General features: G+C 33.8%; 45 protein-coding genes and 1 tRNA gene (3 of these 46 only partly in view). 7 read left to right on the plus strand and 39 right to left on the minus strand.

Features of this window, described 5'->3' with window-relative positions; genetic code table 11:
* Positions 1-753: the 5' portion of an AraC family transcriptional regulator gene (locus DMZ43_RS01950; RefSeq protein ID WP_129759309.1), read on the minus strand. 126 nt of this gene lie to the left of the window's left edge; 753 of the gene's 879 nt are visible here — the first part of the coding sequence; it begins with the start codon at positions 751-753; its stop codon lies beyond the left edge, outside the window.
* Between the two features lie 203 nt (positions 754-956).
* Here DMZ43_RS01950 and DMZ43_RS01955 point away from each other — a divergent pair, with 203 nt between their 5' ends.
* From DMZ43_RS01955 to DMZ43_RS01985, 7 genes are read left to right on the plus strand one after another with little or no spacing between them, the layout of a single operon-like run.
* Positions 957-2063: a glycoside hydrolase family 26 protein gene (locus tag DMZ43_RS01955; protein ID WP_161566723.1), complete on the plus strand. Its 1107-nt coding sequence runs from the start codon at positions 957-959 to the stop codon at positions 2061-2063.
* 3 nt (positions 2064-2066) lie between these two features.
* Complete coding sequence (locus DMZ43_RS01960) at positions 2067-3905, plus strand: sodium:solute symporter family protein (protein WP_131505988.1); 1839 nt, start codon at positions 2067-2069, stop codon at positions 3903-3905.
* Positions 3906-3910: 5 nt separating this feature from the next.
* On the plus strand, positions 3911-5095 hold the full coding sequence (locus DMZ43_RS01965) for a glycosidase (protein ID WP_131506523.1): 1185 nt from the start codon (positions 3911-3913) through the stop codon (positions 5093-5095).
* 3 nt (positions 5096-5098) lie between these two features.
* A complete protein-coding gene (locus DMZ43_RS01970; protein WP_131505989.1) occupies positions 5099-6280 on the plus strand; it encodes an AGE family epimerase/isomerase in 1182 nt (393 codons plus the stop codon).
* An 11-nt stretch (positions 6281-6291) separates the two neighbouring features.
* Entirely contained in the window at positions 6292-7830 is a 1539-nt protein-coding gene (locus DMZ43_RS01975; protein ID WP_131505990.1) for a glycosyl hydrolase, read from the plus strand.
* Positions 7831-7832: 2 nt separating this feature from the next.
* A complete protein-coding gene (locus tag DMZ43_RS01980; RefSeq protein ID WP_131505991.1) occupies positions 7833-9185 on the plus strand; it encodes a beta-mannanase in 1353 nt (450 codons plus the stop codon).
* 6 nt (positions 9186-9191) lie between these two features.
* Entirely contained in the window at positions 9192-11345 is a 2154-nt protein-coding gene (locus DMZ43_RS01985) for a glycoside hydrolase family 9 protein (RefSeq protein ID WP_131505992.1), read from the plus strand.
* A 112-nt stretch (positions 11346-11457) separates the two neighbouring features.
* Here DMZ43_RS01985 and bglX read toward each other — a convergent pair whose 3' ends face one another.
* A complete protein-coding gene (gene bglX, locus DMZ43_RS01990) occupies positions 11458-13743 on the minus strand; it encodes a beta-glucosidase BglX (RefSeq protein ID WP_131505993.1) in 2286 nt (761 codons plus the stop codon).
* A 5-nt stretch (positions 13744-13748) separates the two neighbouring features.
* Positions 13749-15134: a sialate O-acetylesterase gene (locus tag DMZ43_RS01995; protein ID WP_131505994.1), complete on the minus strand. Its 1386-nt coding sequence runs from the start codon at positions 15132-15134 to the stop codon at positions 13749-13751.
* Between the two features lie 12 nt (positions 15135-15146).
* Entirely contained in the window at positions 15147-16208 is a 1062-nt protein-coding gene (locus tag DMZ43_RS02000; protein ID WP_131505995.1) for an SGNH/GDSL hydrolase family protein, read from the minus strand.
* 249 nt (positions 16209-16457) lie between these two features.
* Positions 16458-16979, minus strand: a complete 522-nt coding sequence (locus DMZ43_RS02005) for a LacI family DNA-binding transcriptional regulator (protein ID WP_131505996.1) — start codon at positions 16977-16979, stop codon at positions 16458-16460.
* Positions 16980-16985: 6 nt separating this feature from the next.
* Positions 16986-17654, minus strand: coding sequence for a bifunctional 4-hydroxy-2-oxoglutarate aldolase/2-dehydro-3-deoxy-phosphogluconate aldolase (locus DMZ43_RS02010; RefSeq protein WP_131505997.1), 669 nt, complete (start codon positions 17652-17654; stop codon positions 16986-16988).
* Positions 17655-17663: 9 nt separating this feature from the next.
* The gene (locus DMZ43_RS02015) at positions 17664-18686 is read right to left on the minus strand and encodes a sugar kinase (RefSeq protein WP_131505998.1); all 1023 of its coding nucleotides are present in this window, start codon (positions 18684-18686) and stop codon (positions 17664-17666) included.
* A 93-nt stretch (positions 18687-18779) separates the two neighbouring features.
* On the minus strand, positions 18780-19544 hold the full coding sequence (locus tag DMZ43_RS02020; RefSeq protein WP_131505999.1) for an SDR family NAD(P)-dependent oxidoreductase: 765 nt from the start codon (positions 19542-19544) through the stop codon (positions 18780-18782).
* 47 nt (positions 19545-19591) lie between these two features.
* Positions 19592-20863 (minus strand): MFS transporter, encoded by a 1272-nt coding sequence (locus DMZ43_RS02025; protein ID WP_131506000.1) that lies wholly within the window; start codon positions 20861-20863, stop codon positions 19592-19594.
* 189 nt (positions 20864-21052) lie between these two features.
* On the minus strand, positions 21053-21754 hold the full coding sequence (locus DMZ43_RS02030; protein WP_131506001.1) for a FadR/GntR family transcriptional regulator: 702 nt from the start codon (positions 21752-21754) through the stop codon (positions 21053-21055).
* A 132-nt stretch (positions 21755-21886) separates the two neighbouring features.
* Entirely contained in the window at positions 21887-22759 is an 873-nt protein-coding gene (locus DMZ43_RS02035; RefSeq protein WP_370450267.1) for a polysaccharide lyase family 7 protein, read from the minus strand.
* Positions 22760-22814: 55 nt separating this feature from the next.
* Entirely contained in the window at positions 22815-23675 is an 861-nt protein-coding gene (locus DMZ43_RS02040; RefSeq protein WP_131506002.1) for a PKD domain-containing protein, read from the minus strand.
* An 18-nt stretch (positions 23676-23693) separates the two neighbouring features.
* Entirely contained in the window at positions 23694-25142 is a 1449-nt protein-coding gene (locus tag DMZ43_RS02045) for a RagB/SusD family nutrient uptake outer membrane protein (protein ID WP_131506003.1), read from the minus strand.
* Between the two features lie 16 nt (positions 25143-25158).
* Positions 25159-28239: a TonB-dependent receptor gene (locus DMZ43_RS02050; RefSeq protein ID WP_131506004.1), complete on the minus strand. Its 3081-nt coding sequence runs from the start codon at positions 28237-28239 to the stop codon at positions 25159-25161.
* Positions 28240-28661: 422 nt separating this feature from the next.
* Positions 28662-29039, minus strand: coding sequence for a cupin domain-containing protein (locus tag DMZ43_RS02055; protein ID WP_131506005.1), 378 nt, complete (start codon positions 29037-29039; stop codon positions 28662-28664).
* 26 nt (positions 29040-29065) lie between these two features.
* Entirely contained in the window at positions 29066-31369 is a 2304-nt protein-coding gene (locus DMZ43_RS02060) for an alginate lyase family protein (protein ID WP_238155751.1), read from the minus strand.
* 4 nt (positions 31370-31373) lie between these two features.
* Complete coding sequence (locus DMZ43_RS02065; protein WP_131506006.1) at positions 31374-32141, minus strand: SDR family NAD(P)-dependent oxidoreductase; 768 nt, start codon at positions 32139-32141, stop codon at positions 31374-31376.
* Between the two features lie 18 nt (positions 32142-32159).
* Positions 32160-33266, minus strand: coding sequence for a polysaccharide lyase family 7 protein (locus DMZ43_RS02070; protein ID WP_131506007.1), 1107 nt, complete (start codon positions 33264-33266; stop codon positions 32160-32162).
* Between the two features lie 16 nt (positions 33267-33282).
* A complete protein-coding gene (locus tag DMZ43_RS02075) occupies positions 33283-34557 on the minus strand; it encodes an Nramp family divalent metal transporter (protein WP_131506008.1) in 1275 nt (424 codons plus the stop codon).
* A 16-nt stretch (positions 34558-34573) separates the two neighbouring features.
* Positions 34574-36469, minus strand: coding sequence for an NADP-dependent phosphogluconate dehydrogenase (gndA, locus tag DMZ43_RS02080; protein WP_238155752.1), 1896 nt, complete (start codon positions 36467-36469; stop codon positions 34574-34576).
* Between the two features lie 6 nt (positions 36470-36475).
* Entirely contained in the window at positions 36476-37501 is a 1026-nt protein-coding gene (locus DMZ43_RS02085; RefSeq protein ID WP_131506009.1) for a polysaccharide lyase family 7 protein, read from the minus strand.
* Between the two features lie 19 nt (positions 37502-37520).
* Entirely contained in the window at positions 37521-39842 is a 2322-nt protein-coding gene (locus DMZ43_RS02090) for a chondroitinase-B domain-containing protein (protein WP_131506010.1), read from the minus strand.
* Positions 39843-39921: 79 nt separating this feature from the next.
* The gene (locus DMZ43_RS02095) at positions 39922-40908 is read right to left on the minus strand and encodes a T9SS type A sorting domain-containing protein (protein WP_131506011.1); all 987 of its coding nucleotides are present in this window, start codon (positions 40906-40908) and stop codon (positions 39922-39924) included.
* A gap of 13 nt (positions 40909-40921) precedes the next feature.
* Entirely contained in the window at positions 40922-41836 is a 915-nt protein-coding gene (locus DMZ43_RS02100; RefSeq protein WP_131506012.1) for a polysaccharide lyase family 7 protein, read from the minus strand.
* Positions 41837-42095: 259 nt separating this feature from the next.
* Positions 42096-42169: transfer RNA gene (locus DMZ43_RS02105), tRNA-Arg, on the minus strand.
* A 7-nt stretch (positions 42170-42176) separates the two neighbouring features.
* Entirely contained in the window at positions 42177-42626 is a 450-nt protein-coding gene (locus DMZ43_RS02110; RefSeq protein ID WP_131506013.1) for a GatB/YqeY domain-containing protein, read from the minus strand.
* 120 nt (positions 42627-42746) lie between these two features.
* Positions 42747-44675, minus strand: coding sequence for a cell division protein FtsZ (gene ftsZ, locus DMZ43_RS02115; RefSeq protein ID WP_131506014.1), 1929 nt, complete (start codon positions 44673-44675; stop codon positions 42747-42749).
* A gap of 29 nt (positions 44676-44704) precedes the next feature.
* The gene (gene ftsA / locus DMZ43_RS02120) at positions 44705-46036 is read right to left on the minus strand and encodes a cell division protein FtsA (protein ID WP_131506015.1); all 1332 of its coding nucleotides are present in this window, start codon (positions 46034-46036) and stop codon (positions 44705-44707) included.
* Positions 46037-46039: 3 nt separating this feature from the next.
* Positions 46040-46729, minus strand: coding sequence for a hypothetical protein (locus tag DMZ43_RS02125; RefSeq protein WP_343796046.1), 690 nt, complete (start codon positions 46727-46729; stop codon positions 46040-46042).
* Positions 46730-46751: 22 nt separating this feature from the next.
* Positions 46752-48104: a UDP-N-acetylmuramate--L-alanine ligase gene (gene murC / locus DMZ43_RS02130; RefSeq protein WP_131506016.1), complete on the minus strand. Its 1353-nt coding sequence runs from the start codon at positions 48102-48104 to the stop codon at positions 46752-46754.
* The gene (gene murG / locus DMZ43_RS02135; RefSeq protein ID WP_131506017.1) at positions 48101-49198 is read right to left on the minus strand and encodes an undecaprenyldiphospho-muramoylpentapeptide beta-N-acetylglucosaminyltransferase; all 1098 of its coding nucleotides are present in this window, start codon (positions 49196-49198) and stop codon (positions 48101-48103) included. Before murG ends, murC begins: the two co-directional genes overlap by 4 nt.
* Positions 49198-50391 carry an FtsW/RodA/SpoVE family cell cycle protein gene (locus tag DMZ43_RS02140; protein WP_131506018.1) on the minus strand — a complete coding sequence of 398 codons (1194 nt, stop codon included), beginning with the start codon at positions 50389-50391 and terminating at the stop codon, positions 49198-49200. The genes murG and DMZ43_RS02140 overlap by 1 nt, the downstream gene beginning before the upstream one ends.
* A 12-nt stretch (positions 50392-50403) precedes the next feature.
* The gene (murD, locus tag DMZ43_RS02145; RefSeq protein WP_131506019.1) at positions 50404-51735 is read right to left on the minus strand and encodes a UDP-N-acetylmuramoyl-L-alanine--D-glutamate ligase; all 1332 of its coding nucleotides are present in this window, start codon (positions 51733-51735) and stop codon (positions 50404-50406) included.
* Complete coding sequence (mraY, locus tag DMZ43_RS02150) at positions 51736-52977, minus strand: phospho-N-acetylmuramoyl-pentapeptide-transferase (RefSeq protein ID WP_131506020.1); 1242 nt, start codon at positions 52975-52977, stop codon at positions 51736-51738.
* Between the two features lies 1 nt (position 52978).
* A complete protein-coding gene (locus DMZ43_RS02155; RefSeq protein WP_131506021.1) occupies positions 52979-54442 on the minus strand; it encodes a UDP-N-acetylmuramoyl-L-alanyl-D-glutamate--2,6-diaminopimelate ligase in 1464 nt (487 codons plus the stop codon).
* Positions 54439-56397, minus strand: a complete 1959-nt coding sequence (locus DMZ43_RS02160) for a penicillin-binding protein (protein ID WP_131506527.1) — start codon at positions 56395-56397, stop codon at positions 54439-54441. The genes DMZ43_RS02155 and DMZ43_RS02160 overlap by 4 nt, the downstream gene beginning before the upstream one ends.
* 57 nt (positions 56398-56454) lie before the next feature.
* Positions 56455-56772, minus strand: a complete 318-nt coding sequence (locus DMZ43_RS02165) for an FtsL-like putative cell division protein (protein ID WP_129759329.1) — start codon at positions 56770-56772, stop codon at positions 56455-56457.
* A protein-coding gene (gene rsmH, locus DMZ43_RS02170; protein ID WP_238155754.1) for a 16S rRNA (cytosine(1402)-N(4))-methyltransferase RsmH crosses the window boundary here: on the minus strand, positions 56769-57671 show its 3' portion. The gene runs 3 nt beyond the window's last position; only the last 903 of its 906 coding nucleotides appear in the window; its start codon lies off the right edge, out of view; the stop codon is at positions 56769-56771. Before rsmH ends, DMZ43_RS02165 begins: the two co-directional genes overlap by 4 nt.
* Positions 57652-57671 carry the 3' end of a division/cell wall cluster transcriptional repressor MraZ gene (gene mraZ, locus DMZ43_RS02175; protein WP_131506023.1) on the minus strand. Its footprint extends 451 nt past the window's final position, so 20 of the gene's 471 nt are visible here — the last part of the coding sequence; its start codon lies off the right edge, out of view; it ends in the stop codon at positions 57652-57654. The genes rsmH and mraZ overlap by 23 nt, the downstream gene beginning before the upstream one ends.

The following is a 57671-nucleotide window of genomic DNA, read 5'->3' on the forward strand; positions in this document are numbered from 1 at the left end:
AATACTATTATCTCTTTCTAACAACCACATAGAAGCATACCCTATTCTAACGTCATTTACATAGTCAACAAATGTTTTTCCAGTACGTTTTTTCATAAATCTATTAAAAGACACATTGCTCATATTTACCAACTCAGAGACTTCAGACAAGGTTATTTTTTTATCGAAATTCTCCTGAACATACTCATAAACCGTTTTAATTTTATCACTATTCTCAAAGTTTTCCCTATTCACTGTATAGGTCGATAAAAGCCTTTGATTTCTTGAGTTAGCTAAATCATGAAGTATAGATATAATTTCGAGAAAATAGTCAATCCCATCAATTCTAGAAAGCCTAGAAATACGCTCCTTTAAATCTAAAGCCACTTTTTTTGAAAACAAAATACCATGAACCGACCTGTCAAACATCTCTTTTATAGGCTTCATGATTTTTCTTGACAAAAACTCGTCTGCAAACAAATGCTGATGAAACTGAATTGTAATCTCATGTATATCGTCATTCTTACAATTATGCGTCAACCATCCATGATGAAGATTAGGACCAACCAAAACAAGCTCAACCTCTTCAATCTCTTCAATACTATCACCTACAACCCTTTTTACTCCTTTACCATTACTAATAAAATTCAGCTCATATTCTGGATGAAAATGAATAGGAAAATCAAAATCATCTTTTACCCTATCAAAAACCAAAAAACTATCTTCTGGAGACAAAGGAGTGATCTCCCTATGCACTTTTTTTAAAATATCCATATATAATGATGTAATAATATTTTAACAATTTGATAAAATAATATCATCAAATTGAATTTTGTATAGTTAATTTTGAACAATAAATAATTGTCAGCGTGCTAAATTATAAAATCTTCATTTTATATTGCATAAAATTATTAATAAAATAAAAAATGATAAAAAACCATCCATTTTATTTAAATAAAACAATTTACATTAAAGTAATGATACTATTTTTTCTTTTTTTGCCACTTTCTTGTAAAAATGACAAAAAAGAAGATTTAAAAAAGGACACTTCTGTTGAAAAAGATGACATCAAAACAAAACGTTCAATTGATGCTGAAGATCTAATTTCTAAACTTTATACAATTTCAAAAAAAGGATTTGCAATTGGTCATCAAGATGCCACTTCTTATGGATTAAATTGGAAACACGAAGATTCTCCTGAAGTTATAAAAAGTGATGTCAAAGAAGTTTCAGGTAAACTTCCTGCAGTTTATGGTTTTGACATTGGACATATTGAGCTCAACAACACTCACAACTTAGACTCAGTTTCTTTTACAACTATGCGCCAATTAATGATTGACGCTTACAAAAAAGGCGGAATCATTACCGTAAGTTGGCATGCTAACAACCCTACATCTAATGGAGATTCTTGGGACAAAACCTCAACTGTTTCAGACATTATTAAAGGCGGAAAACATCATGATAAATACCAACTATGGGTAAAACGAGTAGCGGACTTTTTAAAATCTGTAGAAATTAATAATCACCCCATTCCTATTGTATTTAGGCCATTTCACGAAATGAACGGAAGCTGGTTTTGGTGGGGAGAAGGCAACTGTTCTGTTGAAAATTATAAAACTTTATGGATAGAAACAGTTGACATATTAAGAGACACGCATCAACTCAACAATTTATTATATGCTTATTCTCCTAATAAATTAAACCCAACAGACGACTACATGAAATACTATCCTGGTGATGAGTATGTAGATATTTTCGGGATTGATATTTATGATTTTAAAGACTCTGAAGGTTTTATAAATTCTCTACAACACGATTTAGCTATCGTAAAAGAAATTGCTGAGCAAAAACAAAAACCATATGCATTTACCGAAACTGGCTTAGAAACACTTTCAACACCAAACTGGTTTACCGAAGTGCTTTATCCTAACCTAGAAAACACTGGTATTTCTTGGGTTTTATTTTGGAGAAACGCAAGACCAGATCATCATTATATGCCATACAAAGAACATCCAATTGTTGATGACTTTAAAGCTTTTGAAGCATTACCAAAAACCTTATTTTTAGAGGACCTAACTAACTAAAAAATGAATTTAATACACCCTATTGATATTGCCATAATCTTATTATATCTAGTAATTATAGTTGCAATTGGTTTGGTTCTAAGAAAAAGAGCTCAACGCAGCAAAGACGATTATTTACTTGGTGGAAAATCCATACCATGGTATATGCTTGGACTTTCCAATGCATCAGGTATGTTTGATATTTCAGGAACCATCTGGTTGGTAACACTCATGTTTGTTTATGGCATTAAAAGCGCATGGATACCTTGGCTATGGCCAGTATTTAACCAAATATTCCTTATGGTTTACCTGTCTAAATGGTTAAGGCGCTCTAATGCAACAACTGGTGCTGAATGGATAGGAACACGTTTTGGTTTTGAAAAAGGCGCTAAACTTTCCCACATCATTGTTGTTGTATTTGCACTCATTATGTGTTTAGGTTATCTAGCATACGGATTTATTGGATTAGGAAAATTTATTGAAATTTTTATTCCTTGGGAATTAGTAAGCAACTATGTGCCTTTCACTATTCCTTTAGAATATGTACCACATTTTTATGGTGTTATTTTTACATTGTTTGCAGTTTTCTACTCACTACTTGGCGGAATGTCTGGTATTGTTTGGGCAGACGTTGTTCAATTTGCAATCATGACTGTTGCTGCATTAGTAATAGGCTACCTTGGTTTTCAAGCAGTAGGTGAACATGTACTTAATGTTCCTGAAGGTTGGAAAACACCATTCTTTGGTTGGGAACTTAATATGGATTGGAGCGAAATCATCCCAGAAGTCAATCAAAAAATAAAAGAAGACGGATTTAGCTTGTTCACTGTTTTCTTTATGATGATGGTTTTTAAAGGTGTTTTAGTTAGTGTTGCTGGTCCTGCACCAACATACGACATGCAAAAAATACTATCTACAAAAAACTCAGCTGAAGCCTCAAAAATGAGTGGTTTTGTTTCAGTTATTTTAATGCCAATTCGTTATTTAATGATAGCTGGTTTTGCTGCATTAGCTCTCATTTACTATGAAAAATTAAACCTAATGGATGCCACAGGAACTATAGATTTTGAGCTTATACTTCCTACTGCCATAAAAGAGTTTGTCCCTATTGGACTTTTAGGACTTTTACTAGCGGGTTTAATAGCAGCATTCATGTCTACATTTGCAGGCACATTAAATGCGGCTCAAGCATATCTTGTAAATGACATTTACCTTAAATATGTAAAACCTAACGCCAATGCAAGTCAAACCAGAAACATGAATTACCTCACAGGTATCATAGTAGTTATTATTAGCATTGTCTTAGGATTTTTCGCAAAAGATGTAAACTCTGTATTACAATGGATCGTCTCAGTACTTTATGGTAGTTACGTTGGTGCTAATATTTTAAAATGGCACTGGTGGCGATTTAATGGAGAAGGGTTTTTCTGGGGAATGGTTGCTGGTTTATTATCAGCAGCAATAGTTCCTGAGTTATTCCCTAATATTCTTAGCTTATATCTATTCCCAATACTTCTGGTTGTCTCAATACTAGGAAGCATAATTGGCACCTACTCTGCTCCACCAACTGACGATGCAGTGCTAAAATCATTTTACAAAAACGTACGTCCTTGGGGTTTTTGGAAACCAGTACACGACAAACTCTTAGCCGAAGACCCAAGCCTTAAAAGAAACAAAGATTTTGGACGAGATATGTTCAACATAGTTATTGGAATTATTGCTCAAACTACCCTTGTAATACTTCCAATGTATATAATATTTAGACAACAAACACCAATATACATTTCAGTAGTTATACTTGTGATTTGTGTATTCTTATTGAAAAAATTCTGGTGGAATAAATTAGATGAAAAATTAGATTAGTTATGATGCGAAAAGATCTATATGTAAGAAGCTATAAACTTGAAAAGGTTTTTCAGGATTACGAAGCAGTGATAAACAAAAAAAACGAACCTTTACATAGCAAAAACGGAGTTTATAATCGTTATAAAAACCCAATAATAACAGCCGACCATATTCCTGTACATTGGAGATACGATTTAAACGAAGAAACCAATCCTAATGTTTTAGAACGCATAGGTTTTAATGCCACTTTTAATGCAGGAGCTATAAAATGGAATGACAAATACGTGCTTTGTGTTCGCGTTGAAGGTAATGACCGAAAATCATTTTTTGCAATGGCTGAAAGTCCTAACGGAATAGATCAGTTTGAATTTTGGGACAAACCTTGTGTTATCCCTCAAATAGAAGGAAATCCAGACACAAATGTTTATGACATGCGTTTGACTAAACATGAAGACGGTTGGATTTATGGTATTTTTTGCACTGAGCGTAAAGATCCAAATGCAAAAGCTGGCGACACTAGCTCAGCTATTGCTAATGCTGGTATTGTCAGAACCAAAGACCTTATCAATTGGGAGCGCTTACCTGATTTAATTTCTAACACTGGCCAACAACGTAATGTTGTTTTACACCCTGAACTTGTAGATGGAAAATATGCACTTTATACCAGACCACAAGATGGGTTTATTGATATTGGTAATGGTGGAGGAATAGGATTAGGCTATGTTGTAGATATGCTAAATCCTGTTGTTGAAAACGAAAAAATTATAAACAATAAAGTTTACCACACCATTTTTGAACTTAAAAATGGACAAGGTCCAGCTCCTATAAAAACCGAGAAAGGTTGGTTACATATTGCTCATGGTGTAAGAAACACTGCTGCAGGATTGAGATACACACTGTATATGTTTATGACCGATTTAAATGATATTTCAAAAGTGATTCATCAACCAGCTGGTCATTTTATGGGTCCTCAAGATGAAGAACGTGTTGGCGATGTTTCTAATGTTTTATTTGTAAATGGTTGGATTGAAGACAATGATGGCACAGTTTACATTTATTATGCATCTTCTGATACACGCATGCATGTAGCAACAACAACTATTGAGAAGTTAATTGACTATTGCATTAACACACCTAAAGACACCTATACATCAGCAGGTTCAGTACAAACCATTATAGATTTAATAGAAAAAAACAAAAGGCTATAATAGATGAATGAAGCCTATAAAACGATGCAATCTGAACTCCATTCAGAATTGCTCAACATATTAACCTATTGGACCAACAACACCATAGACCAAAACTATGGTGGCTTTGTTGGTAAAATAACCAACGACAATAAAATTGTAGATAAAGCCAATAAAGGCATTATCCTTAACACTAGAATTCTTTGGTCGTTTTCTGCTGCATCAAATTATTTAAACTCAAAATCTTATCAGTCTATTTGCGAACGTTCTTTTCAGTATTTAAAAGATTATTTCAAAGACAATGAATATGGAGGCTTTTACTGGGAACTCGACTACAAAGGACAACCAATTAATAAGCGTAAACAAGTATACGCACAAGCTTTTGGTATTTATGCATTGTCAGAATACTACAAGTTTTCAAAAGATGAAGAAGCAAAATCTCTAGCCATTCAACTTTTTGAATTATTAGAAAAACGCGCTAAAGACACTAAAAAACTAGGATATATTGAAGCGCTTAATCAAGATTGGTCACCAATTGATGATATGCGTTTAAGCGAAAAGGATATGAATGCTGCAAAAACCATGAATACTCATCTTCATGTTTTAGAAGCTTACACAACACTCCTAGAAATCTATCCTAATGAGTCGCTTAAAAAATCTCTAACAATGTTGGTTGAATTATTCTTAACCAAATTTTTAAATAGTAATAATCACTACCATTTGTTTTTTGACGAAGACTGGAAATTACTCAGCAATTCAGTATCTTATGGTCATGACATAGAAACTATATGGCTTGTTATTGAAGCTGCAAAAACACTAAAGAACAACGACTTATTACAACAAGCTTACACAACAGCAACTAGAGTTGCAAACACATTTATTAACGAAGCGATTGATACTGATGGAGCAGTTATAAATGAAAAAAACCTAACCACCAACCACATAGACACTGATAGACATTGGTGGCCACAAGTTGAAGCCTTAGCTGGCTTAAAATATGCTTACCAAATAAAAAATGATTCAACTTATATAGATACTGCATTAAAAATTTGGGAATTCACTAAAACTCATCTTATAGACACTGTTAATGGAGAATGGTTTTTTAGAGTTGATAAAAATGGAAATGTCTATCATGAAGAAGATAAAGTGAGCATGTGGAAAGCTCCTTATCATACTTCAAGAGCATGTATAATGATGAATATTTAAAAAATTGAACTATGAAAAAGTTACTTTTAATAATACTAAGCTTTTTAGCCTTGAATTGCTCAAAAGACGATAACAATTCCAATAACGGAGGAGAAACCGTAAATCCAAAAGTATCCATTTCAGTTGGTAGTTCAGCTTCTGAACCAACTACTAATGGTGCTTTTAATATATCCTTAACGGGATCTTCAACCACTGCCACAATTGTTAACCTTAGTATAAGCGGAACAGCAACCAATGGTGAAGATTTTCAAACGATAAATAGTCAAGTAACTATTCCTGCAAATACCACATCACATTCAATTCCAGTAACAGTAATTGACGACACTGACACCGAAGGAGATGAAACTATTATTATAGAAATAATGTCTGTAAGTAACAATGCCGAAATAGGAACTCCAGACAGTGCAACCATGACACTTTCGGAAGAACCAGAAGCATTTGTATTACAACCCGAAGATACAGCTAACTATATGGTTAACCCAAATTCAACAGACGAAACCATAGCTTTATTTTACAACCTAAAAACAATGTCTCCAGACAGTTTTATTATAGGCCAACAAGACGCGTTTAATTCATTCTACAATAATGCAGTTGGTGATTCTGATATTAAAAAACTTACAGGAAGCGACCCAGGACTTTTAGGTTCAGATTTTATGTTTATTACTGACGACAACAATGATGGCACAGCTTCAAACTGGTTTTTCCAACAAGAGCAAATTATTATAGCTGATGCTGTTGAAGCATACAACAAAGGCATGGTAAATATGTTCACTTGGCATTTAAGAGAACCTTATGATGGCGATCATTTCTACGTAAGTGAAATGACACAGTTTCAAGCTGAAAATGCTTTTGCTAGTATTTTACCTGGAGGTGCAAACCATGAGTATTACAAACAAAAACTACAAAAAGTAGCAGATGTTGCCAATAACCTAATAGGAAGTGATGGTAAAAAAGTTCCAATTATTTTCAGACCATTTCATGAGTTTGACGGAAACTGGTTTTGGTGGGGAGACGATTACTGTTCTCCACAACAATTCATAGAGTGCTGGCAATTTACGGTTACTTACCTAAGGGATACTCTTGGTGTAAATAATATGCTTTATGCTTATGCTCCTGACAATAGCTATACAACCGAAGCTTTATACTTACAGCGTTATCCTGGTGATGCCTATGTAGATATTTTAGCCATGGACAACTATGGCGACTTTAACAACCAAGGACAAAGTGGAGTTACTGCCGCAAACAACAAGCTTAAAATAGTATCAGATTTAGCAAAGCAAAAAGTTAAAATTGCAGCTTTATCTGAAACAGGCTACTTTGTGACTCCTGGTGACAACAACCCTATTTCAAACTTCTACTCAAACAACCTTTATAACGCCATTACCAATAACAACAACCATATTGCTTTTATGATGTTTTGGTCAAACAATGAAAACACATACTGCACTCCAGTACCAGGAATGACAGATGCTAACGACTTTATTGAGTTTACAAACAAACCAAAGTCTTTATTAGAAAACGAATTACCTAACATGTACCAACTCCCTTAATTATGATAAAACTAAAAACAATAACGCTTGCGTTTGCTGCTTTACTAGCACTATCTTCTTGTAAAGACGATAAAAAAGCAACAACTCAAGAAGAAACCACAACCGCAAAAGACACTTTAAATCCTGTTGAATTAGTGAGTGTGAAAGACGGAAAATTCTATAAAGGAGATCAGCCTTATTATTTTATTGGAGCTAACTATTGGTATGGTCCTTTAATTGGAGCTAAAAACATTGGAGATAGAGATCGACTCATTAAAGAATTGGATTTAATGAAATCTGTCGGCATCGACAACTTACGTATTCTAGCTGGAGCTGAAGGAGATGGTAGCGACTCTACTGTTCATCCTGCTTTGCAACCCGAACAGGGAAAATACAACGAAGACCTCCTTGATGGCTTAGATTTTTTATTGGCTGAAATGCGCAAAAGAAATATGTATGCTATTTTATACATGAACAACAACTGGATTTGGTCTGGTGGTATGAGTGAATATTTAGAATGGAATGGTTATGGAGAAGTTCCTAATCCGTTTTTTACCGACAAATACACTTGGGATGATTATATGAAATATACTATGCAATTCCATTCATGCGAACCTTGTAAAGAAGCATTTTACAATCATGTTCGATTTTTAATGGGACGCACCAATGCTTATACTGGTTTAAAATACACTGAAGATAACACCATAATGTCATGGCAAGTAGCTAATGAACCACGAGTGATGGTTGGAACAGAATATGAGAAGCCTTTTACCGAATGGTTAAATACAACTGTTGATTTAATTGAATCGTTAGACTCTAAACATCTAATTTCAACAGGTGCTGAAGGTAAAGCAAGTTATTTACAAGATATAGACATGTATGATCGTTTACACGACAATCCGAATATCGATTATTTAACTATGCACATGTGGCCAAAAAATTGGGGTTGGTATGATATTAATAATGAAGTTGAAACCACTCAACTCTCCATTGAAAATGCTAATGCGTACATGAACGAGCATTTAGAAATTGCCAAAAAACAAAACAAACCAATCGTCATGAGTGAGTTTGGTTTCCCAAGGGAAAAAGAAAGCTTATCCTTAGATGCGAATATCGACAATCGTAACACGTTTTATCAAGCTGTTTGCGAAAAAGTTGCTGAAAGCAAAGCAAAAGGAGGCTATTTAGCTGGATTGAATTTTTGGGGATTTGCAGGTTACGGAAAAGCCAATGTTGATGGTGATGGTAAGTGGCAACATGGAGACGATTTCACTGCTGACCCTCCTCAAGAACCTCAAGGTTTAAATTCGGTTTTTGCTAGTGACACCTCAACTTTAGAAATCATAAAAAATCATAACGATGCCTTAAAAAACTAATATATCATGAAAGTTCTAACGACACTTACTTTTTTATTGATGACAGCCATTACCAACGGTCAAACAGTATCAAAATACATTATTGTTGACCAATTTGGATATCGTACAAATTCAGAAAAAATAGCTGTAGTTAGAGATCCTTTAACTGGTTTTGATGCTTCAGAATCCTTTGCTCCAGGGTTTAATTACTCTTTGGTAGATGCAACAACAGACACTCAAGTATTCACTGGAAATGTTGTTCCTTGGAACTCAGGTAATGAAGATGATTCTTCTGGAGATAGAGCTTGGTGGTTTGATTTTTCAAGCTATCAAACTCCTGGGACCTATTATGTATTAGACATTAATCAAAATTTAAGATCATACGAATTCAGTATAACTGATAATGTCTATGAAGAAGTTTTAAAACATGCAGTCAGAACATTTTTCTATCAGCGTGCAGGTTATGAAAAAAATGCTACTTACGCAGGAAGTGATTGGGCTGATAGCGCAAGTCATTTAGGAAATTTGCAAGATACTGAGTGTAGGAAATGGGATTCGCCAAACGATGCTTCAACTGAAAAAGATTTAAGTGGTGGATGGTATGATGCAGGCGATTACAACAAATACACACATTGGACTGCAAACTATGTGTTTGATTTACTAAAAGCTTATATCGAAAATCCAAATGCTTGGAGCGATGATTATGATTTACCATATTCCAACAACGGAAATCCTGATATTATCGATGAAATTATTTGGGGAATGGATCACTTGCTAAGACTACAAGAAACCAATGGCTCTATGATTAGTATAGTGGATTTAGACCATGCGTCTCCACCTTCATCAGCAACAGGACAAAGTCTTTATGGAGGCGTCAACACAACTGCTACTCTGTCTTCTGCAGGAGCATTTGCATTAGGATCTAAAGTTTTTGAAGGATTAGGCATGTCGGCTTATGCAAATACGTTAAGACAAAGTGCTTTAAATGCATGGAATTGGGCAGATACAAATCCAAATGTTATTTGGGAAAACAACAGCTCTTCTTATAGTTCAGTTGGTATTGGAGCAGGACAGCAAGAGACTGACGATTATGGCAGGTTTGCCTTAAAAATGAGAGCAGCTATTCATCTTTATGATATAACTAATACAGGCTTACCTGAAGACGCTAGCATCAATTCTACCATGAAAACTTTTGTAGAAAACAACTATCAAGATATTCATCTCATTCTTTGGAATTATGCTTTTCCTTTTGAACAAGGCAATCAGGATAACTTGTTATACTATTCCAGTCTTGAAAATGTTGGCGCTACGGTAGCAAATGAAATAAAAACAGTGTATCAAAACAGTATGAATTCTGCTAGTAATTTTGAAGCATTAACTAACGAAACCGATCCTTATTTAGCACATCTTGAAGATTATGTTTGGGGAAGTAATGGTATCAAATCTAGAAAAGGATTGATGTTTACTAGCTATGCACTACATGATATTAACAGCTCTAACAATACTGATGCGATACGAGCTGCTGAACGTTACATTCATTATTTACACGGTGTAAATCCATTAAACTTTTGTTACTTATCTAACATGTACGATTATGGTGCTGACCATGGCGTTAATGAATTTTACCATACATGGTTTGGAGATGGAACTGATTGGGATAACGTACTAAACGACCCTTATGGACCTGCTCCTGGATTTTTAACAGGTGGACCAAACCCTTCCTATAATTGGGATGGATGCTGTCCTTCTGGTTGTTCTGGTTTGACATGTGATGCAACTCAAGTTGCAAGAATTCAAGGTCAGCCTAAACAAAAAGCCTATGACAATTTTAATACAAGTTGGCCCATGAACTCTTGGGAAGTCACCGAAAACAGTAATGGCTATCAAGTGGCTTACATTAGATTGTTATCACACTTTGTGAGTGGTTCAAGTTCGCTTTCTATAAAAGATAATGTTTTTAACGACGTTTCGTTTTCACCAAACCCTTTTACAGATAGTTTGACTGTTCAAGCTTCAAAACCATTCAACTATATCATTTATAATTTAAAAGGTGTAGCAATTGAAAAAGGGCATTGCGAACAAAATTGTAGTATAGGTAAAACGATTAAAACATCAGGTATTTATTTGGCTAAACTATTTAACAATCAAAGTAGTAAAACTATCAAACTAATTAAAAAATAGAGTAGTTTAACGCGAAATTTTCCTTCAAAAATGCACTTCTCGATACAAAATTCTTGCAGAATTTTACTCGAAGTGACGTATACGCACACACTTAAACATTATTAATGTTAGTTTACTCCAAAGTAAAGCCTTGCTCTAATTCAGCATTAGAATCACCACCAACAAACACTTTAAAATCACCTGATTCTACCACAAATTCTCCTTGGTTCGTATAGAAACCAAGCTCCTTTTTGGTAAGTACAAATTCAACCGTTTTAGATGCACCTGCCTCTAACTCGATTAACTCAAATCCTTTTAATTCTTTAAGCGGTCGTATAACACTTCCAACCAAATCCCTTATATATAATTGCGCTACTTCCTTACCTTTTAAAGCTCCAGTGTTTTTAAGTGTAAAAGACACTTTTACTTCCTGATTTTCTTTGTAAGTATTGGTTACTTTTAAATTTGAATATTCAAAAGTGGTATAACTTAAACCATGACCAAATGGATACAAAGGCGTTTTCTCAACATCAGTATAATGTGACCAAAATACGTTTCCATCTTTATCGGTTGGTCTTCCTGTTGGGTAATTATTGTAATAAATTGGTGCTTGACCTACATTTCTAGGAAAAGACATTGGCAGTTTACCACTTGGGTTATAGTCTCCATATAATACGTTAGCAATCGCATTTCCAGATTCAGTTCCTAAATGCCATGCTTCAACAATGGCTGGAATATGTTCGCTTGCCCATTCAATGGCTAGTGGTCTTCCGTTGTTTAAAACCAACACCACATTAGTGTTAACCTTATAAACTTCCTCTAAAAGTTCTTGCTGAAGACCAGGTAAATCTAAATTGGTACGACTTCTACCTTCACCACTTTGAAAACCATGTTCACCTAACACCATAACCACAACATCAGCTGCTTTAGCTGTTGCAATAGCTTCATCAAAACCAGAGGTATCATTAGTGTTAATCTTTACTTCTTGTAAGAAGGTTGAAGTGCCTTCAAAAACCTCAGGACCTCTAGAGAAGTTTAATGTGTTGCCTTTGTAAGACGACATACCTTCCAATACAGAAACCGCAGTATCATCATCTGAAGCTATTCTCCAGCTACCTAGAGGACTTGATTTGTCATCAGCCAAATCGCCAATTAAAGCGATGGTTTGACCATTCTTTTTAAGCGGAAGCAAATTGTTATCGTTCTTTAAAAGCACGATAGATTTTTTTGCCATATCCAAAACAGCTTCTCTATAGCTTTCATGGTAAGTCCATTCTTTTTCTCTATCGTCATCACAATATCTATAAGGGTCTTCAAAAAGTCCTAATTCAAACTTCACCTTTAAAATACGTCTAACAGCATCATCTAAAATCGATTCTTTTACCACACCATCTTTAACCAATTGCGCTAACTCTTGGATGTAAACATAGCCTTCCATATCCATATCAGAACCAGCATTTGCAGCAATTTGAGCAGCTTGACGTTTATCTTTTGCGTGTCCCCAAGGAATCATTTCATTTATAGAAGCCCAATCTGAAACCACGAAACCATCAAAATTCCAATCTCTTTTAAGAATGTCTCTTTGCAAAAACGAACTTCCAGTAACAGGAACACCATTTAAGGTATTAAAAGAGTTCATAAATGTTTTTACACCAGCCTCTGAAGCCGCTTTAAAAGGAGGCAGCACTGTGTTGTAGAGTGTACCATTTCCTATATCAGCAACGTTATAGTCTCTACCTGCTTCAGCAAAACCATAAGCGGCAAAATGCTTAGCACAAGCAGCAATAGTATTATGAGCAGAAAGATCATCACCTTGAAATCCGTTTACTCGTGCTTTGGCTATTAAACTTCCCAAATAAGGATCTTCACCAGCACCTTCCATAACACGTCCCCAACGCGCATCTCTTGAGATATCAACCATTGGAGCGAAAGTCCAGTTAATTCCAGAAGCAGAAGCCTCAGTAGCTGCAACTCGTGCGGATTTTTCAATAGCTTGCAAATCCCAACTAGCCGATTCAGCCAAGGGAATTGGACTTAAAGTTTTATAACCATGAATCACATCAAACCCAATTAGTAACGGAATACCTAGTCTAGATTCTTCAACTGCAATTCTTTGAACATTTCTTACCTCTTCAGCTCCTCTCACGGTTAACATCGCTCCAACCCATCCTTTCTTAAGGTGATCATATTTTAAGGCAGCATTTCCCTCTTCAGGTGCTGGTCCTGTAACGTCCCAAAACCCATTATAAAGATTCATTTGTCCTACTTTCTCTTCAATGGTCATTTGTGATAATAACGACTCTACTTTCTGATTTATATCAACCTTTGTTTCTTCCATTTGAGCATGTGTTTTTGTGTTCACAAGACAAAGCAAAATAACTGCTACTGCACAAACTCTTGTGATTTTTATTGTTTTCATGATTGTTATTTAATTAGTTGTGTGGTAAAGCTAGACATTGGCAATCCTACTTTATTGAATATATTGGCTTCTATAGTATTTCCCCAAGCATACCTTACATACATAGGTTCCTTTACTTGTTTTGAAAACACTTCTATTTGATTTCCTTTTATTTTGAATTTCGCCGAATGAAACACCTCATCAGCTCCTGCCACTTCAAACTGACTGGTCTTTGACGTTACATATAATCCGTCAGCATGATTAAATGTTACTAGAAACTTGTTGTTTTTTACTTCAGAAGACACATACAACGGACTTTCAACAACAGTTTCTATTGTATTATAATGCTTCTTAAGTGCCAATTGAGCAAACCTGAGTCCTACATCTTTTTTATTACGTGGATGAATGTCTTTAAGGTCTCCTATATCTGAAGTGACAACCATTGCAGTTTTTGGCAATTCTAATGTGCGTCTTTGCGCATCTCTAACTTCTACTCCAGAAGATTCATAGTAAGAAAAAGGCGCTATTTGAGCAAAGTAAAAAGGCATTTCTTTATTAAATGCTTGTCTCCAAGATTTAATCAATTCAGAAAAAATTAAATGATAAGACTTTGAATTTGTTGTATTATTTTCACCTTGATACCAAATCACTCCTGAAACATTAAGCTTAGTTAGCGGATGAATCATGGCATTGTATATACGACCAGGTTCATAAGGAGCCCATTCAACAGGATTAATTTTTTCAGATGCTTTTTTCAATTCATCATTCGTTTTAAAAACTGATTCAGGCATCCAAGTTTCGGCATAGCTTCCTCCCCAACTAGAATTAATCAATCCTATTGGAACGTCGAGTTCTTGATGTAGTTTTTTTCCGAAGAAATAAGCAACTGCACTAAAATACTGCATGGTTTCTGGTGAACACGTTTGCCACTGACCATCCAGATTATCTTGAGGTGTTTCGGAAGAATGTTTTGACACTGTAAACAATCTAATATTAGGGAAATTTGCACTAGCTATTGCTGTTTCAGCATCATCAATTCCTGCTGAGGCAGTCCACTCCATATTAGACTGACCAGAGCACACCCAAACCTCACCAATTAAAACATTATTCAGTTTAATTTCATTATAACCTTTAATAGTTATGGTATATGGACCACCAGCTTTTGGTGTTTTTAAAACTGCTTCCCATTTTGCATAATTAGTTCCTTTGGTTGTAATAGTATCATGACTCCAACTTGTTGTAATGGTTATGGGTTCGTGAGGATTACTCCATCCCCAAATTTTAACATTATCTTGCTGTTGCAACACCATATTATCACTAAAAAAAGATGGGATAGTAACATTAGCAAAGGAGCTCATTATAAAAGACAAGCTACCTATACAACACAGAATATATTTATTGTAAATCTTCATTAAATTAAATGTTTAGTTGGCCAATATCTTTTCGAAGAACGGAATTAGTTTTTCGGCCATTACTTTATTATCTGCTATACTTGGATGGTAACTGCAACCATGAGCATACACATCATTGAATTGAAATATAGGAATTGTTCTATTAGAGTCCTTTTCAAAATATGTTTTTACTTGTGTTAAGCAATCTATAAGCACGTTGTTTTTGTCTCCCTGAATCATTGGACTATTTAAAAGCACAACCTGAGTATTTGGGTAGTGTTTATATACTTTACCAACTAATTCTATATAACGTGCTACATAAGTTTCAGAATTGAAAGGTAAACGGTCTTTGATGCCATCGCCTTCGGACATATCGTTGGTTCCTAAACATATACTCACTAGCTTTGGCTTAACCTTAAAATCGTATAGTACATCATCATTAGTATTTAGGAATAAATTTTCATAAACCTCAGGCATAATAGGCTCGTCTTTATGCTCATCGTTCCAATTACGATAGATTCCCATACCAGAAACCGAACTCAAAATATAATCAGCGTTTAAAGTTCTTGCTACTATTGGTCCATATGCTAAATAGGCATTATGCTGGTCTATGTATTCACCTTTGGCATCACAAGGAACATCAGTAGGATCCATTAAAGCACCACAGGTTATAGAATCACCAATAAACTCAATAGTAAATGCAGTATTGTTTTCAACTTTAGAAATAGCTTCAGCTTCTAAACCATGAAAAAGCACCATACCACTTGCTGCTTCAGTTGCCTTAAAAATTCCAACCTTATTTTGCGTTTCTGTTTTAGGTAAAGCTATTTTAATGGAATTGATGGTGTCTCCAGAAATTGTATATCGTTTTTGATACTCATCATTTATTGTAAGTACAAAGTAGTTTCTTGGTTTGTATTCTGACTGGATATTGATTGTTAACGAATCTCCTGTCACATTGAATTCAACCGATGAAGCTGAACTTATCAAACCAACTGAATGCTCTTTTGTTATAGTTCTTCCTGAATATTTAAAAACCTCATTATTAGACTGAAAAACATCTAATTGTTTACTTTCGGGATTCTTACAACACATAAAAGCAAGCGTTAATAAGAGGTATGTAGTTTTAATGCGCACGCTAAAGTTTATTACAGAATAAAACTAGCAAAAAGTGTTTGATTTTAATTATTAAAAAATTTCAAAAACTTATACTATTTCTAAAACAAGAAAACAAATGAAATAAGTTTTCAACTGTATAATTAGTCCAATCTAAAGGGCAGAGTAATGTATTTTAAACAAGGTAAACGTGATAATTGACATTATCACCAAATCTAATAAAGCTTGTTAGTAATTTAGATTTAAAAACATATCAAAACTTGAAGAAGACAATTCCTTTATTTCATTGTCTGTATTAAGTTGGCTTACGGGAAGTTGTATAATAGGCACTTTTTCATCCTCAGAACCTTTACGTTCTTTGGATTTATCTGAAATTAAAAAAACACCATCAATTGAGCCATCATTTAAACTATTTAAATAATAACCTTCCTTTACTTTAGAATTAAATGTTTGATATAATAAAACTTTATAACCGTAGTCTTCAGCTGTTTTTTGCAGATAACATAATGCTTGACTGTACCTTTTCTTTGTGACTTCTGGTAAAACTACAGCAACCGCATTAGCCTTTTTTGCTCTTAGTGCAACAGCATAGTTATTAGGAACATAATTGAATTGCTTTGCAATATTTTTTATTAGTTCTCTAGTTTTTAAACTAATATCCTCTTTATTATTAAGCGCTTTAGAAACTGTAGAGACAGAGTAACCAGATAAAGAAGAAATCTCTTTTATTGTTGTTGCTGACGACTTCAATTTTTCTTAAGTTTTTAAAGATTTAATTATTTTCAAAACATTTTTAGTATCTGATTCAATTTTGCCCAAATCATAATTACCTTTATTATCTTTTGTTATAAGTTTTGATCCCATACCAACACACAACACACCAGCTTTAAACCAGCCTTCAAGATTTTCTCTTGTTGGCAAAACACCTCCAGTAGGCATCACACTTGTCCATGGCTGAGGTCCTTTTATACCTTTAACAAAATCAGGTCCATACACTTGACCAGGAAATAACTTTACTATTTCGCATCCTAGCTCTTCTGCCTTAGCAATTTCAGTTAACGACCCACAACCTGGTGACCACAATATTTTTCTACGGTTACAAACTATAGCAATATCTTCTCTAAAAACAGGAGTTACAATAAAGTTAGCTCCCAATGCCATATATGTTGAAGCTGAGGCTGCATCTGTCACAGATCCAACACCTAATATCATATCAGGTAATTCAGCCATCACATATTTATTAAGTTCTGTAAAAACTTCAGGAGCAAAATCTCCTCTAGCTGTAAACTCTAACAGTCTAGCTCCTCCATTATAACAAGCTTTTAAAATTTGCTTACAGATATCAATATCACTATCATAAAACAATGGTACTAGACCTGTTTCACTCATTACATTAAATACTTCTATTCTCGAATATTTTGCCATTTTTATTATTTATCTTGATACTTTACCATCAGCATTACCTGTTAATAATTTTTCAATTTCGCCTAATGTTATTAAATTATAGTCACCAGAGATAGTATGTTTTAAGCAACACGCAGCTACAGCTATATTTAAAGCCCTTTGTTTTGTACTGTTTTCTTCTAAAAGACCATAAATTAATCCTCCCATAAAAGCATCTCCACTCCCTACTCTATCCACAACTGGTGTAACCTCTTTTATATCTGCATTGTAAATAGTTTTACCATCATAAAGCACTCCTCCAATTCGTTGGTGAGATGCACTTACTGAATATCTCAATGTCGTGGCAACTGTTTGCAAATTAGGACAAATCTTAAATAACTGATCATAAAGAACAGGTAGTGATTTTTCATCTTGATAATTAGGATTCACCTTGTCTTTCCCAAGCATAAAAAATGCTGTATCAATATCACCTAATATAATATTGCTGTATTTTAAAAGTTCAGGCATTACTTGTTTTGGTTCTTTACCGTATTGCCACAACTTTGATCTATAGTTTAAATCAGATGAAATTGTAACTCCTAATTTATGAGCAACTTTTAAAGCTTCTAAACATTCTTTGGCAGCAGTTTCGGAAATGGCAGGAGTAATACCACTCCAATGAAACCAAGTGGCATCTTTAAGTACCTCTTCCCAATCTATTTCTCCATTTTTTATAGTAGCCATAGCACTATTAGCTCTGTCATAAATAACATTACTACCACGTGTTCCTGCTCCTGTTTCAAGATAATAAATCCCTAAACGATCGCCTCCATAAAGAACATGATTTGAGCCTATATTAAACTTTCGCATTTCTTTTAATGCACAACCTCCAATTTCGTTGTTGGGAAGTCTAGTAACAAATTCAACTGGAAAACCATAGTTAGCCATAGAAACAGCTACGTTAAATTCTCCTCCGCCATAAGTAGCAGAAAACGTTTTTGCTTGAGAAAAACGCAAGTGCCTCTCAGTTGAAAGTCTTAACATTATTTCTCCAAATGTTACAATTTTACTCATCTTTGGTATTTAATCTCTCTTTATTATTCATTTAAAAAAGCCAAACAACAAGTTTTAAATTATTGTTTGGCTTAAAATTACAGCTCAATCAACTTAAATACCTAATCCTTGACCACCTGTTACCTGAATAGTTTCAGCTGTTAAAAAAGAAGCATTTTCACTTGCTAAGAATGAAACAACAGAAGCTACTTGTTCAGGCTGTCCTAATTTTCCTAGTAGGATATTATTTTTCCAAGAAGCAAAAACCTCAGGTTTTGTGGATTTTATTTGTTTGTGGAAATCGGTGTCAATTGTTCCTGGAGAAACTGCATTTACTCTAATACCATACTCTGCTAAATCTTTTGCTAATGCTCTAGTTATAGCATGTACTGCAGCTTTAGAAGTTCCATAAATTCCTGCTCCAGGTCCACCTGCATTCCATCCTGCTATAGACGTATAATTTATTATTGAAGGGTTTTCACTTTTCTTAAGATAAGGTATAGCTGCTCTTGAAACAAAAAAAGTAGAATCAAGATTTAACGCCATTACAAATCTGTAAAATTCAGTAGTCATTTCTTCAAATCTAGATCGACCACCTAAGCCTCCTGCATTATTAACAACCACATCTATTTTACCATATTTATCTCCTATAGTCTTTATATTATTTGACACTTGCTCTTCATTTGTTACATCAAAACCATAATATTCTGCTGTAATGCCTAAATCTTGAAGCTCTTTAAGCCTTTCGGCTCCAGCCTCATCATCAATACCATTAAGAACAACCGTATAACCATCCTTACCTAATCGTTTTGCAACTTCAAAGCCAATACCTCCAGTTGCTCCTGTTACTACTGCTACATTTCCTTTAAATTCACTCATGTTTTTTATCTTAATTTTATTTATATGTGTTATAATTTATAGTTCTATTATTGTACTAGTTTTACTTTTTTAATTAGTAAGAAGATAGAAACTACAGCTAGTACAACTGACACTGTAATTGCTATAAATGCTGGAGTATAAGAACCACTTTGGGTAATTGTACCAATAAACCAATTCATAATTATTGGAGATACAGCTGCAATAGTTCCTGCTAAACCTGCTAATGTTCCTACTGATGGGCCTTTAAATAAATCACTCGACAAAGTTTGTATGTTACCTATAGCAAATTGAAACCCAAAGAGAGCAATACCTGCGAGGTAAATAAATGTCATATAATTAGAATCGTTTACAAAGAGTATAATTGAAACAAACCCAATGATGATTAATAAACTTCCTAATACTATACTTGCCTTTCTTCCTACATCAACACTAGTTCGTTTTATTATTGCTTCAGTAAACATACCTCCTAGTATTCCTCCTGCTGCAGCCATTAGGTATGAAATCCACATAGTTTTACCAATTTCTTCTATACTTAAACCAAACTTTGAATTTAAATATATTGGCATCCATCCTGCAAAAAACCACCAAATAGGCTCAATAAAAAACCTACAAAGCAAAACTCCCCATGGTTGTTTATAACTCAATATTTTAACCACACTTAAGCTTTTTGCTTTTGTTTTTTTATCATCAGCATCATCAGTTCTATCATTAAGTATTAAAGCTTTTTCTTTGTCGGTAATCCAAGGATGATCTTCTGGTTTGGATTTATTGAGTATAAACCAAGGAATCACCCATAACAATCCTAAACCTCCTAATATTAAGTAAGTTGATTTCCAACCGAATTGAGCATACAAAAAAACAATAACAATTGGAGCAACTACATTACCTATTGATGCTCCAGAATTAAAAATACCTTGAGCCAAAGCTCTTTGTTTAATAGGGAACCACTCGCCATTACTCTTTACAGCTCCAGGCCATAAACCTGCTTCTCCTAAACCTAGTAACCCTCTAACTATAGATAATGAAATAACACCTCTTGCTAATGCATGAAATGCTGCTGCTGCTGACCAAACCACTATGGAAACTATAAACCCAATTCTGGTTCCTATTTGGTCATACAGTCTTCCTGATAGAAATTTACTGGTAGCATAGGTGACCATAAAAATATTGAGCATTAAAGCATAATCTGAATTATCCATGCCAAGGTCTTTACCCATTTGTGGCCAAAGTAATGCAAATGCGGTTCTATCAATGTAGTTTATTACTGTAGCTACAAAGATTAAACCAATGATCCACCATCTTAATCCTTTTACCTTCATAAGTTTTTAATATTCTTCAACGTTAGCCCCATACTTACATAAGTAAGAGCTTAATTTTTTATTAAAAAAAGTGGAGTAGGTGAATTAAGACGCCTTAATTAGGTTATGCTTAATTAACATACTTCCCTCCAATATTGTATTTAGAAATGAAAACATAAACCGTGCAATTTTGCTTTCATTTTGAACAATTTAACTACTATAGCAGTATTGATATAATACCTTAAAATGTTCTTTCATTTTTAATTTAGCTTCTTGAGGGTCTTGATTTTTTATTGCCTCATAAATTGCTTCATGTTCTTTGATTCCAATTTCAGGTTGGTTTTTATCGCAAACATGATACTTTTCAAAGTTTGTAATGATTTCTGGAGTAATCATTAACATAAATGTATTAATAGTACTATTTCCACATGCTTTAGCTATTGCTAAGTGAAATAATAAATCTTCTTGTACTGCATCTTCTCCATTTAATACCTTTTCTGAATAAGCATCTAAGGTTGCCCTCATACTCACCAAGTCTTCTTCTGTTCTTCTTAGAGCTGCTAACCTAACCGTTTTAAGTTCTAATAAAATTCTTGTTTCGACTAAAGATTTAAAATCAGGGTCTTCTAATCTCAAAATATCTTCAATCATACCGTTTAAAGCAATGATACCTATATTTGCAACAAAAGTTCCACTTTGTGGTCTAGACTTTAAAAGTCCATAAAATTCTAGCTTTTGTATTGCTTCTCTAATATTACTTCTAGAAACTTCAAATTTTTCAGACAACATTCTTTCGGAAGGTAACTTATCTCCAGGTTCAAGATTTTTGTGATTAATTAAATCTCGTATTTTAGATATAATATCCTTTTGAGTATACTCTATTTCGGTTTTCGACAATGTTTCTAACTTCATAATAAAATTGGTTAACCAGATTTAAAGGTATTAAAATAATAAATAAACTCCAATTCTTAAATGAAGAGCTCTATCATTAAAAACTTTAAACGACAAAACTCTTCATATAAGACTAACTCAAACTAATTGTTTTTAATGTGTTACTTCTAAGCTGTAAAAATTTACTTTGGCAAAAGACCCTTCATCTCTTGATTGAAAATAGTTTCCTGCCTTAAAGTAGTTTTCAAAAATTCCCCATTTTTTCATGTGTATATTTTCATACACTTTATATTCACTATTGTTTAATACAACAACCATCTTTCCATCTGAAACATTTACTTCTAAAGTAAATTTTCTAAAACCTACTTCTTGCTTAAAATTGAAACCTTCGTCATCATCCCAAGCCTCTTCATAAAGCAAGGCATCTCCTGATGCATTAATGTTTCTAAGTACTTTTGTTTTTACTCTAATTTTACCATTTTGCCAATATATTTTTAATATTGGTGGTGCATTATTATCATCTTGACCAATTAAGTCTCTTTGCTCATTTGTTAACCTACCATGAATTTGCATGATTATAACTTTATGATACTTACCATCAGAGTCTCTAGAGACATCTTCCATTGAGATTTTACCCTTCATTTTTGCTCCTTGCTCAAATGTCCAATTTGTGTTATTATCTCCAGGTATCATTTGTTCTCTTAGCTCAGACCTAGTATACTTTGTATTTCTAGTTTTTGAATTTGTAGGCATCGCGTGAAAAACTATTGCTCCTTTTGTTGAGTCAATGTACATGTAAGGTTTTGCTGCTTCTATATTTGCAAAATCTAATATTTCAGGAGGGCTTATCTCTAGAGGTTTTCCTTCATTGTTTGTTACAGGCAAAGTTACTTTCCAATGACTTAAGTCTATTTCTGGCAACTTAACTTTCTTTTTCTTTCTTTTCTTCTTCTTTTTTGTTGTCTCTACTTCTTTCGTAGCAACTTCTTCTTTGATTAACTTTTCTTGAGAAAAAGAAAAGTTAATCAAAAAGAAAGAAAATAAAAATATTGAATACCTAAACTTCACTTACCTTCTATTTTTAGTTTACATCTATTTCAAAAGAATCAATTCTTGCTTCTACACCTTCGTTGTGAACTAAAATAGATACCATTGTATTGCTTCCTGTATTAAAATTAACACTAGCAGAAACATAAATATCAGGATCTGTTTGATCGGTTCCTTCAAATGAAGCTATTGCTGCAGCTTTTGCTGTTGCTAAATCTGTATAACCTCCACCAGGTAATATATACACAGTAATTGATCCTGGAGAGTCATCTTTTAACGTGTAATAGTATGACAAACTGTAATCTGTATCACTAGACACTACAAGTTCTTGATAAGCAACTCTATCTCCAGCCGATGGATACTTAGAAGCTTGACTACCTTCATAAACTGGTGAACCAGTAATTTGAATTACACCTCCAAGATCACTATTTCTCCACGAGTCACGACCATCACCTGATCCGTCTGGCAAAGTGTTATCTTCAAAGCCTGCTTCTAAAATAACAGGGATAATAGCTTCTGGCTCTACCACTTCTATATCATAAGTTACAGTATCTGACACACCGTTAGAATCGCTTGCTGTTAGTGAAACTGTATAAGTTCCCTCACCATCTGCAAAAGTATAGACAGGATCTTGCTCATTAGATGTGTCTCCAGTTCCAAAATCCCAGAAAAAGGTATTTGATTCTGTTGATAAATCTGTAAAATGTATTGTAGTAAAATCTCCAACATCAGGCATATAAGAAAAATCTGCCGTAGGGAATATTGTATCTTCTATTGAATTTGACTCAGGTAAATCAAACTCAAAGTAATCATCGCAACTAACTGAAAAGACAGTAATACCAATTACACAAGCTATCTTTATTAGCCCATTAGTTTTATTTAATATATTTTTCATGTCTAAAATATTTTTTAATTAGTACCCAGGGTTTTGGGTCATTAATCCTCCACTTAAATTAATTTCTCTATTAGGAATAGGTAATAGTAATGCTCTTGAGGTATAATCTGGATAACCCATTTCAGAAGCATGCGCGCTCAAAACAGCATCAGCTATACCAAATCTTACTAAGTCAAAAAAGCGGTGGTTTTCAAATGCTAATTCAACTCTTCGCTCCATAATAAGGTCGTCTCTAGTAATTGAGGTAACAGGAGTAGTTAAACCTGCTCTATCTCTAACCTGCTGAAAAGATGTAATAGCTGCTTGATTTCCGGTAACTTCAGCACCAGCTAAAATAGATTCAACATGCATTAATAATACATCAGCATATCTTAACACAATCCAGTCATTACCAGCTAATCTTGGTGGATTTGGTCCATAATTACCATCTTCATCTCTCATATATCCATCAGGTAGATACTTACCAACTTCGGTTAAATCTGAAGATGTTGGAGATTGAAAATAAGAAACACTTGTTCTATTTCCTCCATAAGCTTCAAAGTCGGCTATTAAATTATTGTTTACAATATTTAAACCATCTTGTCTTCCTGCGTCTGCTGTAAACTCAGATGAAAATCCTTGAGCATCTTCAGAGAAACCAGAAGAATATCCTACAGAAAAAATGATTTCATCGTTAAGTTCTTGATAAAATACATCATAAAAATCTGGAAGTAACGTAAACTGTGGCGTTCCAATGATAGCTTCACACATTTGCTGTGCTCCTATGTAATTAGGGTTAGGTAATGTTAAGTATACTTTAGCTAAAAGTGCTTGAGCTGCAGCCTTACTTGCTCTATTTTTAGAACCGCTATTGTTTAAGTCGTCAACTGCAATTAGCAAATCATCAATTATTAAATCATAAATTTGAGATGTTTCAACTCGTGTATACAATGCTTCACTTTGAGTTGGATTTACAACAGATGTTACCATAGGCACATCACCAAATAATCTAACAAGATTAAAATAAGCGTAAGCTCTTAAAAATTTTGACTCAGCTGTGTAAGCTGCTCTATTACCTTCATCTGCAACCTCAATAAAGTCTAAAATATTATTTGCTCTAAAAATAATCTCATACATACTAGCATAATAATCTTCAACTTCAACATTATTAGCATCTACTAAATACCTATGAAAATCTGCTTTAGAACCTTCAGTAGTTGCAGATCTTGTATTATCTGAACGCATTTCAGTAACTAAATATTCAAACTGAACACCTCTATTAACTAAACTTGAGTTTGATGTGGTTTCTTCTGGAATACCTTGAATAGCATCATACACACCAAGGATACCTGCCAATACTTCCTCATCACTATTAAAGTATGATGTTACTACTACTCGTGAATCTGGAATTGGATTTAAGAAGTCATCTTCATTACAAGAAAACATAACTCCTATTAAAACGAAAGCTAAATATTTTATATGTTTCATAACTATGATTTTTTTATTAAAAGTTTACATTTAAACCAAACGACATTGTTCTAAACAAAGGCGTTCCCGCTCTTTGAGCTCCATAAGCAGTTGGTCTATCATCGTCAACATACTCTGGGTTGAAACCTTTGTAATCGTCATCGGTTATGTATAGTAAGTTTTGACCTGTAGCGTATAGTCTTACCGATTCTATTCCCAATTTAGATGTAAGAGTTTTAGGTAAGTTATAGCCAATATTTACATTACGAAGTGAAAAGTAACCTGCGCTTTGTATTATATCATTTGTATGTACACGTTCTTGTAAAAACGATGCGTCAGGAATTATACCTGCATCAACAACAGCTTGAGGACTGTTTGTTGCTCCTTGCCAATGAGTAAAGAAATATTGGTCTCCTACGTTTCTCACTTCAGCTCCATGGCTACCTTGAATCATGAAAGAAAAGTCAAAATTGCCAATATTAAATTCATTTGTTAAACTCCAAATTAAATCTGGATATGGATCTCCTAAAATAGTTTTATCAGCACTAGTAATTAAACCATCTCCATTTAAATCTTTTACAATAACATCTTCAGAAAGACTATTAATTGGGAAGTATGGCGTATCCCAATACTCGTTTGACAACTCTCTATCTACAACGTAACCATAAAAAGATGATATTGGGTTACCTACAAGATTAATCCATTCTGAATTTCTACCATAAGTATCAACTAATATTTGACCATTTGAGTCTCCAAAATTTGTAAGTTCGTTTTTATTGGTTGAAGCTATTAAGGTTGAATTCCACTTAAAGTTTTCATTTGTAATGTTTTTGGATCTTAACTCAAATTCAAATCCACTATTAACAACTTCTCCTAGGTTTACGATACCATTATTAAATCCAGTAACATAAGATACAGGGTTATCTAACAATAACTTATCACTAGTTCTTTTATAGTAATCTAAAGATCCTTGAATTCTATTGTTTAGGAACCCAAAGTCAATACCTGGGTTAATCTCTACTGAAGCTTCCCACTGTAATAATGCATTAGCAATGTTTAGTGCACTTGGTGCATTTACAATAGTTCCATCAATAACAGCAGTTGTATTATCTAATAAAGCTAAGTAAGGGTACCAACTAGTAATGTCATCCCCTAAACTGAAGTTCTCGTTTCCTGTAAGACCGTAACTTGCTCTTAGTTTTAATTTACTAACAACATCGCTCTCTACCAAGAAACCTTCATTGTGCATATTCCAACCAACAGAAACTGCTGGGAAATTTCCCCATTTAGAGTCTACACCAAATACTGAACTTCCATCTCGTCTAAACGAAGCATTAAGTAAATATTTGTCTTTATATGCATAATTTACTCTCGCAAAATATCCTATTTTTCTACGTTCTATATTATACTCTTCAAATTCTGTAATTTGTGTAGCTCCTTGTAAGTTCTTTAATAAATCATTAGAGTATCCTGTACCTAATACTTCGCTATTTTCTGTTCTTCGTTTTTGAATAGTTGCTCCTAACAACACATTTAAATCATGATCTCCAAATTGCTTAGTATAGTTTAAAGTATTATCAGAAATAATTCTGGTTCTAAATCTATTATGCAACTCATATGATGCGTTTGCAGCTCCATTTTGATGAAACTTAGTTCCGTTCCAACGTGTTCTTTTTCTTTGTTCTAGGGTAATACCTAGTGATGTTTTAGCTGTAAGACCATCAGTGATTTCATAGCTTAAATATGTTGAACCTAAAAGATTGGTTTTAAACTCATAGTGTTCTCTCTCTACATATTGAGCGTATGGGTTTGCATCTCCTGAAGTTCTTGGTCTGTTATCACTACCATCACCATCTAAATCTAGTTCAATTAGGTGGTCTTCCATAAAATAATCACCTACTGTTACATTAGGATATGCATTAAAATCAACAAATTGAAGCGATTCTTCTGTATGGTATATTGGTAACCATGGTGATTGCCTGATTGGATTATGAATAGATGTTGGTAAAGCTCTACGTTTAGAATATGATGGAGTAGCACTAAAACCAAACTTTAATTTGTCAGTTAGTTTGCTATCTATTTTTGCCTTAGCACTATATAGATTATAATCATCAGTTAAAACAACTCCTTCATCTCCTAAATATCTTAATGATATACTAAACTTAGTATCCTGAGTTCCTCCTCTTGCTGAAAATGAATGACTTTGAATAAGTCCATCTTCAAAAAACACATCTTGCCAATCTCTATCAACACCCAAAGTGGCAACCAATAATTGCATGTATTGAGTTCTCTCTGAAAGTTCTCCTGTCTCAGCAAGCTCTTTTGCCGCCCAATCAGAAACACTTTTTCTATAATCATCGCTACCAAAAGCACTTTTAATACCAGCATAAGTTTGGTAACTAAATTTTGTTTTACCTGATTTTCCGCTTTTAGTGGTAATTAAAATTACTCCGTTTGAACCTTCACTACCATAAATTGCAGCTGATGCAGCATCTTTTAAAATTTCAAAAGACTCTATATCGTTCATATCCATATTTCCAAGGAAATCTGAACTTACAACTAATCCGTCTACAACTACAGCAGGTCCTGACTCAGCATTTATTGAACCAACACCTCTTACTCTAATTGTTGGAGCGTCACCAGCTTCTGCAGATGTTGCTTGAATATTAACTCCTGAAACCTGACCAATTAAAGCATCATCAACCCTAGCTACAGCTATTTGATCTAAACTTTCGTTAACTACTTTAGAAATAGAACCTGTTACAGTAGATTTCTTTTGGGTTCCATATCCAACAACCACGACTTCATCTAGTTTGTTAGTGTCTTCAACCAGAGAAACATTAATTGTCCTTTGATTTTCAATAACAATAATTTGTGTAACATACCCAATGTATGAAAACTGGAGCACATCTCCTGTTTTAACATCAATTTGATAATTACCATCAAAATCTGTCGATGTGCCTTTTGTTGTTTTAAGTATAACAACATTAACACCTGGAATCGGCAAATTATCAACTGCAGAAACAACAGTACCTTTCACCGTAAAGCTTTCTTGCGCAAAAACCGCAACACTAACTAATAGCATCGCAATAATGGTTAGCTTAGTTTTTAAGTTCATAATTAATCATTTAAATTTTTAAAAAGTTAGTTTTTTAACTACTTAAAAACATTTTAAAGCTTTAATACAATCGAGTTTTTTATTACTTTTGTATTAAACTTATGTGCTCTTAGTAGCTACATATTTACTTCCCTCCAAAGAAGTAATTTCCAAAAAGGATAGGCGTGCACCTGTCCTTTTTTTTATTTAAATACCTATCTGAAAAAAATTGGTTTACCAGATTGGTTTACCAAATATATATAAAATTTTGTTAAATACAACGTTTTCGTAAAATTTTATATGTTAAAAAAAGAATTTATCAAAAAATGAGGTTAAAAATTATAGTTTTCAAATACTATTCTCATAATTGACAATTAAAGAGGTCTATAGTTTACTCAATTTTATAATTAAGAAAAACTTGAGACCTCTAAAAAAATCTCGCTTTACGCTTCTTTATCACCAAAATATGATACTGCGCCTCCACTTAAGAAATCTTCTCTTACTGGGCTAAAAGTGTCAATAAGCTCACCTTCCTCTAAACAAACTGCACTGTGCATTAAATTTGGTTCGATATACACACCATCACCTGCTTCAACGATTTGTTTTACGCCATCTATTTCAAATTCAAATTTACCTGAAACACAAAAAGTAGCTTGTGTATGAAAATGTTGATGTGGAGAACCCAAAGCACCTTTTTCAAACTTTACTCTTACCATCATAATTTGGTTATCATAGCCTAAGAATTTCCTTGATACTCCGCCACCAAGTTCTTCCCATTCCATGTCTTTTGTAATAATGTATTTATCACTAAATCGTTTCATAATTTTTTAAGTTTTATGTTTGTGTTTTATTTAAAATAATATGTTCCTGTCCAATTGTAAGACGTTCCGTTAATCTCTACAGTATGTCTTGCTTCTTTTGATGCATTTGTGTTTGCTGTTATAAAAAACTTGGTTTTATCATTTACAGTAGTTATTGCAATAGCAGTATAGTCTTCAGTATCTAACAACACTTTAAGTTCCTTTATTTCACTTCTTGAATTTGTTGCCAATTCTGTAACCGGACTATAATTGCCATGAGCTTCAATTACTGATACAAAAACAGTATTCTTTGTGTTTTTTCGTCGTAATTGGATGGCTGGATCGCGTCTTAAATTAAAATCTGGATCATTAGCACCAATTCTAGTAAACAGTAATTCGTCGTTCGGATTAGTAACAGTAGTTAAACTGTAAAACTTGTTTTGATGCATCCAAGAGAACTGACTATTGTTTGATAATCCTTTAGATTTAGCTTCTAAGTATACATGTTGAAATCCGTTTTTACTTCCTAATACATTTAATGTTTTTGGTGTCTCATACTCAAAATTTGTACTTAATACTTGACCGAAATAATAAAATGGCAAATCGTACTGATTTTTGGTATTTGAATTCACTTTCATTATATCTAAAATGAAAGGTTTGCCTAAGTCTTCATCATAAATTAACGCCATTGTGCGTAATAATTCTGAACCTGGATACGCATTTTCTTCTTTAGCACTTACAACTTGTATAGTTTCATCTTCTGAAGAAAAATAATGTAGAACGGAATGATGCTGACTTCCAACATCATATTTACCATTAAAGTGCGATGTTTCGTTTATCGTCAACGTATTGTGCGCTATTGTTTGTTTAGCCCAAGTTTTGTTTTCCTTTAGGTAGTTTCCGCCACCTTTTTGCTCAATATTTACATAACGTGCTAATCCGTAATCTTGCAAAACCTCATCGGTTTTATCATATAATGAAAAGGACAGTTTATCGTAATGACCATGACTTAATCCTTGTGCTCCGTACTTAAACACTAAGGTCAAATCTTCGTTTTTGGTTCTTAAAATGGCAACACCACCTTGGTTTCCGTCAGACCCATCGCTTAAATTAATAGATGTTTTGCTGAATGGCTCTTCCTTATTTTCCTTTAACCCTAAAGCTACAGACAATCCAGTATCATCTAACATTAATTTATCTTGTGCTTTTGCAACACTTAGCAAACCAGCGTCTTGATTACCGAAATGATAGGTGATATCTACTGCAGATACTAATGCATTGGTTTTGGTAGACATTCCCTTTTGTCCATCGTTAAGCGGGAAGAAGTTACCTTTAGCATCAGACAATTGCAATAAGGCGTTTACAGATTTTAATAATACTGAATCTTTGTATTTAAAAATTTCAAGTTCAGGTTTTGCATTTTGCAAAGCTTCGCCAAAAATTAAAAAAGGATACATTGCATAACGCTGATAATATGGCCCTTCGGTATAATACCCATCTGGTGAAAACGGTTCTTCAAGATTAGCTAAAAAACCAGCTTTTCCGTCTTTATTTATAAATCCGCCATCATTGTCTTTGGCATTAGCATCTAGATTAGCATCCTTAATTCCGTAAAGTGCGCGTTGTACCAATTCGTCATCATCCATAACCAGACCAATCATTCCTACAGCAGCATTACCCCAAGTACTATGATTGTGTACGCGATTGTAAAACTGCGGATTTTCGATAGAAATATAATCGGCAAATGGTCTAAATAAATTGGTTTCCAATTGTTGTCTTTCGTCTTCCGATAGGTAATTGTAAATACAATCATAAGCCTGACTAACATATACCAACCAATTAGAATCGTTTAAGCATTGCCAAAACAATTTACCTCTTGCATATGATCTTGTTTTTGGATGCACTGGCAAGGTCTTGTACATAGCTTCGTATTGCATCAACATATCTTTAACATACTTAGCATATTTTTCATCATCAAGAATTTGATATAACACACCTGCTTTTTGTAGTACTACAAAATTGCGTTTATGACGATCGTGCGAATAACCACCAGAATAGTCCTTTGGTATTGGCATATGGATGCCAGAAGCTATTTCAGCATCAATCTCTTCTTTTACTGCAGCCAATGTTTTGTCAAAAATTGGGATAGTACCAAGCTGCGCTCTTATGTCCTTAACACCTTGTGCTGTTAGAATTAATTTTGGGTGCGCATTAGAATTATCAGTCTGTTCTGCTTTATCTAAAGTACTTTGTGAATCGTTATTACAAGCATAAAATCCAATAGCTATCACAAAAACAAATATTGTTAATGCAGATTTACTATTCATTTTTAATCGATTTACTCTAAGCATAGTTTTACATCGTATATACACCACCATTAATATCTAACGTAGCTCCAGTGATAAATCCATCATACTCAGAAGCCAAATACACAACAGCTCTAGCAACATCATTAGCATTTCCAGCTCGTTCAATTGGAATTCCTGCTATAGTAGCCTTAGCAGATTCTTCAGTGGTGTGAGTATTATGAAACGCAGTTCCTAAAATTAAACCTGGCGCTACAGCATTAACACGAATTCCTTTTGGACCATACTCTGTAGATAATGCTCTTGTAAATGTTAAAATTGCGCCTTTACTAGTAGCATAAGCAATAGATCCTGGATGACCACCTTTTCTTCCAGCCAATGATGCTAAATTAACAATACTACTTGCCTTATGTTTTGCCAAATAAGGTTCTGCAGCACGAGTTACAAACATCATTGATGTGAGGTTAATATCCATTACTTTGTGCCAAAAATCGGCTTCCATATCGATCATTAAACGACGTGCAACAAGACTACCAGCATTATTGATTAAGATATCTAAACCTCCAAGTGCTTCAACCGTTGACTTTACCAAAGCATTTGCATCTTCTTCTTTGGTTAAATCACCACTAATTGCAACGGCTTTTACATTTTTACTTTCAGCATATGATTTTAATTCGTTTGCAGTATCAGCACTGGAAAAATAATGTATTGCCACATTTGCGCCATTATCTATAAAATGCTTAGTAATTGCTTCGCCAATACCTTGTGCACCAGCTGTTATTAGTACGTTTTTATCTTTTAATTTATCGTTTATCATTCTTTATATTTTCTAAAGTTAATCGTTTTTAGTAAAATAGCCTTGGTTTGAAACTGCTTGATCGCTAACCAAGATTTTTGCTTCCTTAAACCAAACTTCCGCATAGTTACCTGTTTCGTATTGCTTTTGAATGTCACCTCCAAAAGTATCAGCACCAGAACACCAATTTTTGTTTACCTCTGGTGATTTACCATTAGTTTGATTATATGAACCCAATTTGAAAAACAACCCTTCACCTTCATAAGCATTTTTACGCTCTAAACCATCTTGACCTATTGGAACAAATAATTTTTGTGTTTGCTCAGGAATATCTGCAACCGTAGTATATTCAGATTCAACAAGGTTTTTGGTAAACGTCTTTGTTTCATGACCTTCACTGGTGAATTTTAAATTCATAATACCATCCTTTACTGTTATCTCGTAACTAAATTCTTCACCTAATTCTATACCATCTTTAGGTTCTTCAGGAAGTTCATCCATTGTGGTTGGGACAACTGAAAAATCGTGTCCCCAAACGGCTGATGAAAAATCCCATCGTCCTGAATTATCTTCACCTTCTGTGTTAATTTCATAATGCCAGAATACAGAACCTTTAGTATGACCAGGATATTTTTTATAGAATATTTTAAGTGGCTCGTTTTCATGACCATCTGCACTATGAATTTGTCCCACAACAACTGCATACGAAGCTGCTACACGTGGATCACCTGTTGATGAAACGTTCATCACTTTTAATGTTGCAGACAATTTATCATCAGCAGTTTTGGCATACCATTTTTTTAGTTGTGCCAACTCAGTTCTTGTATTGTTGGATGTGCCGTGTGTATCACCACCATTTGGCGCCTTGTAAACCACCCAATCTCCCGTAGAATCTGTTACTGTATAGAAGAAATCTTTATGTTGATAGTTATTTGCTTGACCAACATTAGAACCATCTCCCAAAATGAGATTCCATTTATCAAAAAACGGAATAACTTCGCTTGCATACAACGTGTCTTTTGTTGCTGTATCTTCAAGATTTGGACTAGTTGCAGATTTATCATTTTTACAACTTGTATTCAACAACAAAGCAAGATAAAGCCCTAAAGCTATTACTGTTAGTGATTTTACTATTTTTACTATCATGATTGTTTTTTTGTTTTTAAAAATATTCTGTTAGTGCAACTATTCCGTTGTAAGAAATTATTAGAGAAAAGAATAATGCAGTGAACAACCCTACATTTACACCCAAACTTGTTTTATAGTCTTTCATTACTTTTTTATTATTCACTATAAGTATTATACCTAGTATTACTGCAGGTAATACAAACACATTAAATACTTGTGATAAGATTTGGACTTCAATTGGATTAGCACCAAACGCTGGGCCAATAAGTGCTACCAAACAAGCAACAAAAGTTACGATTCTAAATTGTTTGGAATTGGTATCTAGCTCACCAGATTGGTAATCTGCTAATAATAATGGTGCAATTAACAAACAAGGAAAAATTGAAGACAATCCAGCACTTAAAGCTCCGAAAAAGAAAATGGTAACAGCCCATTTTCCTGCAACTGGCTCTAAAGTATTTGCCATATCTAATACGTGTGTAACTTCTTTACCTTGATAGAATAATGCACCAGCAGAAACAGCCATAATTGTTCCACTAATGATAAAAATTAAAATAGCTGCTGTAATAGAATCTCTTTTTTGTTGCCCTAAATTTTTTATGGTCCATCCTTTTCCCTTTACAAACAAAGGTCTCGATAAAAATGTTGCTGCTGCCATAGTTGTTCCTACAAAAGCTGCGACCAGCATTTTGCCACCTGGTACATCTGGTATAGATGGTACAAATCCTTTGATAACATCAACAGGAAGTGGTTGAACAAAAAATAAAGACAATAGAAACGAAAAACCCATTAAGGTTACAAAAATGACCAATATCTTTTCAAAAAATGTATACTTACCAACCAACATTAATAAGTAGAAAGTTATAATGATAACTATAGCTATGATAAGCACAATTTGATATTCATAATCGTGCAGTCCTTCAAAATTTAAAGCTAGAATTTCAAAAATAATGTTTGATGAAATTCCCAAAATTCCCATTAGAGAATTCCACTGACCAAATGTTATACCAACAATAATGAGAATAGCTAAAGCCTTTCCATATTTAAGATGCTTTTTAAATCCATATAGCGCAGTTTCACCAGTAATCAACCCATAATTTCCGTATGCAAACATCAATACACCAGAAAACAGACAACTTAAAAACAACACCCAAAGTAATTGCATATTAAATTTGCTACCAGCTACAATCATTGAGGTAACACTACCTGTACCTATGGTATAACCGATTGCAAAAATTCCTGGGCCAAAACCTAGAATTATAGCAATGATTTTTTTGAGTAATGTTTTTTTTTGTGTTGTCTCATCCATAATAGATGTAATGTTTTTAGTTAGTTAGCTTGGTCCAATTGGTATGATAGCTTTTATCTGAATTATCATCTAAGCGTTTATAAGTATGTGCCCCAAAAAAATCGCGTTGTGCTTGTATCACATTTGCCGAAGCATAAGCTGTAGTAATACCATTAAAAAACTGAAGCGCTTCGCTTAAAGCTGGTGTTGATAAATCATTTTGAAGTGCTTGTGATACAACCTGTTTTATTGATGGTTTGTATTGCTTTAAATGTGTTGAAATTTTTGAATCTGTCAATAGGTTTGAAGTCGTTTTAAACACAGCAACTAACTCTTGCATAAGTGCTGATTTAATGATGCAACCACTTGTCCAAATACGAGCAATTTCACTTAGGTTTAAATCCCAATGATACGCTTTTGAGGCTTCATTTATTAATTTAAAACCTTGATAATGATTTATGATTCTTGCGAATTGATAAGCTTCTAAAATATCATTTGCAGACAAATTTAATTCTGAAACTTTAGACGATTTGAATATGCTATTTAATTCCACGCGTTCGTCTTTAAAAAAAGAGATATATCTTGAAAATAAGGCTGAAGCTATCAATGTACTTGGTAAGCCTAATTCTGCTGATGCTATTGTGGTCCAATTACCTGTACCTTTGTTTCCGGCTTTATCCAATATTTTTTTTACCAGCCAATCGTCACCTTCTTTTGTTTTAAAAATTGTAGTTGTAATATCTAATAAGTAACTGCTTGCGGTAGATTTCCAGCTATCTAAAGTCTCTGCAACCTCATCTGGATTAAGTCCTTGCGCTTCTAAAATTGTGGTAACTTCAGCTAACAATTGCATTTCTACATACTCAATGCCATTATGTACCATTTTAATAAATTGCCCACTTCCTTCTGGACCAACGTATGCACAACAAGGTAATCCATTTGCATCTTTAGCGGCAATCGTTTCTAAATAAGGCTTTACAAGATTGTAAGCCGCTTTATCTCCACTTGGCATAATAGATGGACCAATTAAAGCACCTTTTTCGCCACCAGAAACACCAGTACCAATAAAATGAATTTGCTTAGATTTTAAATATTCGTAACGTTCTTTAGTTTTTTTATAGTTTGAATTTCCGCCATCAATTAAAACATCATTTTTAGATAAATGCGGTAATAAATCTTCTATTACATCATCTATAGTTTTACCTGCATTAACCATTAACATTATGCGTCTTGGTTGTTGTAAAGAATTTACAAATGCTGAAATATCGTCATAAGCTTCGGCGTCTTTTAATTCAGGATATTCTGTTTTAAAGTCTTTTGCCACATCAACCTCAACGCCATCAACGTGCCTGTTGTACATCGAAATTTTGAATCCGTTATTGGCTAAATTTCTACAAAGGCTTTTACCCATTACACCTAAACCAAATAATCCAAATTCTGAGGTTTTCATTAAATCATTTTTAATGTGTTTTACTATATCTTGAGGTGATGAACTAATATCTACTTGTATTGCATTTCTTGGTGTCTCGAGCGTATCAAACTGTGACTGCAATAATTGCGATGTCATAAAATGACCTTGTCGGTTATTTAAACGTTCAGAGATTAAATTGAAATCACCTGTTAAATGAATCCATTTTACTTGGTTTTCAATAGTATTGCTTAATGTATTTCTATACGTTTCTTTTAATGCCGAACATACAATAATGCAACTATTGGTTTTAAGTTGGTTTTTAGCCAATCTATTCAATGTCTCTAACCAACCTTGTCGGTCTTCATCATTTAAAGGCTGACCATTAGTCATTTTAGCTACATTCTGTTCTGGATGAAAATCATCGCCATCAAAATATGGGATATTCATTTCATCAGATAGCAATTTAGCAATAGTGCTTTTACCACATCCAGAAACACCCATTATGAAGATTACTCTTTTCAAAATGCGCTATTCTTTTGGTTCTTCAGATGCACCAACACTACCTTTTTTAAACCAAACTTCAGCATACGATCCGTTTTCATATTGTTTAGCGATATCACCATTATAAGTTTCAGAATTTGTGCTTTTTCTATTGGCTTGGTTGTATGCGCCTTGTTTGAAAAATTGCTTTTCGCCAGCATAAGCAGTATCACGCTCTACGCCAACAGTACGCGTTGAAGAATATCTATCAATTACCTGCTGTGGAATATCTGTTTTATTAGCAAAATCTGATTTCAACAAGTTTTTAGTAAATGTTTTAGTTTGGTGTCCTTCACTTGTAAAAGTTAAGTACATGATGCCTTTATGTACGTTTACTTCGTAGCTAAATTCTTCTCCTAAAGCAATCCCATCTTTTGGTTCTTCAGGATAGTTTGTAGCACTATCTCCTACCACTGAAAAATCATAGCCCCAAACTGCTGTAGAATAATCCCAACGACCAGCATTATCGCCTGCTGTATTAATCTCGTAGTTCCAGAATACTGAACCTTTGGTATGTCCAGGAAACTTTTTGTAATAGATTTTTAAAGGTTCATTCTCGTGACCTTCGTCACTATGTATTTGCCCAACAACTACTGAATATGATGATGATTTTGTAGCATCACCAGTTGTAGATACGTGTTGCACTTTTAATGTTCCTGTTAATTTACCTCCTTCTTCAGGAATCCAACGACGCTTCTCACCTAACTCAGATCTCGTATTACTAGAGTTAGGTGAAGTGATACCAGCATTTGGTGTTTTATAAACCACCCAATTGATACCAGCTTCATTTTCTACATAGAAAAAATCGTCTTTTTGAAAGTTAACCAAATCGTTAGACGTTGTGCCATCACCAAGTAATATTTTCCATTTATCCATAAACGGAATAACATCACTAGGATATGCAATTGAAGTTTCTACAGGTGTTTCTTGTGCTGCTTTTTCAGTCTTTTCTGATGTGTTTTTACAGCTTAATAGTGCCGAAAAAAGTGATATTGTTAATAGTATTTTTTTCATTGTATTTATTAATATTCGCTTAGTACATTAAGGTTTGCTTTAGGTTTTCTTCTACTCTAATTTCACCAGAATTTTTAATCTCGTTATTAGAATGCGAATTATTTTTTGCACCCCAAAGCAGTGCAACTAACTTCACCTTATTATCTATAAATGTATTGTTAGAAATAGTGACATTTATGATGCCTCTGTGATTAATTAAAATGCCATTATCTTCTTTAGCTCCACAATTTTTAAAGGTTGAATTTGAAACTTCTAAATTTCCACCAATGGTAGACTCATCATAACCACCACGATAATAATCAATCACGTTTTTATCTACATTAATGAAATTACAATTAGAAATTATTAAATATTCGGTGTTATAATCACCTTTGTCATTGGTTTCTTCAGATAATTCTAAACCATTTTTACAGTTTGATATTGTACTGTTTTGAAACGTAATACGTTCTGCAAAGGATTCTTTATAAACTTTTAGTACGTAGTTGAAGTTATCCATCTTACAATCTGTAACCGTTAACAGAAAATGGTTGGACATATTTTCCTTTAAACTCGCAAAAGCATAGTTGGTTGCATTACCTTGTAGTGTAACGCCTTTAATCCATAAAAAACCTTTAGGTTGCAACTCAAATAATGGTGTGTTTTCTTTACCAGTATAATTGATGATGGTGGTTTTACGATCGTCCGAATTGATATTGAGTTTCTTATTAATTACTAAAGAAGCCTGAACATTATATGTGCCTGATTTTAACTTAATGATATCGAAATCTTGCGCTTCTTTAATCTTAGCAATTAATTCTTCCGTATTAGAAACTTCAAAAGTTGTTGGCTCTTTAGCTTCCACTTCGTTAGAAAACCAAGATGCGCCATATTTTGATTTATCTAAAATATTTGGGTTATTTACATCAACACCTACTACTGCACCAACACTATTATTGTTGTTTCTTGAGTTGCCAAACAAGTCTTTTGTTATTGTGTTAAAATCGAATCCATTGTAAGGTTCCACACTAGAAGGAATGCCTGTTGGCAGCAAAATGTTATCAGATATTTTTTTAAGTTCTAATGAAGCTTCGGTTAATCCTCCATTATAATTGTTAAATGGTTTGCCTTGATTATCAATCACGTTATTTTTAAACAACACACCATCGGCTTTGTCATTTTCTACAACGATTTGCTCTAAACCTTTTTCATTGTAAACAATGTTGTTTGCAACGGTAGTTCTAATTGCTCTTGCTGATCGAATTTCAGACTTTGGTAAAACATCAGCTTGTGCTAAATTTTGACCAACACCAAATTGCCAAGGTGAACTGCAATTAACATATGTATTGTAAGCTACAACTACATCTGTAACTTGGTTGTAGCGGTTTAATGGTGACTTTGGAATACCATTCATAACTGCCAATGGACTTCTAAAACTCTTTCCTTTTAAGTTGAAAAAATAGTTGTTAGTTACCCAGTGACCTGTGTTTATAATTCTAATACCACCATAATTTTCGTTTACACCATCACCTATAAAGTAATTTCCATCGATAATAGAATAGTTACCATGACGTGTTACCAATGAGCCCTCACTTTTGTAAAACACATTATTTCTAAACTCGTTAAAATTGGTTTTACTTGAAATGACTTCAACCTCTCCATTACATTCTTCAAATAAATTATTAGCCACCAATGTGTGACTTGGCGACATTGATGTATAGCTATCTCCTAATTGAATAGTCTCACCACTTGGACCACCTTTTACTGGTCTTGGTCCAAAATGGTTATTAACAATTTTATGATAATTATTAATACTTTCTACACCTGCAATACTAACTCTTACCGTTGGTCCACGATTGGTTTTTCCTGCTATATAACAGTTACTAAGCTCGTTATGTCTTCCCCAAAAACGCACCCACAAATCGTCGTTATCTCGTTTTGGTTTATTAAAGTCTTCAATGACACTATTTGTAAATTTACAGTTGTTTGCAATTTCATCTAAAGTATCTTTATTACTAATTTTAAAATCTACAACTGCACTTGATGGGGAAAAACCATTTCTAAAATACAGTCCGTCTACCACTAAATATTCTCCACCAAATTTTAGATAAGATTGTCCTTCTATAAAAACTTTACCTGGTGTTTCTGCCTTTAAGGTAATTGGTTTTTCCTTAGTCCCTTTATTTCTAAATTTTATTTGAACATCTTTATAAGTACCATTAGCTAACACAATATTATCACCTGCATTTGCTGTTTTTAGTGCTTCATACAATGAAACATTATCGGTTACTTTTATAATATTGGATTGCTCTTGGCACGAATACAATACGAATGTGAGAATAAATAAAAAAAGAAGTTTTTTCATAAGGAATTTTAAATCTATAATAAAGCTAAAGCCTTTTAAAAACATAAAAGACTCTAACTGTTGAAAAATAATCAAATAACTATTCTATAATTATTTTCTTGGTTGTGATAGCGTTGTTTTCTGACATTAATCTAACCAAATACAACCCTTTAGTTAAACTTGAAACATCAATAGTCCCTTGACCAAAATTAGTTTGAAGCACTCTTTTTCCTAATAGAGAAAAAACTTCAACATTAACATTGGCTGCATTTATATTTGTTTCAATATTTAAAACTGATTTTACTGGGTTAGGATACATCTTAAAATCTGCTTTAGAAAATTCATTGGTTGATAAAGAACCTTCCACAAGTGAGAAGTTATCATAAAACACCTCTGTAGAACTATCAACAGAATTTAATGATCTTACATAGACTACAACAAAAGTATTAGTCGCTGTAAATGTTACTGAATTAGTAGTAAACACATCAAAATCATTAACAATCTCCATATAACCATCTACGCTAATATCATTCTCACCATTATCATTAATTCCTGTCTCTTCTGTTATCTCGGTATTTAGTAGATAAACCTCAGAAGGCGTTCCCATTGCTTCAGAACGTGACTCTACAGAAAAGGTATATTCATTACCAATTGTAAGACCTTCAACCTTTTGATATAATCTTCTTGAACAACCAGTTATGGCAGGACTACCATCATCATAGAGTTTTACACCTCTAGTGCCATTATTTCCATCACTTGTTGAACCAGGTTGTTCATCTAAACTACCAGGAGATCCTAAATAGAAAATTTCTAACCAATCTTCTAAAGCGTCATTATCCCAAACTGCTTGATAAGGACTAGGAATAGCATTTCCTGCTTCATCAAGGATTTCATTATTTGGAGTCATATCATAAGCATCAGCATTATCTGAAGTACTTCCCATTGTACCTGCACTAGTTCCGTGGTCATCACAAGTTGGGTTTAACATTAAATTCTGAGCACTCATAAAATTTGAACTCATCAATGAAACCGAAAAACAGCTCATAATTAAAATGAACCTTCTGTTGAAAAGTAATTTTGTTTTCATATCGATTGTTGTTTTAGTGGTTAATATTTAGATTATAATATTTCACATAAGAAAATGCGGTTTCATCTATTGAGGCTAAATAATTACCAGCTTTAAAGTAGTTTTCAAAAGGCCATTTAACTAAACTTATATCTTGGTATATGTAAGGTTCATTATCATTAAGTTGAACTTCTATACGTGCGTTTGAGGCTGTAATTCTAAAATCAAAAATTTCGTAACCAACATAACCTAAATTAACCTTTATATCAGACCACGTACCATCATAAACACCATATAAATCAAAACCATCGGTAGACTCATCAACCAATGATTTTTTATGACACCATATATAACCATCTTTCCAATAAATCTTTATTAATGGAGGACCGTTGTTTCCATCAAAATTATAAGTATCCATATCCTCTTGTGAAATAATACCATGGATTTGCATAACAATGACTCTATGGTAGTCTTCACTTGATGAGGAATTGTTTTCTGAAATACTTTCCACTTTTAAAGTACCTGTCATTTCTCCACCTTCAAGAAGTGTCCAGTTATCTTTTGAATTGCTTGGATTAATTAATTCTCTTAATTCCGTTCTTGAATAAGAACTATTGGTAGTTGAGACACCTGGATATGTATAAAAAACTATTGAAGAATCCTCTTCATCATCGTACATAAAAGGCTGTACAGCTTCTAGAGTTTGATACCCATAATCTATTAAATCGTCAGGTTGGTATTCATCTGGTTTACCATTATTATCCTCATCTACTGGCAAGGTCACTTTCCAATTAGAAAAATCGATATCAGCATAAGTAGTGATTACTTCATCATTTTCGTCATCAGGATCATTCACAACTTGATTGTTGTTCTCGACAATACTAGTATCAGAATCGCAACCCAAAACAGGATGCAAGAGGATAAGACAAAGTAATAATTTCAGTTTCATTTTAAATTGGTTTACCAGATTGGTTTACCAAAAATAAAAATATTTTTATAAAAAGCAACTTAATAATTGCTATTTATTCAAAAAACACCTCTCAAAATTGACTAATTCACAACAATACTGTGAATTAATTCAGTTAGAGCATAAAACCAAAATTCAATGAACTTTTATTAAATGAACTAGAGAACAGGCACTAATTCCTTAAAAAAAAAAAAAAAAATCCTAACCCATTATTTTACTAATGAATTAGGATTATATTTTGTGACCTCGAGAGGATTCGAACCTCCAACCCTCAGAGCCGAAATCTGATATTCTATCCAGTTGAACTACGAGGCCAAAAGCCTTACGCCAATTGTTGTCTTACAATTGTAGAAATGGTTTTACCATCAGCTTTTCCTGCCAATTGTTGTGTTACTACTCCCATTACTTTTCCCATGTCTTTCATCCCTTCTGCACCAACTTTAGCAATTACTTCTTTTACTACATTGGTTATTTCATCTTCGCTTAACTGCTCAGGTAAAAATTGGCTTATAACCTCAGCTTGCGCTAATTCAGGTTCTGCTAAATCAGCTCTATTTTGTTCAGCAAAAATTGCTGCACTATCTTTACGTTGCTTAACTAGTTTTGAAAGAATTTTTATCTCTTCTTCACTTGTTAATTCTTCTTTTGTACCTGTTTGGGTTTGTGCTAATAATATTTCAGATTTTACTGCTCTTAATGCTGCTAAAGCCAATTGATCTTTTTCTTTCATTGCTGTTTTCATAGCAGCCATTACGTCTTGTTGTAAGCTCATACTAGTTTGAATTAATTAGAATTGCGAAGATACTAAGAAAAAACACAAAAAGTAAACCCGGAAACTACCATAAAGCTTCCGGGTTTGACACAAGTGTGAAACACTAAACTAAATTTGCTATTAATCTACGTTGTCGTGTAAAAATGAATTGTTACTTCTTAATTGAATATCGTCGTTGTCGTCAGTGCCAACAGACATTCTTGAAGCATTCGTATCAGAAGAATGTTGCGATTCTTCTAAATTCACACCTTGTCTTTTATATGCAGGTTCTTTTTCAATTTCATCTATTTTAGCATTGTTGAATTTGTAATTGAAGTCTTTCATTTTACGTCTTCTTTCATCTGCTCTTTCTTTGATTAAAGCAGAAATTGGACTGTTCATTGGGTCGACTTCTTCGTTTTCAACTTCTTCAACCTCTTCAGATGTAATTACTTTTTTCTCAAAAACAATTTCCTCTTCTACTTCAGGTCCTTTTGCTTTTGTAGTATTCATTGAAGATTCAAATGTTGAATATTCATCTAATGCATATCTAACTTCTCCTGTTTCATTAGCTTCTGTAACAGGAATAATCTCAACATGATCGTTAACGTTAAGGTCTTTAACTTCATCATCTAAATCGAAAAGAATCTTTTCCTCTTTTTCTTGAATTTCTTCTTCTTCAATTTTTTGATTTGGAAGTGGTAAATCAAACGTTAAGGTAAACTGTTCTTCTTCTTCAACCTGAACTATTTCTTCTTTTACTTCTTGAACAGGAGTAATAATGAAATCTTCTTCACTAGGCACTTTATGATCTAAAACCTCGTCGTAAACAACGTTTATTCCTTTAAGAAAATCTGTAGTTGGAATTAAATCCATCTTATTATCCTGAGCTTGAATTTCGTTATCATCTTCTTCATCTAATAATGTATGACGAACTACTTCAGGTGCTTTCTTTTCTTCCTTTTCTAACACAATATCTGGAGTTATAATAGCAGGATCTTGCTCTTTTACATTCATATCATCACCATCATCTTCAAGAGCGTGTACTACTTTTTTTACTTCGGTATTAGAAATTTCATGCTGTTGATCAATATCGAAACCCGTTGCTATAATTGTAACTGAGATTGATTCTTCTAAAGATTCGTCTTCACCAACACCCATAATAATGTTTGCTCCATGACCTGCTTCATTTTGAATATGGTCGTTGATTTCACCAATTTCATCAATTGTGATTTCATGTGAACCAGACACGATAAGCAATAACACATTTTTAGCTCCAGTAATTTTGTTATCGTTTAATAGCGGAGAATCTAACGCTTTCATGATCGCTTCTTGCGCTCTGGTTTTTCCTGAAGCAGTAGCAGAACCCATTATTGCAGTCCCACTATTACTTAATACTGTTTTAGCATCGCGTAAATCGATGTTTTGTGTATAGTGATGCGTAATAACTTCAGCAATTCCTCTTGAGGCTGTTGATAAAACCTCATCAGCTTTGGAGAATCCAGCTTTAAACCCAAGGTTTCCATAAACCTCACGAAGTTTATTATTATTGATTACCACTAAAGAATCTACATGACCACGAAGGTTTTCAATTCCTTTTTGTGCTTGTTCGTTTCTTGTTTTTCCTTCAAACTGAAATGGCATTGTTACAATACCTACAGTAAGGATATCCATTTCTTTTGCCATTTTAGCAATTATAGGAGCAGCTCCAGTACCTGTTCCTCCACCCATTCCAGCGGTAATGAATATCATTTTAGTGTTGGTATCCAACATTCTACGAATGTCTTCTAAACTTTCAAGCGCTGCTTGCTCACCAACATCTGGATTAGCACCTGCACCTAAACCTTCGGTTAAGTTAACTCCTAATTGAATCTTGTTTGGGACACCACTGTTTTGTAGTGCTTGGGAATCTGTATTGCATATTACAAAGTCAACACCTTTAATACCTTGCTGGAACATGTGGTTAATGGCGTTGCTACCTCCTCCTCCAACTCCAATCACTTTAATGACGTTAGATTGGTTTTTTGGCAAATCGAAAGCAATGTTTCCTAATTCACTATTATTACTCATATAATTAGTTTTACTGGATTTATAATTAATTATTCTGCGTTATCTAAAAAATCTTTTACTCTTTCTGTTAATTTATCTAAGAACGATTTACGCTCTTTTTTAGGTTGACTTACAACCTCTTCATCAGCACTTTGTGCTTCCTCACTTACTTCGTTTAAGCTTTCCTCTACTTCTGGTTCTTTTTCTATTCGTTTTCTTTCTTGACGTTTTAGTCCGTCCATCACTAAACCTACAGCTGTAGCAAATAAAGGACTTGCAATATCATCATCACTATCTCCTGCAAGATGCTCATTAGGATAACCAATTCTAGTATCCATTCCTGTGATATATTCAACCAACTGCTTTAAGTGTTTTAACTGCGAACCTCCTCCTGTTAAAACAATACCTGCAATTAGTTTTTTCTTTTGCTCTTCGTGTCCATAGTTTTTTATCTCAACATAAACTTGCTCAATAATTTCTACTACACGAGCATGTATAATTTTTGAAAGGTTTTTAAGCGTAATCTCTTTTGGCTCTCTTCCTCTTAGTCCAGGAATTGATACAATTTCGTTATCCTTATTTTCCCCAGGCCATGCAGAACCAAATTTTATTTTTAAAAGTTCAGCTTGCTTTTCAATGATTGAGCAACCTTCTTTTATGTCTTCGGTAATAACATTTCCACCAAATGGTATTACTGCTGTATGACGAATAATACCATCTTTAAAGACTGCTAAATCTGTTGTACCACCACCTATGTCAATAAGCGCAACTCCTGCTTCTTTCTCTTCTTGACTCAAAACAGCATTTGCTGAAGCTAATGGCTCCAAAGTGATACCTTCAAGTCCTAAACCAGAACTTTTTACGCATCTTCCTATATTTCGTATTGATGACACTTGACCAACTACAACATGGAAATTAGCCTCTAAACGTCCTCCATACATCCCAATTGGTTCCTTTATTTCTCCTTGTCCATCAACTTTATACTCTTGCGGTAATACATGAATAATTTCTTCACCTGGCAACATTACCAATTTGTGAACTTGATTGATAAGCTTATCTATATCTTCTTCATCGATTACCAATTCAGAATTTGGTCTTGTAATGTAATCGCTATGCTGTAAACTTCTTATGTGTTGTCCTGCAATACCAACAGTTACTTCTTCAATTTTTAAACCTGCTTCAGCTTCTGCTTCTTGAACAGCTTGCTGAATAGATTGAATAGTTTGCGTAATATTATTTACCACACCTCTATGCACACCTAAACTCTTGGATTTACCAATACCAAGAATTTCAGCTTTCCCATATTCATTTTTACGACCAATCATAGCCACAATTTTTGTGGTACCTATATCTAATCCTACAGAAATTTTATTATTCTCCATTACTTACTTTTTGGTGCAAATGACTTGATTATCAAATTTTAAGTTCACTATGCTATAGCTATCCAATGTTTTATCTTTAAACGCTTTTTGGTAAAACGCTTTAAGATTGTTTATTTTCTTGTCTAACATTTTTAAAGCGCCTAATTGTATTTTGAAATCGTTCAATCTAAATTTTAAATCAATTGATTTATTTTCATTTTGATGAATCTCAATGACGTGTTGCTTTAAGAATTTATCTTCGCTGACTTTTTTTGCAATTTTGTATACATTGTCCAAGTCATTTTTTAAAACAGTTCCTGTAACCAGTGGTACTCTTGCTGTATAATTGTCGGACAAAGGCATAAACAACCCTTGACTATCAATATAATAAGATGCATTTGTACTAACTCTTGCTATAGGTTGCTTTTGCTCTATCTCAGCTGTAATTGAGCCATCAATACTCATATACACCTGAGCCTCTTTGATCATGGCATTAGAATTTAGGGCAGTTTCTAAAACATTCAAATCTATAATTTCTTTAGGCTTGTTCGTAACTCCCTCTTGATTTTGTATTAACAATTTACTAACAGTCTCTTGGGTTATAAACAAATCTTGACTACCAATAAATTTCACATCAGGAGCTGCAACTTTTCGGCCAGAATTTCTTGCTGACGAAAACGCATAAAGAAACACTACTAACACTAGCAACAACACGACTTTTATGTAATTTATTTTACTAACTCGCGACACTTAACGCTTCTTTTACATGTTTAACTTCTTCTCCTATATCTCCTGCTCCAATCATTAAAATAACTTGAGCATTACTTTTCTTTATTTCTGAAATAATTTCAGGCTTTTCAACCAGCTTTTTGTGGTCATGTTTCATCTTACCCAATAACCAATTAGAAGTTACACCTTCAATTGGTAATTCTCTTGCGGGATAAATATCAAGCAATAACACCTCATCAAATTGCGACAAGGCTTCAGCAAATTCATCAGCAAAATCTCTTGTTCTACTGAATAAATGTGGCTGAAAAACTGCCATAACTTTTTGATTTGGATACATTTCTCGCACTGCTTGATGCACTGCATTTATTTCTTGCGGATGATGTGCATAATCATCAATTAGCACTAAATTTTCGGTTTTAATAGAATAACTAAACCTGCGCTTAACACCTTTGTAAGATGCTAAAGCTTTGGCGAGCTGTTTGGGAGGGCAACCATACTCCACAGCCATCGCCAAGGCTATTAATGCATTCGACAGGTTATGTCTACCAGGTAGGTTAAATTTGAAATTGTCAAGGGTAGTACTTGGTGTTTTTACATCAAACACATAAGTACCATCTATAATTTTTATATTTTTTACTGAATAGTCTGAATTATCTTCTATTCCATAGGTAATTCCTTTTAATGGCAGTCCGTTTTTTACGAAGAGTTTTCCGTTAGGCTTTAGTTTTTTAGAAAAATCAACAAACGAGTCTTTAAGCGCTTCGGCTTCTCCATAAATATCTAAATGATCGGCATCCATTGAAGTGATACATGCCAAATCTGGAGACAGGGTTAAAAACGAACGATCAAACTCATCAGCTTCAACAACTGTTACCTTTGTTCCGTTAAGGATTAAATTAGAATTATAATTCTCACTAATGCCTCCCAAGAAAGCAGTAACTTCCACACCACACTCATTAAGCAAATGACCTAAAATACTGGTCGTAGTAGTTTTTCCGTGAGTACCTGCAACAGCAAGACAAAACGTGTGCTTTGTAATCTCACCTAAAACTACCGAACGCTTTAACACCTTATAACCATTATCAATAAAATAATTTAGCTCTTGATGTGCTTTTGGTATAGCTGGCGTATAAACTACCAACGTAGATTCAATATCTAAAAAGCGAGTAGGAATATTATCAATAGAATCATTGAAATGCACTTTAACACCAAGATTTTCCAAACCGTCAGTAATCTCAGTTTTGGTTTTATCATAACCCATAACTTGCTTATTGTTGGCTTTAAAATATCGTGCTAAAGCACTCATACCAATACCACCAATTCCTATAAAATAGACGTTATGTATGTTGTTATAATTCATTTATGATTCAATAATTTTTCAACCTCATTGGCTATATCTTTAGTTGCATTAACTAAAGCCAACTTTTTTATATTAGTTCCGAGTTCGTTTTGTCTTTCAACCGAATTCACTAATTGCGAAAACTTGTTTTCAAAATCAACATCTAAATCGGATTCCTTAATTAAAATTGCAGCATCTTTTTCAACAACTGCCATTGCATTTTTTGTTTGATGGTCCTCAGCTACATTAGGCGAAGGAATAAAAATTACAGGTTTACCCACTACACACAACTCAGAAACCGAACTTGCTCCAGCTCTCGAAATAATAACATCTGAAGCTGCATAAGCCATATCCATATTGTTTAAAAAAGGATACACTTGTACATCTTCCATGTTGTTATATCTTTTATAAGCATCGTAGTACAGTTTACCACATTGCCATATCACTTGAACGTTTTGAGTTTGTATAAACTCCAATTCTTTTTCAATAAGTTCATTAATGCGTTTTGAACCTAAACTTCCTCCTAAAACCAATAAGGTATGTTTTCCATGACGTAACTTAAAAGTATCTTTAGCTTCAATAGCTTTTCCGTCAACACTTAAAAGATCTTGACGTATTGGATTTCCTGTTTTTATGAGTTTTGATTTTGGAAAAAACCGCTCCAAACCATCATACGCTACACAAATTTTATCAACACTTTTAGCCAGCAGCTTATTAGTAATTCCTGGATAAGAGTTTTGCTCCTGAATTAAACTAGGAATTCGTTTTAAAGTCGCTACCTTAAGTAACGGTCCACTTGCAAAACCTCCTGTTCCAATTACAACATCTGGTTTAAAGGTTTTAACTATTTTTCTAGACCTCAACAAGCTTGTAATCAGCTTAAATGGAAACGCTAAATTTTTAAGCGTAAGCTTACGCTGAATACCTGAAATCCAAAGTCCTTCAATTTCATAACCTGCTTGCGGTACTTTTTCCATCTCCATTCTATCCATAGCACCTACAAACAAAAATTCAGCATCAGGAAAACGAGATTTTAACTCGTTTGCAATAGCAATAGCAGGATAGATATGACCTCCTGTTCCACCACCTGACAATATGATTTTATAGTTACTCATTATATCGCTTCACTCAAAATTTCGAGCGGATTATCTTCTATATTTTCTTGTTCTTTAATTTCTTCTCTCTTTGCACTTACGCTAAGTATAATTCCTATAGCTAAACAGGTCATCCAAATTGATGTTCCTCCACTACTTATTAATGGCAATGTTTGACCTGTAACCGGAAACAACTCTACAGCAACTGCCATATTTATTAATGCTTGAAAAACAATAGGCAATCCCACTCCTAAAACCAAGAGTTTACCAAAAACCGTATCGGCTTTTTGCGCTGCAATTACAATTCTAAAAAGCAGCCACATGTAAGCAATCAGAACGACTAAACCGCCAATCAACCCATACTCTTCAATTATTATTGCGAAAATGAAATCTGATGACGATTGAGGCAAAAAGTTTTTCTGTCTACTCTTTCCTGGACCGACTCCTTTTATTCCTCCAGACGCGATAGCTATTTTAGCCTGCTCTATTTGATAGTCTTCTTCAGTATCAACTCCATTAGAAAAATTTTCAATCCTGCTCATCCAAGTATCAACCCTATTTGGCATTGCACCTGGAAATGCCTTTGCAACCAATATAAACATGGTTAAACCTATAATTCCTGCACCTATAATTAGCGCTAAATATTTTACTGGGTAACCACCAATAAACGCCAACATCATTACCATACTAAATATGATAGCTGTAGTTGAAAAATTAGCAGGAAGTATGAGCATTAATACTAAGAAAACAGGAACCCATAATGGCAGAATTGACTCTTTAAATGTTATTGTTTTATTTTTAATTTTTGAAAGATATCTCGCCACATAAACCATAAGCACCACAGAAGCTAAAGTGGAGGTTTGAAACGACATCCCAACAATTGGTATTTGAATCCATCTACTAGCATTTGCTCCCTCAATAGTTGTACCTTGAAGCATCGTTACCACAAGCAATACCAATACAATTGGCAACATAATCATTGATATACCTCTAAAATACCTATAAGGCACTCTATGCACAGCATACATGATTGAAAACCCTAAAAACAAGTGCATAAAATGCTTAACAAAAAATGTAAAGGTGTTACCATTACCTCCTATGTATGCCAAATTACTCGCAGCACTATACACAGGCAGAAATGAGAATATAGCCAACAATGCAGCTATTGCCCAAATTAAACGGTCTCCTTTTATGTTATCAAACAGTTTTTGCACAAGTATTAAGTTTTACAAACTTCTTACAGCTTCTTTAAATTGACGACCTCTGTCTTCATAGTTTTCAAACAAATCAAAGCTTGCACAAGCTGGTGACAACAACACATTATCTCCTGCTTTAGCTATCTTGTAAGCAATTTTTACAGCTTCGCTCATGTATTGAGTTTCTACGATAACATCAACCATTGAACTAAAGTTTTTCAATAGCTTTTCATTATCAACACCAAGACAAATGATTGCTTTTACTTTTTCGTTTACAAATGGATATAACTCCTCATAGTTATTGCCTTTGTCTTCTCCTCCAACTATCCAAATGGTTGGTGCATCCATACTTTCTAAAGCAAAATAAGTAGCATTTACATTTGTTGCTTTGGAGTCGTTGATGTACTGTACTTTATTAATTTTAAGTACACTTTCCAATCGATGTTCTACACCTTGAAAGTTCTCTAAACTCTCTCTTATTGTCTGTTTTCTAATTTTTAGCAAATGTGCTACTGTTGAAGCAGCCATTGCATTTTTTACGTTATGTTTTCCTTCTAATGCTAAATTTGCTGTCGGCATAATTATTTGGTCGTTATCAATTGTTATTTTTATTGTCTCGTTTTCTAAATAGGCTCCATTTTCAATAGGTTTAGTTAAAGAAAATGGTAACATTTTGGATTGAACAGGATGCTTTGCTAGCCAGTTTGTGATGACTTCATCATCTGCATCATAAATCAAATAATCGTCTTTAGTTTGATTCATTGCAATGCGAAATTTTGAAGCGATATAATTTTCAAACTGATACTCATATCTATCTAAATGATCTGGTGTGATGTTAGTGATAACTGCAATGTTTGGTTTAAAACTCACAATATCATCCAACTGAAAGCTGCTTATCTCTAACACATAGTTTTTATAGTCCTTTTCTAATATTTGCTTCGCAAAACTGTCTCCTATATTTCCTGCTAATCCAACATCTAATTCTTGTTTTAAAATATGATGCGTTAAACTAGCTGTTGTAGTTTTACCGTTGCTACCAGTTATTCCTACAATAGTTGCATTGGTGAATTTTGAAGCAAATTCAATTTCAGAAACCACCTGAATTCCTTGAGCTCTAATTTGTTTTACTAAAGCTACTTTTTCAGGAATCCCAGGACTTTTCATTACTATATCAGCATTTAGAATTTTACTTTCCGTATGCTTTTCATCTTCCCATTCAATCTCATTATGTATAAGAACCTCTTTATATTTTTCTTTTATTTTTCCCTTATCGGAAACAAAAACTTCATATCCTTTTTCTTTCCCTAAAAGTGCAGTTCCAACTCCACTTTCTCCTCCTCCAAGAATCACTAACCGTTTCATTTATCTTATCTTCAATGTCACTATTGATATGATTGCTAGCAAAATGCCAACAATCCAAAATCTTGTTACTATTTTACTTTCGTGATATCCTGATTTTTGATAATGATGATGTAATGGCGACATCTTAAAAATGCGTCGTCCTTCACCATATTTTTTCTTTGTATACTTGAAATAGCTGACTTGCATAACTACCGAAAGGTTTTCAGCTAAAAAGATTCCGCACAACACAGGAATCAACCATTCTTTTCTAACAGCAATAGCAATTACAGCTATAATTCCACCAATAGTTAAACTTCCAGTATCTCCCATAAACACTTGTGCTGGATAGGTATTATACCATAAGAAACCAATTAATGCTCCTACAAAAGCAGCGATGTAAATAGTGATTTCTTCAACTCTTGGGATATACATAATATTGAGGTAATCGGAAAAAATGATATTACCCGAAACCCAAGCAAAAATCCCAAGAGTAAGCACAATTATTGCAGATGTCCCAGCTGCTAAACCATCAATACCATCAGTTAGGTTTGCTCCATTGGAAACTGCTGTAATAATAAAAATGCTCACCAATATGAAAATGACCCAAGCATACTTATTTAGGTTTGGATTAATCCATGTAATCAAATCGGAATAATCAAACTCATTTCCTTTCACAAAAGGAATGGTGGTTTTTGTAGATTTTTCTTCAACATCAAACAACTTTGCTGGAGGTAAATTTGGGTTTTCAGCAAGCATTACTTTTTGCTGTTCTTCTGGTAATTTTTCTTTTATAGTTACATCATCACTAAAGAAAAGTGTTGCACCAACTATAATTCCTAAGCCTACTTGACCTAAAACTTTAAACTTTCCTTTTAATCCATCTTTATCATTTTTGAATTTTTTGATATAATCATCAATAAACCCAATAGTTCCCATCCAAAGCGTTGTTATAACAAGCAAAATGATGTAAATGTTTTCCAATTTTGCCAATAACAATACAGGAATTAATGTTGCTAGAATAATGATGATTCCACCCATTGTTGGTGTACCAGCTTTTTCTACTTGACCTTCTAAACCTAAATCTCTAATAGTTTCTCCAACTTGCTTTTTTTGAAGGAATCTTATAATACGTTTACCATAAATAGTAGAAATTAACAGCGACAGAATAATAGCAATAGCAGCTCTAAAGGTTAAGTACCCAAAAAGCGATGCACCAGGAAACTGGAACTGTTTTTCTAAATATTCAAATAGGTAATACAACATCTTATTTTTGTAATTGCTTTAAAAATTCCTGTACTATTTTATAATCGTCAAAATCAAAGCGCTCGCCTTTAATTTCTTGATAGGTTTCATGACCTTTTCCTGCTATAAGAATAATGTCATTTGGTTGCGCCATTTGACACGCTGTTTTTATGGCTTGTTTTCTATCAACTATAGATAGTGTTTTTTTATAATTTTGAGGTTCAACCCCTTTTTCTATATCTTCAATAATCGCGTCAGGAACTTCACTTCGTGGATTATCACTAGTAAAAATTACTTTAGTGCTTAATGCGGACGCTATGTGTCCCATTTTTGGCCGCTTAGTCTTATCCCTGTCACCACCACAACCAACAACCGTTATGAGTTCTTCATTTTTTGTTCTGATATTATTAATGGTTTCCAACACGTTTTTTAATGCATCAGGTGTATGAGCATAATCTACAATGGCAGTGATTTTTTCATCAGACACCAAATACTGAAAACGACCACTCACACTTTCTAATTCGCTAATGAGTTTTAAATTCTCAACTTTTTCAAGTCCTAATAATTCAGCTGTAGCATAAATTGCTAAAATGTTATAAGCATTAAAACTTCCAATCAATCGTGTCCAAACCTCATTATCATTAAGTTTTAAAAGCAATCCGCTAAATTGATTTTCTAAAATTTGAGCTTTATAATCAGCATACGACTTTAATGCATAGGTGATTTTTCTTGCTTTTGTATTTTGAAGCATCACCAAACCATTTTTATCATCGACATTTACCAATGCAAAAGACTTAGCTGACAACTGATCAAAAAACTGTTTTTTCACATCTCTATATTCAGCAAATGTGTTATGATAATCTAGATGATCGTGAGAAAGATTTGTAAAAATACCACCTTCAAAAACCAATCCTTCTGTTCTATTTTGATGAATACCATGCGAACTCACTTCCATAAAGCAAAACTCCACACCTTCATCATTCATTTCACTTAAATACTTGTTTATTGTAAGAGAATCTGGTGTTGTATGCGTAGCTTTAAATTCTTTATCACCAACCATTATTTTTACTGTTGACAATAAACCAACTTTAAAACCAGCCTTTTTAAACAACTGATACAGCAATGTAGAAACCGTTGTTTTTCCATTAGTTCCTGTCACTCCAACAAGCTTTAAATTTCCTGATGGATTACCGTAATAGTTAGCAGCCATAAACGCCAATGCTTTACTAGCACTATCAACTTCTATGTAAGTGATTCCGTTTTGTAATTGCTCCGGAAGTACTTCACACACTATAGCTGTAGCTCCTAGCTCTATTGCTTTTGCAATAAAATTATGGCCATCAACAACCGAACCTCTAATTGCCACAAACACGTCGTTGGTTTTGATTTGGCGTGAATCAAACTCAATAGCATTCACCTGCACACCTGTACTACCTACAACTGCATTGATGGTTACTTTATACAATATGTCTTTTAACGCTATCACGATGCTTCTAAAACAATTACTTGGTTCTTTTTAAGTTTTATACTCTTGTCTACCGACTGTTTTTTTACAATTCCACTACCATTAAGTTTCACTTTCACTTCTACATCCATATTCTCTAATAATGCCAATGCATCCATAGCAGACATCCCAACAACATCAGGCATAATGGTTTTGTATTTTTGAGCTAGCTCAAAGTAAGTATCAAAATCACTTTTAGTTTTAGTATCCACTAATTCTAAAGTTTCCACCTCATCAACTAAAGGCGTATCTGTATAGATTTTTTGAGCTATTTTTTTAAACACTGGACCTGACACATCTGCTCCATAATATCCAACACTTTTATCAGGCTCATGAATAACAACTATACACGAATACTTTGGATTTTCAGCAGGAAAAAAACCTGCAAAAGAAGATATATAATTGAGTTTATCTTTATTTGCATAGTCTTTTTGACACGTACCAGTTTTACCAGCCATTGAGAAATTAGGCGAGTATAACTTATGACCTGTACCATGCTTTTTATCGACTACATTTTTAAGCAATTGCTTTACTTTAGAAACCGTTTCCTGAGAACAAATTCTTGGGTTTATGATTTCTTTTTTAAATGGAACAATAGTTTCATCAAACTCTTTTACCTCTTTTAAAAACTGAGGCTTCACCATTTCACCATTATTGGCTATAGCATTATAAAATGTTAGCGTTTGAAGAGGCGTAAATGACACTCCATAACCATAAGCCATCCACTGTAATGCAATACCACTCCATCTTTTCTTATTATCAGGATGTGGAATAATTGGCTCTCCTTCACCTAAAATTGGCAAATCCAACTTTTGATTTAAACTCATTTGATACAAACGCTCAACAAACTTTTTTGGGTTGCTTCTATAATGCTGATCAATTGCAGAAACTATTCCTGTGTTTGAAGACACTTCAAAAGCTTTTCCTATAGAGATTTTACCATAACCTCCACGTTTAGAATCACGAACTTTTTTACCATAAAAACTCAAGATTCCGTTTTTAGTATCCACAACATCACTTGTGTCTATTACCTTATCTTCTAAAGCAGCAGTAAGTGCCATTAGCTTGAATGTTGAACCTGGTTCATGCGACTCCCAAACTGCGTAATTTCTTTTTTCGTAATAATTCCCTTCAGAGTTTCTTCCTAAATTAGCAATTGCTTTTACCTCTCCTGTTTGGGTTTCCATCACCACAACACAACCATGGTCAGCTTTATATTTTTCTAGTTGTTCCAACAACGCATGATGAGCAATATCTTGAATATTAACATCAATAGTTGTATACACATCATACCCATCTTTAGGCTCTGTTTGGTTGTAATCAGTTATTGGCTTCCATTGACCATTACCTATCTTTTGCTTTAACCTATGACCATTAGTACCTTTTAAGTACTCCTCACCATAAGCACCATCAATCCCCGCTCTTGTAACATTTCCATCTTCATCTACGCGCTCATAACCAATAGAACGATGCGCAATTCCTCCCATTGGGTGCTCTCGCTTCGTATTCTGCTCAACTATTAAACCACCTTTTATAGCACCAAGTTCTAACAAAGGAAAATTTCTAACTCTTAAATAATCAGAATATCCGATATCTCTCGCTATCAAATAATATCTGTTTTTATTTGCTCTTGCTTTTCTAATTCTTTGTTGATGGTAAGAAGCTGGTTTTCCTGTGAATTTTGCCAGCGAATCGCAAAGCGGTTTTATATATTCTTGAAAGGTTTTGTTTTGAGGCTGTACAGCATCTAAACGAATATCATACTTAGGAATAGATGTCGCCAAAAGACTTCCGTCAGCCGAATACACATTACCTCTGTTAGCAGGAATCTCAACATTTTCAACAGCACGTTTTACTCCAAGATCTCTGTATTTATCACCTTGAATAAACTGAATATCCACTAACTTGTAAACCACAAGAAAGATGAACACAAACATGCATCCTGCAACAAAGTACAACTTATTTAATATGTCTTTTTCTGTTACTGCCACTAGTTATTCTTGAGCTTTTACTTTTATTTTTTTTGGCGGAATTAATGAAGGCACAATACCTTTTTCTGCCATTTTTGTTACAATTGACGATTCCATTTTAAGCCTCATCAATCTCGAGCGTCCATCAACAAATGCTGAACGCAATTCTTTCACTTCATTATTAAGTTTCGCTATTTCATGCACTTTTTTATCTGCACTATGTGAACTCGCTATCATTATTATAGCCAAGGCAGAAATAAAAATGATAACTCTCCAGTTTTTAAAAGAGTCATCACTTATTAAAAATTTACCTTTCAGAATACCATAAATACCTTTCTTCATAGTTTTTCTGCAATTCTTAATTTTGCGCTTCTTGCTCTATTATTAATTTTTATTTCTTCTTGTGTTGGCACAATAAGATTTCCTACTTTTTTTAGAGGCACTTCAAAATTTCCAAACACATCTCGTTCTGGCTCACCTTCAAACAAGCCATTTCTTATAAATCGTTTTACCAACCTATCTTCTAACGAGTGATAGGAAATAAAACTCAAACGACCTCCTTTTTTTAGGAGCTCAGGTGTTTGCAACAACAATTCCTTTAACACCTCAATTTCTTGATTCACCTCAATTCGAATTGCCTGATAAATTTGAGCCAGTATTTTATTTTCTCTTTTAGGTTGCAAAAATCGTTTTAACACTAACTTTAATTGCTCACTAGTTTTTATCTCAACTTTTGAACGCTCTTCAACAATTACTCTTGCCATTGCTGGAGCTTGACGCAATTCACCATACTGATAAAAAACTTGACGCAATTGCTCCTCTTCATAATCATTTATCACATTGTAAGCCGACAAATGACTATTTTGATTCATTCGCATATCTAATTCCGACTCAAAACGAGTTGAAAACCCTCTTTCAGCAACATCAAATTGATGTGACGACACACCAAAATCTGCCAAAATCCCATCTATTTGCTTTACACCATAAAATCTCAAAAAACGTTTTATGAATCTGAAATTTTCATTTATTAACGTAAAACGTTCATCTTCTATAGCATTAGACAACGCATCCTGATCTTGATCAAAAGCAAACAATTTTCCATCAGGACCCAATTGCTTTAAAATTGCCTTACTGTGACCACCACCACCAAAAGTGACATCCACATAAACACCATCAGGTTTAATATTTAAACCTTCAACTGTCTCATTAAGTAAAACCGGATTATGATATTCCATTGTCAT

Source organism: Meridianimaribacter sp. CL38, from assembly GCF_004328055.1.
GTDB lineage: Bacteria > Bacteroidota > Bacteroidia > Flavobacteriales > Flavobacteriaceae > Gaetbulibacter_B > Gaetbulibacter_B jejuensis.

What these genes read in the sequence shown, in the direction of transcription:
- DMZ43_RS02050 (WP_131506004.1), bottom strand. Translation starts at nt 28,239, where the DNA reads ATGAACTTAAAAACTAAGCTAACCATTATTGCGATGCTATTAGTTAGT.
- DMZ43_RS01965 (WP_131506523.1), top strand. Translation starts at nt 3,911, where the DNA reads ATGCGAAAAGATCTATATGTAAGAAGCTATAAACTTGAAAAGGTTTTT.
- DMZ43_RS02070 (WP_131506007.1), bottom strand. Translation starts at nt 33,266, where the DNA reads ATGATAGTAAAAATAGTAAAATCACTAACAGTAATAGCTTTAGGGCTT.
- ftsZ (WP_131506014.1), bottom strand. Translation starts at nt 44,675, where the DNA reads ATGAGTAATAATAGTGAATTAGGAAACATTGCTTTCGATTTGCCAAAA.
- DMZ43_RS02015 (WP_131505998.1), bottom strand. Translation starts at nt 18,686, where the DNA reads ATGAGTAAAATTGTAACATTTGGAGAAATAATGTTAAGACTTTCAACT.
- DMZ43_RS02100 (WP_131506012.1), bottom strand. Translation starts at nt 41,836, where the DNA reads ATGAAACTGAAATTATTACTTTGTCTTATCCTCTTGCATCCTGTTTTG.
- bglX (WP_131505993.1), bottom strand. Translation starts at nt 13,743, where the DNA reads ATGAAAACAATAAAAATCACAAGAGTTTGTGCAGTAGCAGTTATTTTG.
- ftsA (WP_131506015.1), bottom strand. Translation starts at nt 46,036, where the DNA reads ATGGAGAATAATAAAATTTCTGTAGGATTAGATATAGGTACCACAAAA.
- DMZ43_RS01975 (WP_131505990.1), top strand. Translation starts at nt 6,292, where the DNA reads ATGAAAAAGTTACTTTTAATAATACTAAGCTTTTTAGCCTTGAATTGC.
- DMZ43_RS02000 (WP_131505995.1), bottom strand. Translation starts at nt 16,208, where the DNA reads ATGTGTTGTAAGAATCCCGAAAGTAAACAATTAGATGTTTTTCAGTCT.
- mraY (WP_131506020.1), bottom strand. Translation starts at nt 52,977, where the DNA reads ATGTTGTATTACCTATTTGAATATTTAGAAAAACAGTTCCAGTTTCCT.
- DMZ43_RS01970 (WP_131505989.1), top strand. Translation starts at nt 5,099, where the DNA reads ATGAATGAAGCCTATAAAACGATGCAATCTGAACTCCATTCAGAATTG.
- DMZ43_RS02160 (WP_131506527.1), bottom strand. Translation starts at nt 56,397, where the DNA reads ATGTTTGTGTTCATCTTTCTTGTGGTTTACAAGTTAGTGGATATTCAG.
- DMZ43_RS02095 (WP_131506011.1), bottom strand. Translation starts at nt 40,908, where the DNA reads ATGAAAACAAAATTACTTTTCAACAGAAGGTTCATTTTAATTATGAGC.
- DMZ43_RS02020 (WP_131505999.1), bottom strand. Translation starts at nt 19,544, where the DNA reads ATGAGTGAATTTAAAGGAAATGTAGCAGTAGTAACAGGAGCAACTGGA.
- murD (WP_131506019.1), bottom strand. Translation starts at nt 51,735, where the DNA reads ATGAAACGGTTAGTGATTCTTGGAGGAGGAGAAAGTGGAGTTGGAACT.
- DMZ43_RS02040 (WP_131506002.1), bottom strand. Translation starts at nt 23,675, where the DNA reads ATGAAAAATATATTAAATAAAACTAATGGGCTAATAAAGATAGCTTGT.
- DMZ43_RS01960 (WP_131505988.1), top strand. Translation starts at nt 2,067, where the DNA reads ATGAATTTAATACACCCTATTGATATTGCCATAATCTTATTATATCTA.
- murC (WP_131506016.1), bottom strand. Translation starts at nt 48,104, where the DNA reads ATGAATTATAACAACATACATAACGTCTATTTTATAGGAATTGGTGGT.
- DMZ43_RS01980 (WP_131505991.1), top strand. Translation starts at nt 7,833, where the DNA reads ATGATAAAACTAAAAACAATAACGCTTGCGTTTGCTGCTTTACTAGCA.
- DMZ43_RS02075 (WP_131506008.1), bottom strand. Translation starts at nt 34,557, where the DNA reads ATGGATGAGACAACACAAAAAAAAACATTACTCAAAAAAATCATTGCT.
- DMZ43_RS01955 (WP_161566723.1), top strand. Translation starts at nt 957, where the DNA reads ATGATACTATTTTTTCTTTTTTTGCCACTTTCTTGTAAAAATGACAAA.
- DMZ43_RS02060 (WP_238155751.1), bottom strand. Translation starts at nt 31,369, where the DNA reads ATGCTTAGAGTAAATCGATTAAAAATGAATAGTAAATCTGCATTAACA.
- DMZ43_RS02165 (WP_129759329.1), bottom strand. Translation starts at nt 56,772, where the DNA reads ATGAAGAAAGGTATTTATGGTATTCTGAAAGGTAAATTTTTAATAAGT.
- DMZ43_RS02025 (WP_131506000.1), bottom strand. Translation starts at nt 20,863, where the DNA reads ATGAAGGTAAAAGGATTAAGATGGTGGATCATTGGTTTAATCTTTGTA.
- DMZ43_RS02030 (WP_131506001.1), bottom strand. Translation starts at nt 21,754, where the DNA reads ATGAAGTTAGAAACATTGTCGAAAACCGAAATAGAGTATACTCAAAAG.
- DMZ43_RS02010 (WP_131505997.1), bottom strand. Translation starts at nt 17,654, where the DNA reads ATGGCAAAATATTCGAGAATAGAAGTATTTAATGTAATGAGTGAAACA.
- DMZ43_RS02065 (WP_131506006.1), bottom strand. Translation starts at nt 32,141, where the DNA reads ATGATAAACGATAAATTAAAAGATAAAAACGTACTAATAACAGCTGGT.
- DMZ43_RS01985 (WP_131505992.1), top strand. Translation starts at nt 9,192, where the DNA reads ATGAAAGTTCTAACGACACTTACTTTTTTATTGATGACAGCCATTACC.
- murG (WP_131506017.1), bottom strand. Translation starts at nt 49,198, where the DNA reads ATGAGTAACTATAAAATCATATTGTCAGGTGGTGGAACAGGAGGTCAT.
- DMZ43_RS02090 (WP_131506010.1), bottom strand. Translation starts at nt 39,842, where the DNA reads ATGAAAAAACTTCTTTTTTTATTTATTCTCACATTCGTATTGTATTCG.
- DMZ43_RS02055 (WP_131506005.1), bottom strand. Translation starts at nt 29,039, where the DNA reads ATGAAACGATTTAGTGATAAATACATTATTACAAAAGACATGGAATGG.
- DMZ43_RS01995 (WP_131505994.1), bottom strand. Translation starts at nt 15,134, where the DNA reads ATGAAGATTTACAATAAATATATTCTGTGTTGTATAGGTAGCTTGTCT.
- DMZ43_RS02110 (WP_131506013.1), bottom strand. Translation starts at nt 42,626, where the DNA reads ATGAGCTTACAACAAGACGTAATGGCTGCTATGAAAACAGCAATGAAA.
- DMZ43_RS02085 (WP_131506009.1), bottom strand. Translation starts at nt 37,501, where the DNA reads ATGAAAAAAATACTATTAACAATATCACTTTTTTCGGCACTATTAAGC.
- DMZ43_RS02045 (WP_131506003.1), bottom strand. Translation starts at nt 25,142, where the DNA reads ATGAAACATATAAAATATTTAGCTTTCGTTTTAATAGGAGTTATGTTT.